At 68.8% G+C, this 55,190-nt stretch carries 57 protein-coding genes and 2 pseudogenes (2 of these 59 only partly in view); 38 read left to right on the top strand and 21 right to left on the bottom strand.

Annotated features, from left to right (window positions below; genetic code table 11):
• From ICW72_RS11320 to ICW72_RS11255, 14 genes are all read left to right on the top strand, one after another.
• Positions 1–196, top strand: partial view of a phage head-tail joining protein gene (locus ICW72_RS11320; RefSeq protein ID WP_191082805.1) — the 3' portion only. The gene continues 41 nt to the left of window position 1, outside the view; only the last 196 of its 237 coding nucleotides appear in the window; its start codon lies beyond the left edge, outside the window; the stop codon is at positions 194–196.
• A complete protein-coding gene (locus ICW72_RS11315; protein WP_191082804.1) occupies positions 196–1,698 on the top strand; it encodes a phage portal protein in 1,503 nt (500 codons plus the stop codon). The genes ICW72_RS11320 and ICW72_RS11315 overlap by 1 nt, the downstream gene beginning before the upstream one ends.
• Positions 1,695–3,176, top strand: a complete 1,482-nt coding sequence (locus ICW72_RS11310; RefSeq protein ID WP_191082803.1) for a hypothetical protein — start codon at positions 1,695–1,697, stop codon at positions 3,174–3,176. The genes ICW72_RS11315 and ICW72_RS11310 overlap by 4 nt, the downstream gene beginning before the upstream one ends.
• Before the next feature lie 129 nt (positions 3,177–3,305).
• Positions 3,306–5,294, top strand: coding sequence for a prohead protease/major capsid protein fusion protein (locus ICW72_RS11305; RefSeq protein WP_223881022.1), 1,989 nt, complete (start codon positions 3,306–3,308; stop codon positions 5,292–5,294).
• A gap of 83 nt (positions 5,295–5,377) precedes the next feature.
• On the top strand, positions 5,378–5,725 hold the full coding sequence (locus ICW72_RS11300; protein ID WP_191082801.1) for a DUF2190 family protein: 348 nt from the start codon (positions 5,378–5,380) through the stop codon (positions 5,723–5,725).
• On the top strand, positions 5,722–6,378 hold the full coding sequence (locus ICW72_RS11295; protein WP_191082800.1) for a structural protein: 657 nt from the start codon (positions 5,722–5,724) through the stop codon (positions 6,376–6,378). The genes ICW72_RS11300 and ICW72_RS11295 overlap by 4 nt, the downstream gene beginning before the upstream one ends.
• Positions 6,375–6,653, top strand: coding sequence for a hypothetical protein (locus ICW72_RS11290; RefSeq protein WP_191082799.1), 279 nt, complete (start codon positions 6,375–6,377; stop codon positions 6,651–6,653). The genes ICW72_RS11295 and ICW72_RS11290 overlap by 4 nt, the downstream gene beginning before the upstream one ends.
• Positions 6,650–6,958, top strand: a complete 309-nt coding sequence (locus ICW72_RS11285) for a head-tail joining protein (protein WP_191082798.1) — start codon at positions 6,650–6,652, stop codon at positions 6,956–6,958. Before ICW72_RS11290 ends, ICW72_RS11285 begins: the two co-directional genes overlap by 4 nt.
• 3 nt (positions 6,959–6,961) lie before the next feature.
• Positions 6,962–7,684, top strand: a complete 723-nt coding sequence (locus tag ICW72_RS11280) for a DUF6441 family protein (protein ID WP_191082797.1) — start codon at positions 6,962–6,964, stop codon at positions 7,682–7,684.
• A complete protein-coding gene (locus ICW72_RS11275) occupies positions 7,681–8,109 on the top strand; it encodes a hypothetical protein (RefSeq protein WP_191082796.1) in 429 nt (142 codons plus the stop codon). Before ICW72_RS11280 ends, ICW72_RS11275 begins: the two co-directional genes overlap by 4 nt.
• A 13-nt stretch (positions 8,110–8,122) precedes the next feature.
• The gene (locus tag ICW72_RS11270) at positions 8,123–9,079 is read left to right on the top strand and encodes a phage tail tube protein (protein WP_191082795.1); all 957 of its coding nucleotides are present in this window, start codon (positions 8,123–8,125) and stop codon (positions 9,077–9,079) included.
• A 61-nt stretch (positions 9,080–9,140) separates the two neighbouring features.
• A complete protein-coding gene (locus ICW72_RS11265; RefSeq protein WP_191082794.1) occupies positions 9,141–10,109 on the top strand; it encodes an arsenic resistance protein in 969 nt (322 codons plus the stop codon).
• Positions 10,110–10,250: 141 nt separating this feature from the next.
• Positions 10,251–10,628 (top strand): hypothetical protein, encoded by a 378-nt coding sequence (locus ICW72_RS11260; protein WP_191082793.1) that lies wholly within the window; start codon positions 10,251–10,253, stop codon positions 10,626–10,628.
• 164 nt (positions 10,629–10,792) lie between these two features.
• Entirely contained in the window at positions 10,793–10,978 is a 186-nt protein-coding gene (locus ICW72_RS11255; protein ID WP_191082792.1) for a hypothetical protein, read from the top strand.
• Here the strand turns inward: ICW72_RS11255 and ICW72_RS11250 are convergent.
• Complete coding sequence (locus ICW72_RS11250; protein WP_191082791.1) at positions 10,959–11,225, bottom strand: BrnA antitoxin family protein; 267 nt, start codon at positions 11,223–11,225, stop codon at positions 10,959–10,961. The genes ICW72_RS11255 and ICW72_RS11250 overlap by 20 nt on opposite strands.
• A complete protein-coding gene (locus tag ICW72_RS11245; protein WP_191082790.1) occupies positions 11,179–11,457 on the bottom strand; it encodes a BrnT family toxin in 279 nt (92 codons plus the stop codon). The genes ICW72_RS11250 and ICW72_RS11245 overlap by 47 nt, the downstream gene beginning before the upstream one ends.
• A gap of 77 nt (positions 11,458–11,534) precedes the next feature.
• Here ICW72_RS11245 and ICW72_RS11240 point away from each other — a divergent pair, with 77 nt between their 5' ends.
• Genes ICW72_RS11240 through ICW72_RS11215 form a run of 6 tightly spaced genes read left to right on the top strand, consistent with a single transcriptional unit; the run spans position 11,535 to position 19,143 of the window.
• Positions 11,535–13,673: a tape measure protein gene (locus tag ICW72_RS11240; protein WP_191082789.1), complete on the top strand. Its 2,139-nt coding sequence runs from the start codon at positions 11,535–11,537 to the stop codon at positions 13,671–13,673.
• Between the two features lie 5 nt (positions 13,674–13,678).
• Positions 13,679–14,365 (top strand): hypothetical protein, encoded by a 687-nt coding sequence (locus ICW72_RS11235; RefSeq protein WP_191082788.1) that lies wholly within the window; start codon positions 13,679–13,681, stop codon positions 14,363–14,365.
• The gene (locus ICW72_RS11230) at positions 14,365–14,931 is read left to right on the top strand and encodes a hypothetical protein (RefSeq protein WP_191082787.1); all 567 of its coding nucleotides are present in this window, start codon (positions 14,365–14,367) and stop codon (positions 14,929–14,931) included. The genes ICW72_RS11235 and ICW72_RS11230 overlap by 1 nt, the downstream gene beginning before the upstream one ends.
• Before the next feature lie 17 nt (positions 14,932–14,948).
• A complete protein-coding gene (locus tag ICW72_RS11225; protein ID WP_191082786.1) occupies positions 14,949–15,299 on the top strand; it encodes a DUF6950 family protein in 351 nt (116 codons plus the stop codon).
• The gene (locus ICW72_RS11220; protein WP_191082785.1) at positions 15,300–17,285 is read left to right on the top strand and encodes a phage tail protein; all 1,986 of its coding nucleotides are present in this window, start codon (positions 15,300–15,302) and stop codon (positions 17,283–17,285) included.
• A gap of 16 nt (positions 17,286–17,301) precedes the next feature.
• Complete coding sequence (locus ICW72_RS11215; protein WP_191082784.1) at positions 17,302–19,143, top strand: hypothetical protein; 1,842 nt, start codon at positions 17,302–17,304, stop codon at positions 19,141–19,143.
• Positions 19,144–19,225: 82 nt separating this feature from the next.
• Here ICW72_RS11215 and ICW72_RS11210 read toward each other — a convergent pair whose 3' ends face one another.
• From ICW72_RS11210 to ICW72_RS11185, 6 genes are all read right to left on the bottom strand, one after another.
• Entirely contained in the window at positions 19,226–19,603 is a 378-nt protein-coding gene (locus ICW72_RS11210) for an SLC5/6 family protein (RefSeq protein ID WP_191082783.1), read from the bottom strand.
• Between the two features lie 38 nt (positions 19,604–19,641).
• On the bottom strand, positions 19,642–20,805 hold the full coding sequence (locus ICW72_RS11205; protein ID WP_191086069.1) for an IS4 family transposase: 1,164 nt from the start codon (positions 20,803–20,805) through the stop codon (positions 19,642–19,644).
• A 33-nt stretch (positions 20,806–20,838) separates the two neighbouring features.
• Positions 20,839–21,846: a sodium-dependent transporter gene (locus tag ICW72_RS11200; RefSeq protein WP_191082782.1), complete on the bottom strand. Its 1,008-nt coding sequence runs from the start codon at positions 21,844–21,846 to the stop codon at positions 20,839–20,841.
• 299 nt (positions 21,847–22,145) lie between these two features.
• A complete protein-coding gene (gene ppsA, locus ICW72_RS11195) occupies positions 22,146–24,542 on the bottom strand; it encodes a phosphoenolpyruvate synthase (protein WP_191082781.1) in 2,397 nt (798 codons plus the stop codon).
• Between the two features lie 256 nt (positions 24,543–24,798).
• Positions 24,799–25,029, bottom strand: coding sequence for a DUF2934 domain-containing protein (locus ICW72_RS11190; RefSeq protein ID WP_191082780.1), 231 nt, complete (start codon positions 25,027–25,029; stop codon positions 24,799–24,801).
• A 474-nt stretch (positions 25,030–25,503) separates the two neighbouring features.
• Positions 25,504–26,367, bottom strand: a complete 864-nt coding sequence (locus tag ICW72_RS11185; protein WP_191082779.1) for a universal stress protein — start codon at positions 26,365–26,367, stop codon at positions 25,504–25,506.
• 99 nt (positions 26,368–26,466) lie between these two features.
• Between ICW72_RS11185 and ICW72_RS11180 the strand changes: the two genes are divergently transcribed.
• From ICW72_RS11180 to ICW72_RS11165, 4 genes are read left to right on the top strand one after another with little or no spacing between them, the layout of a single operon-like run.
• Complete coding sequence (locus ICW72_RS11180) at positions 26,467–27,204, top strand: DUF1538 domain-containing protein (RefSeq protein ID WP_191082778.1); 738 nt, start codon at positions 26,467–26,469, stop codon at positions 27,202–27,204.
• 5 nt (positions 27,205–27,209) lie between these two features.
• Positions 27,210–27,983, top strand: a complete 774-nt coding sequence (locus tag ICW72_RS11175) for a DUF1538 domain-containing protein (protein ID WP_191082777.1) — start codon at positions 27,210–27,212, stop codon at positions 27,981–27,983.
• Positions 27,973–28,323 (top strand): P-II family nitrogen regulator, encoded by a 351-nt coding sequence (locus ICW72_RS11170; RefSeq protein ID WP_191082776.1) that lies wholly within the window; start codon positions 27,973–27,975, stop codon positions 28,321–28,323. Before ICW72_RS11175 ends, ICW72_RS11170 begins: the two co-directional genes overlap by 11 nt.
• Positions 28,320–28,736, top strand: coding sequence for a CBS domain-containing protein (locus ICW72_RS11165; protein ID WP_191082775.1), 417 nt, complete (start codon positions 28,320–28,322; stop codon positions 28,734–28,736). The genes ICW72_RS11170 and ICW72_RS11165 overlap by 4 nt, the downstream gene beginning before the upstream one ends.
• Here the strand turns inward: ICW72_RS11165 and ICW72_RS21335 are convergent.
• From ICW72_RS21335 to ICW72_RS11145, 5 genes and pseudogenes are all read right to left on the bottom strand, one after another.
• Positions 28,706–28,900, bottom strand: a pseudogene (locus tag ICW72_RS21335) (hypothetical protein); the annotation flags it as partial. The gene ICW72_RS11165 and the pseudogene ICW72_RS21335 overlap by 31 nt on opposite strands.
• Before the next feature lie 143 nt (positions 28,901–29,043).
• Positions 29,044–29,283, bottom strand: coding sequence for a hypothetical protein (locus ICW72_RS11160; RefSeq protein ID WP_191082774.1), 240 nt, complete (start codon positions 29,281–29,283; stop codon positions 29,044–29,046).
• Positions 29,283–30,656 carry a chromate efflux transporter gene (gene chrA, locus ICW72_RS11155; RefSeq protein ID WP_191082773.1) on the bottom strand — a complete coding sequence of 458 codons (1,374 nt, stop codon included), beginning with the start codon at positions 30,654–30,656 and terminating at the stop codon, positions 29,283–29,285. The genes ICW72_RS11160 and chrA overlap by 1 nt, the downstream gene beginning before the upstream one ends.
• Positions 30,653–31,471, bottom strand: coding sequence for a chromate resistance protein ChrB domain-containing protein (locus ICW72_RS11150; protein WP_191082772.1), 819 nt, complete (start codon positions 31,469–31,471; stop codon positions 30,653–30,655). The genes chrA and ICW72_RS11150 overlap by 4 nt, the downstream gene beginning before the upstream one ends.
• A 561-nt stretch (positions 31,472–32,032) precedes the next feature.
• Complete coding sequence (locus tag ICW72_RS11145) at positions 32,033–33,082, bottom strand: hypothetical protein (protein ID WP_191082771.1); 1,050 nt, start codon at positions 33,080–33,082, stop codon at positions 32,033–32,035.
• Between the two features lie 238 nt (positions 33,083–33,320).
• Between ICW72_RS11145 and ICW72_RS11140 the strand changes: the two genes are divergently transcribed.
• Genes ICW72_RS11140 through ICW72_RS11130 form a run of 3 tightly spaced genes read left to right on the top strand, consistent with a single transcriptional unit; the run spans position 33,321 to position 37,049 of the window.
• Entirely contained in the window at positions 33,321–34,649 is a 1,329-nt protein-coding gene (locus ICW72_RS11140) for a hypothetical protein (RefSeq protein ID WP_191082770.1), read from the top strand.
• The gene (locus tag ICW72_RS11135; RefSeq protein ID WP_191082769.1) at positions 34,636–35,769 is read left to right on the top strand and encodes an AAA family ATPase; all 1,134 of its coding nucleotides are present in this window, start codon (positions 34,636–34,638) and stop codon (positions 35,767–35,769) included. Before ICW72_RS11140 ends, ICW72_RS11135 begins: the two co-directional genes overlap by 14 nt.
• Positions 35,766–37,049, top strand: a complete 1,284-nt coding sequence (locus ICW72_RS11130; protein ID WP_191082768.1) for a hypothetical protein — start codon at positions 35,766–35,768, stop codon at positions 37,047–37,049. The genes ICW72_RS11135 and ICW72_RS11130 overlap by 4 nt, the downstream gene beginning before the upstream one ends.
• On the opposite strand, the gene ICW72_RS11125 is transcribed toward ICW72_RS11130, so the two are convergent.
• The 7 genes from ICW72_RS11125 to ICW72_RS11095 all read right to left on the bottom strand — a co-directional run bounded on the left by ICW72_RS11125 (position 36,955) and on the right by ICW72_RS11095 (position 42,558).
• Positions 36,955–38,238 (bottom strand): DNA-methyltransferase, encoded by a 1,284-nt coding sequence (locus ICW72_RS11125; RefSeq protein WP_191082767.1) that lies wholly within the window; start codon positions 38,236–38,238, stop codon positions 36,955–36,957. The genes ICW72_RS11130 and ICW72_RS11125 overlap by 95 nt on opposite strands.
• A gap of 133 nt (positions 38,239–38,371) precedes the next feature.
• Positions 38,372–38,761 (bottom strand): hypothetical protein, encoded by a 390-nt coding sequence (locus tag ICW72_RS11120; RefSeq protein WP_191082766.1) that lies wholly within the window; start codon positions 38,759–38,761, stop codon positions 38,372–38,374.
• Entirely contained in the window at positions 38,758–40,110 is a 1,353-nt protein-coding gene (locus ICW72_RS11115) for a recombinase family protein (RefSeq protein ID WP_191082765.1), read from the bottom strand. The genes ICW72_RS11120 and ICW72_RS11115 overlap by 4 nt, the downstream gene beginning before the upstream one ends.
• A complete protein-coding gene (locus ICW72_RS11110; protein ID WP_223880540.1) occupies positions 40,107–40,604 on the bottom strand; it encodes a DUF2924 domain-containing protein in 498 nt (165 codons plus the stop codon). Before ICW72_RS11110 ends, ICW72_RS11115 begins: the two co-directional genes overlap by 4 nt.
• A gap of 249 nt (positions 40,605–40,853) precedes the next feature.
• A complete protein-coding gene (locus ICW72_RS11105) occupies positions 40,854–41,477 on the bottom strand; it encodes a hypothetical protein (RefSeq protein WP_191082764.1) in 624 nt (207 codons plus the stop codon).
• 68 nt (positions 41,478–41,545) lie between these two features.
• Positions 41,546–41,827 carry a helix-turn-helix domain-containing protein gene (locus ICW72_RS11100; RefSeq protein ID WP_111470928.1) on the bottom strand — a complete coding sequence of 94 codons (282 nt, stop codon included), beginning with the start codon at positions 41,825–41,827 and terminating at the stop codon, positions 41,546–41,548.
• Positions 41,824–42,558: an ImmA/IrrE family metallo-endopeptidase gene (locus tag ICW72_RS11095; protein WP_191082763.1), complete on the bottom strand. Its 735-nt coding sequence runs from the start codon at positions 42,556–42,558 to the stop codon at positions 41,824–41,826. Before ICW72_RS11095 ends, ICW72_RS11100 begins: the two co-directional genes overlap by 4 nt.
• A gap of 297 nt (positions 42,559–42,855) precedes the next feature.
• Between ICW72_RS11095 and ICW72_RS11090 the strand changes: the two genes are divergently transcribed.
• From ICW72_RS11090 to ICW72_RS11060, 7 genes are all read left to right on the top strand, one after another.
• The gene (locus ICW72_RS11090; protein WP_191082762.1) at positions 42,856–43,431 is read left to right on the top strand and encodes a sigma factor; all 576 of its coding nucleotides are present in this window, start codon (positions 42,856–42,858) and stop codon (positions 43,429–43,431) included.
• A 33-nt stretch (positions 43,432–43,464) separates the two neighbouring features.
• On the top strand, positions 43,465–43,806 hold the full coding sequence (locus tag ICW72_RS11085) for a hypothetical protein (RefSeq protein WP_191082761.1): 342 nt from the start codon (positions 43,465–43,467) through the stop codon (positions 43,804–43,806).
• Positions 43,806–44,348 (top strand): hypothetical protein, encoded by a 543-nt coding sequence (locus ICW72_RS11080; RefSeq protein ID WP_191082760.1) that lies wholly within the window; start codon positions 43,806–43,808, stop codon positions 44,346–44,348. The genes ICW72_RS11085 and ICW72_RS11080 overlap by 1 nt, the downstream gene beginning before the upstream one ends.
• On the top strand, positions 44,348–45,190 hold the full coding sequence (locus ICW72_RS11075) for an ATP-binding protein (protein ID WP_191082759.1): 843 nt from the start codon (positions 44,348–44,350) through the stop codon (positions 45,188–45,190). The genes ICW72_RS11080 and ICW72_RS11075 overlap by 1 nt, the downstream gene beginning before the upstream one ends.
• Before the next feature lie 35 nt (positions 45,191–45,225).
• Positions 45,226–45,942 carry a hypothetical protein gene (locus ICW72_RS11070; RefSeq protein WP_332308901.1) on the top strand — a complete coding sequence of 239 codons (717 nt, stop codon included), beginning with the start codon at positions 45,226–45,228 and terminating at the stop codon, positions 45,940–45,942.
• Positions 45,943–45,949: 7 nt separating this feature from the next.
• On the top strand, positions 45,950–46,405 hold the full coding sequence (locus ICW72_RS11065; protein WP_223880539.1) for a DUF6511 domain-containing protein: 456 nt from the start codon (positions 45,950–45,952) through the stop codon (positions 46,403–46,405).
• A gap of 377 nt (positions 46,406–46,782) precedes the next feature.
• Entirely contained in the window at positions 46,783–47,562 is a 780-nt protein-coding gene (locus ICW72_RS11060; protein WP_223880538.1) for a hypothetical protein, read from the top strand.
• Positions 47,563–47,670: 108 nt separating this feature from the next.
• On the opposite strand, the pseudogene ICW72_RS11055 reads toward ICW72_RS11060, so the two are convergent.
• Positions 47,671–48,511 (bottom strand): annotated as a pseudogene (locus ICW72_RS11055) (IS5 family transposase).
• Positions 48,512–48,583: 72 nt separating this feature from the next.
• On the opposite strand from ICW72_RS11055, the gene ICW72_RS11050 reads away from it, so the two are divergent.
• The 4 genes from ICW72_RS11050 to ICW72_RS11035 all read left to right on the top strand — a co-directional run.
• Entirely contained in the window at positions 48,584–49,282 is a 699-nt protein-coding gene (locus tag ICW72_RS11050; protein ID WP_191082757.1) for a hypothetical protein, read from the top strand.
• Complete coding sequence (locus tag ICW72_RS11045) at positions 49,279–50,571, top strand: ATP-dependent DNA helicase (RefSeq protein ID WP_191082756.1); 1,293 nt, start codon at positions 49,279–49,281, stop codon at positions 50,569–50,571. Before ICW72_RS11050 ends, ICW72_RS11045 begins: the two co-directional genes overlap by 4 nt.
• A 689-nt stretch (positions 50,572–51,260) precedes the next feature.
• Positions 51,261–52,469 (top strand): IS256 family transposase, encoded by a 1,209-nt coding sequence (locus ICW72_RS11040; protein ID WP_191082755.1) that lies wholly within the window; start codon positions 51,261–51,263, stop codon positions 52,467–52,469.
• Positions 52,470–52,835: 366 nt separating this feature from the next.
• Positions 52,836–55,190, top strand: the 5' portion of a protein-coding gene (locus ICW72_RS11035; protein WP_223880537.1) for a DUF7146 domain-containing protein. The gene runs 495 nt beyond the window's last position; 2,355 of the gene's 2,850 nt are visible here — the first part of the coding sequence; the start codon lies at positions 52,836–52,838; the stop codon falls past the right edge of the window.

The raw sequence follows: 55,190 nt of genomic DNA, 5'->3' as shown, positions 1-55,190 counted from the left end.
CGGCACCCGCGCTGCGGTGCTGGCCAATGCCTATACCGGCGGCACCACCCGCGTGACCTTCGATGGCCGCACCGTGGAATATCGCTCGCTGGATGAGCTCGGCCGCGCTCTGTCGGTGCTCCATGGCGCCGAGAACACCGCCGCGCGCCGCCCCAGCGTCACCTTCGCCAGCTTCTCCCGCGAGGGAATCAGGTGATGGGGCGCATCCGCGATGCCTGGCACGCTCTCCGTGGCTATGCCGCCGCGCAGGACAGCCGCGTCTCCTCCTGGGCGGCTTCCGGCAGCAGCGCCACGGCCGAGGTCGGCGCGGCTGCGCCCACCGTCGCTCGCCGCGCCCGTGATGCCGTGCGCAACGACCCCTACGCAGCGCGCATCGTCGACCTCTGGACGGGCAATGCCGTCGGCGCCGGCATCACCACCCGCTGGCCGGACAAGCCCCATGCCGAGGCCTGGCGCCGCTGGTCCGACAGCACCGCCTGCGACGCCGAGGGCCGGCTCGATCTCTATGGCCTGCAGGCGCTGGTCATGCGCGCCGTGGTCGAGAGCGGCGAATGCTTCGTCCGCCTGCTGCCGGCCGAGATCACGCCGGCCAATCCGATCGGGCTGCGGCTGCAGGTGCTGGAGAGCGACCACCTCGACACGGCGCGGCAGGGCGTCATCGAAGGCATCCCCACCCTCCAGGGGATCGGCCTCGGTGAGGCCGGTGAGCCGGTCGGCTATTGGCTGCATCGCGTGCATCCCGGTGCCTCCTGGGTTCTGCCGGGCGGCGCCACCTGGTTGAGCAGCCAGCGCGTTCCCGCCCGCGACGTGCTGCACATCTATCGCAAGCGGCGCCCCGGCCAGTTGCGCGACGTGTCGTGGCTGGCGCCGGTGCTGACACGCCTGCGCGACCTCGGCGACTACGAGGCCGCCCTCCTGATGAAGGCCAAGATCGAGGCCTGCCTCGCCGCCGTGGTCTCGGAGGATGGCGACGACGCCATGACCGGGCCCGCCTCCGGGCTGCTGCGCGACGCCCAGGGCCGGACGGTGGAAAGCTTCGAGCCGGGGATGATCCTCTATCGCCGCGGCATGGGCAGCGTGGAGGTGGTGAATCCCTCCGGTGGTGGATCGCACGCGGCCTTCGCACGGCGCGCGCTGGAAGCCTCCGCCGTCGGTGCCGGCCTGACCTATGACCAGGTGGCCGGCGATCTGAGTCAGGCGAACTACTCCAGCCTGCGCGCCGGCAAGATCGAGTTCCGGCGTCTCTGCGAGCAGGTGCAGTACGGCATGCTCATCCCGATGCTGGTCCGGCCCATAGCGGATCGCTTCCACGCCCAGGGCGCGCTGCTCGGGTTGTGGGGCACCGTGGTGCCGGACGGCCTGTCCCACGTCCCGCCGGCGCACGAGATGATCGATCCGCTCAAGGACACCACGGCGCTCATCGCGCAGGTGCGCGCCGGCTTTGTGCCGCAGCCCGAGGCGGTCGGCGCCTTCGGCTACGACTTCCGCCAGGTGGTCGAGATGATCCGCGAGGCCAACGCCCTGCTCGACGAGGCGGGCCTCTCGCTCGACACCGATCCGCGCCGCGTCGCGAAGTCGGGTGCAGCCCAGGACGCAGCCCAACTCGCCGCCATCGAAATCGCCGCCACCGGTGCCGCATCGCCCCGGGCAGATGCGGCTGCTGATGCGCCGGCCGACGCAACAGGAGCACAGCCATGATCGCGGGCGCCTACGACTGGACCGACGACATGCTCAAGGTAAAGAGCATGCAGAAGAAGTTCCGCGACAGCTTCAGCGGGCCCGAGATCAACCCCGCACGGTGGGAGGTCGCCGCCACAGGTGGCGGCATCGCCCTCACCGTCGCCGATGGCGCCGTCACCATCTCCACCGGCACCACGCTCGACGATGAGCTGACCCTCACCAGCCGCACCAGCTTCACTATCCCGCTCCGAGTCATGGTGGCGGTGAACATGAGCCAGCGCATCGTCGGCCAGTCGGTCTGGCTCGAGCTCGTCAGCATCGATCCCACCACCGCCCAGCCCGACGGCCGCAACGCCGCCGCCTGGCGCCTGGACGGGGCCAGCGCCACGCTGGCCAATTACGAGGTGCAGAACGAGGCCGCGCCGCGCCTCGCCACCACCTCGGCCAGCACCATCCCCACCACCGCCCCCACCGGCTGGTCGGTGCTGGAGATCGAGCCCACCAATGACGAGTGCTGGTTCCACGGCCGGCTGATGGACACCACCGCGGCGCGCTCCAACTCCTATGTCCGGCACCAGCAGATTCCCGATCCCAACGCGCTGTATCGCTTTCGGGTGCGGGTGCGGAACCGCCAGTACATCAACGGCATCTCCGCCGTCGCCGACAATGGCACCGGGCTGGTCCGGGTGACCCGCACGGCGCATGGCTATGTCACCGGCGACGTGGTCACGCTGGAGAATGTGTCGGGCGTGCTGGGCGCCAACGGGACCTTCACCGCCACGGTCATCAACGCGAACAGCTTTGACCTGGTGGGGTCGAGCTTCTCGGGGGCCTACATCAACACGGGCTGGGCCTCGGTGAGCCGGGACCTGGCGCCGGCCTCCAGCAGCGACATCAAGGTGCAGTTCGTCACCATCGCCGACTATGCCGAGCTGACGACGGAAATCACGGCCGGCCGCGGCCAGTCGGTCGCCGGCCAGGGGCTGGGCGTGAATGTGCTGAACGCGATCACGCCCGTGGGTGGCCAGGCGCGCAACACCTCGGGTGCGCTGCCGGTGCTGGCGGCGACGGGCTACTCGGCCAATCCGGCCGCGGTGACCACGGCGCGCGGCGTGGACCTGCTGGCGACGCTGATTGGCGCCTTGGTCACCAAGCCCTACGCCATCCCCGAGGCAGACTGGCAGACCGCCGCCGCCGCGGGCGGGATCATCAACACCACCGACGTGGTGCTGAGGGCGGCCGCCGCGGCCGGCATCCGGAACTACGTGACCTCGATCGATGTGCGGAACGCCCACGCGACGGTCGCGACGGAGGTGGTGATCAAGGACGGCGCTACCGTGATTTGGCGGCAGCTGCTGCCGGCGGCGATGGCAGCACCGGTGGAGATCACCTTTCCCACGCCGCTGCGCGGCACCGCCGCCACGGCGATGAACGTCGCCTGCATCACCACCGGCGCGCAGGTCTACGTCAACGCGCAGGGCTTTGCCGCGCCGTAACGGCGCTGCCCAGGAGAACCCCTTATGACAGAGCCGATCGAGCCAGGCGGGGAATCGCCCGCACTGGACGGAGACGCTGCGCCCGATCGACTTCCCACCGGTGGGCAGTCAATCACCGCCTGCCGCGCCTTGGCGGCGCCCGTCACGGTCAATCGCGCGGCCCGCACCGTCGAGGTGGTGTGGTCCACCGGCGCGCGGGCCCGCAACTTCGTGCCGCCCTATGGGCCGATCCTCGAAGAGCTCGACATGCGGCCCGAGGCGGTGCGCATGGACGCGCTCCGCTCCGGTCGGGCGCCCGTGCTGGACACCCACCGCCGCGCCGGCACGCGCGACGTGCTGGGCCGGGTCACTGCGGCGCGCCTAGAGGCCGGCCGCGGCTACGCCACCCTGCAATTCAGCGGCGCCGACGACGTCGAGCCGGTCTGGCAGCGCGTCGCCGACGGCACGCTGCAGTCGGTGAGCGTCGGCTACCGCGTGCATCGCTACGACCCACGGCCCGATGCCGCCACCGGCCAGACGATCCACCGCGCCGTGGATTGGGAGCCCTACGAGATCTCGATCGTGCCCGTCCCGGTGGATGGCTTGGCCGTGATCCGTGGCGAGGAGACGCAGGGCACTCCCGCCACCGCCATCGAACCTGCCCTGACCGAGGAACACCCCATGACCGAGACGACGCCGGAGACCCCGGCTGCCCCTTCGGCGCCGCCCGCTGCGTCGCCGCCCACCATCCCGCCCCAGGAGACCACCGTGACCGCAGCCTCCCCGCCCGAGCCGACCCGTGCCGCGCCGACCGCCCCCGACCTCGAGGCCATCCGCGCCGAGGCCGAACGCGCCGCGGTCGAGCGCATCGCCGGCTATGAGCCGGTGCTGGCCGCCGCCCGCGGACTGGTGACCGCCGACATGCTCGACACGATGCGGGAGGCCGCCATCCGCGACCGCGTATCGCCCGAGGTGCTGCGCGGCCGCCTGTGGGACGCCTTCACCAGCGGCGCCGCGCGCCCGTCCCTGCCGGCGCGCCCCGACACCGGCCCGTCCAACGAGGACCCGACCCAGATCCTCGACGCCATGGCCGAGGCGCTGGCCGCCCGCACCATGCCCGGCTACCAGGCGCCGGCGACCGGCCGCCACACCGAGTTCCTGGGCTGGCGCCCCTCCGACATGATCGGCGAGCTGCTCCGTGCCCGCGGCGAGCGCAACGTGCCGCGCAACCCGACCATCCTGGCCGAGCGCGCCTTCCAAACCACCAGCGACTTCCCCGCGCTGCTCTCGGCCGCGGCCAACAAGATGCTGCTGGCGGCCTATGCCCCGGCGGCACCCACCTACCGGACGCTGTTCCTCCGCCGCGATTTTCGGGACTTCAAGCCGCACCGCCACCTCCGCGTCGGCGACTTCCCGACCCTGCTGCCGCTGTCGGAGAATGGCGAGGTTCAGGCCGGCACCATGTCCGAAAGCCAGGAGCTGGTGTTCCTGCAGACCTTCGCCCGGCGCATCCGTGTCACGCGGCAGATGCTGGTCAACGATGATCTCGGTGCCTTCACCGACTTCGCCAGCATGATCGGCCGACGGGTCGCCGATTTCGAGAACGCCACCGCCTACCAGCTGCTGAACGCGGCCAATGGCGACGGGCCCACGCTCATCACCGGTGCCGCGGCGGTGTTCGGGACGGCGGCGGCGCGGGCCAACAAGGCAGGGGCCGGCACCGCGCTCGACCTGCCGAACCTGGCGCTGGGCCGTGCCGCGGTGATGCGCCAGAAGACCCTCGACGGCCTGCCGATCGCCGTCGGCGCGCAGATGCGGCTGCTGGTCGGGCCGAACCAGGAGCTCGCGGCGCGGCAGCTCACCGTCTCCGTCCAGGCGACCCAGACCAGCAACGCCAACGTCTATGCCGGCTTCGTCCAGCCGCTGGTCGAGCCGCTGATCCCGGCGAACCGCTGGTACCTGTTCTCCGACCCGATGGCGGCGCCGGTCTACGTCTACGGCTACCTCAACGGGGCGGAGGGACCGCAGGTCACGACCGGCAACGTCCAGGGCGTGGACGGCGTCGAGGTCAGCGTGATCTTCGACTTCGGCGTGGGCGCCATCGACTGGCGCGGCGCCTGGTTCAATTCGGGCACCTGATCCCGGCTCATCCCGTTCCATCGTGAACCCATGCAGAGGGCGTCCTTCGGGACGCCTTCTGCGTTTCTGGAGCTCCCATCCCCATGCGCAACTACGTCCAGCCGGGCAACAGCCTGGCCATCGCCGTCCCCTATGCGGGCGGCATCCTCTCCGGCCAGGGCGTCCTGGTCGGGGCGCTCTTTGGCGTGGCTGCCGTCGATGGCGTGCAAAACGCCGTCATCGAATGCCAGACCAAGGGCGTGTTCGACATCACCAAGCAGCCGGCGCTGGCCATCACTGCCGGTGCGCGCCTCTTTTGGGACGACACCAACCGCCGCCTCACCACCACCGCCACCGGCAATTTCCAGGTGGGCATCGCCGCCGTGGCAGCGCTCGCCGCGGACGCCACCGTCCGCGCCGTGCTGCTCCGCGTTCCGGCGTCCGGCGCATGAACGGGGATCCCAAGGCCGCGCGGGGCTATCGCAACCGCAACCCCGGCAACATCGAGCACGTCCCGGCCAACAAATGGCTCGGCCTGGCCGATCCACCCTCGGATGGGCGCTTCTGCCGGTTCCACTCGCACCAGCACGGCATCCGCGCGCTCGCCCTGCTGCTGCAGAGCTACCAGGACCGGCACGGCCTGCGCACCGTGCGCGGCATCGTGGCGCGCTGGGCGCCCAGCGCGGAGAACAACACCCGCGCCTACCAGGACGCGGTGGCCAAGCGCCTGGCGGTGGGGCTCGATGACCCCGTCGACCTGCACGACGCCGCCACGCTGCGGGGGCTGGTCGAGGCCATCATCCGCCACGAACTGGGCGGCCAGCCCTATGCGCCGGAGGTGATCGCCGAGGGGCTGCGCCTGGCCGGGCTGGTGGAGCCCGGCATCGCCCGCACCGGCACCGTCCGTGCTGCCGCCGGTGCCGCGGCCGCGGGCCTGACCGCCGCCACCGTCCTGGAGGCGGTGGAACTCATCGCCCCGCACGCTGATCGCCTCGCCTCTGTGGCGCGTGCCCTCGGCCCCTGGGGCGTGGCGCTGGCCGTCGCGGGTGCCGCGGCCTGGGCCATCCTCCAGCGCCTGCAGCGTCAGCGGGAGATCGTGCCATGACCCACCACGACCGCGAGCTCGGCGCGATCATCGCCCGCCTCACGGAGATCGAGCGGCGGCTCGGCGAGGGCGACGCCGATATGCGCGAGCTCACGCGCACGGTGACCGAACTGGTCAAGGCCATGGCGGCGCTCACCGCCCGGCTATCGCTCTCCGCCGTCGGAGGCAGCGGTGGCATGCCCATGGCGGTGCCGGCCACCGGGGCGGCGGCGGCGGGCGGCATCATCGGTGCGGCCATGGGCGCCAAGCTGGCCTCCTGGTTCGGGCTGGGATGACCGCTTTCAATGCGGCGCTGGCCGTGCTGGCGGCGGATCCTAACCTCGGCGTCGGGGCGACCTACCGGGCCGCGGGCACCGGCGCGGGGATCCCGCTGCGAGTGCTGCGCTCCAGCCCCGACCGCGTGGCAGACGGCTTTGGCACCAGCATCCTCCAGGCCACCGACATCCTCACCGTGCCCCTGGCCGCGCTGCCTGCCATCGAGTCGGGCGACAGCTTCACCCTCGGCGCGGATCTGCTGACGGTGGACAGCGCCGAGCGCGATGCCGCGGGTGTCGCCTGGCGCGTGCTCTGCCGGCGATAGCCCATGCGTCTCACCGCCATCGTGGGCGACCTCCGCAAGGCGCTGGCCGAGGAGGTCCGCGCCGGCGAGCGCGCCGCCTCCCGCGCCGTGCGCGAGGAAACCGACGCGCTCAAGCGCGAACTGCGCCAGCAGGTCACCGGCTCCCTCGGCGGCAAGGCGCGCGGCATCGCCAATGCCTGGCGCTCGCAGGTGTTTCCCCGCAGCGGCGTCTCACTGCGCGCGGCCGGGCTGGTCTGGAGCAAGACCCCGCTGGTGATCGACGCCTTCGACCGCGGCGCGCTGATCCGCCCCAAGGGTGGCGGGAAGTTCCTGGCCATCGCGACGGGCTTTAATGCCGCCCGCGGCTGGCGCGGGCGCGGCGACAAGGGGCTGCGGGTCACCCCGGCGCAGATGGTCGCCTCCGGCCAGGCCTTCCTCCGCCCGTTCAAATCGGGCCGGGGCTTCGTGTGGTGCCTGCCGCTGCGGCAGGGACAAGGCACCGGGCGGCGGCGGCGCACGCGGCTCATGGCCGGTGGCGTGGTCGAGGTCGGCACGGCCAACCGCAAGGGGCGTGAGGCCTGGGCCCGCGGCCTGCTGGAGCAGGGGATGGTGCCGATGTTTCTTCTCCTGCCCCAGGTGCTGCTGCGCAAGCGGCTCGACGTGCGTGGTGCGTCGCTGCGCGCCCTGCGCCGCCTGCCGCGGCGCTTTGTGGCGGCCTGGGGCGCCGAGACGGGGCGTGGACAGTGAGTGTCCGCGAGTTGGCCCTGACCGCCCTGTCCGCCCGCCTGAGCGCCGCCCTGGCCCTGCGAAACCCCGCGGCCAAACTGCTCCGCAATGAGACCGCGCCGCAGCGCCTGCCGCCTGGCGGGCTGGTGGTGCTGCGCGATGGCGAGACGGTGGAGGAGACGCCGATCCTCTCCCCGCTCGCGTGGCAGATCGAACATCGCGCCGTGGTGGAGGTGGTGGCGACCAGCACGGCGGTGCTCGACGCACTGCTCGTGGAGATCGGCGCCGCCATCACCGCGGACCGCACCCTCGGCGGCGCGGTGGAATGGGCGCAGCCCGGCGCGCCTGGGTTCGATGACGTCGAGACGGAGGGCGCCGCCGCGGTGCGCGCCGCCGCCATTCCCGTGACGCTGGTCTTTACCGTCGCCGGCTCGCCGCTGGCCTGACAGGAGTTTTCCCATGCCCCGTGCCATTGGCGCCAACTCGCGCCTGCTCATGATCCCGGAGGTCACCTACGGCACCGCCCCGGGTGGGAACTGGCGCCGCGTGCCCTTCCTCTCCAGCAGCCTCGGCGCCGAGCAGCCGCTGCTGGACGCGGATGTCATCGGCCTCGGTGGCAATCGCGATCCCGCCGCGCCCTTCCTCGACACCGTCACCGTCGCCGGCGACGTCGTGGTGCCGATCGACCTGATTAACACCGGCCACTGGCTGCGCCTGCTGCTCGGCGCGCCGACCACCACCGGCACCAGCCCGAACTTCATCCACACCTTCGGCTCGGGCGCGGCGGCGCTGCCGTCCCAGGCGATCGAGACCGGCTATCCGGACGTGCCGTCCTTCGACGTCTGCACCGGCGTACGCGCTGACACGCTGGAGATCGACTTCTCGCCGACCGGGCCGGCGACGGCCACCATCAAGCTGGTGGCGCAGGGCTCGGTGCGGTCGGGCGCGACCTCGGGCGGCTCGCCCCTCACCGCCGCCTATACGGCCTTCAACAAGGCTCAAGGATCCGTCACGCGGAGCGGCGCGGCGCTGGCGCAGGTGACTGGGGCGCGGCTGGCCTACTCCAACAGCATCGAGACTGTGCGGACCATCCGCGCCGATCGCCGGATCGAGGGTGCCGATCCCGGTGTGTCGCGCGCCACGGGGCAAATCACCGCGCGCTTCGAGAACACCACGCTGCTGACGCAGGCGCAGAACGGCACGGCGGCGGAGTTCGCCTTTGCCTACACAATCGACGCGAACCGCAGCCTCACCGTCACGCTGCATGAGGTGTACCTGGCGCTGGCCAAGACGCCGATCGAAGGGCCGGCGGGGGTGGAGGCCAGCTTTGATTTCCGCGCCGCCTTCAACGCCACGGCGACGCGGATGATGACGGTGGTGCTGCGGAACCAGCAGCCAGCCAGCGATTATACGTGACGCTCCCTACCGGATTGCGCCGCGCTCGCCCGACCACCGCGCGACCGCTTATGCTATGCTCATGACCCGACAACAGCTCGAAAAGCATCAGATCTGGTTGTATCTGGCAGCCGTCCTCCTTGGCCTCGCGCTCGGCTGGACGAGGCCAGACCTGGCTGGCGCGCTGGAGGCGGTGATCTGGCCCGCCCTGGGCCTGCTGCTCTATGCCACCTTCACGCAGGTACCGCTGACCCACATCTCGGATGCCTTCAAGGATCGCCGCTTCATGGGGGCGGCGCTTGTCGGGAACTTCGTCCTCATTCCCATTGTGGTCGGGGGGCTGCTGCTCCTTCTGCCGCCCGATCCAGGCATCCGTTTGGGCGTGTTGCTGGTGCTGCTCGTGCCCTGCACGGACTGGTTCATCACGTTCACCCATCTTGGACAGGGGGACACGCCGCGGGCCATCGCTGTGACGCCCGTGATGCTGGTCCTCCAGTTCCTGCTGCTGCCGATCTACCTCTGGGTCTTCATGGGCGATGCGCTCCTTGAGATCCTGGTGGTCGAGCGGATCGCAATCGTCTTTCTCACCCTGATCGTCCTCCCGCTTGTCGCGGCCTGGCTCACGGAGCGCTGGGTGGAGCGTGCCCGCGGGCGCGAAATCCTCATTGAGCGCCTGGCCTGGCTGCCGGTCCCGCTGCTTGGCGTTGTTGTCTTCCTGATCGCAGCGTCGCAGTTGGAGGCCGTGATGAGCTCGCTCCCGATCATGGGCCAGGTGCTGGGGGTCTTCGTTGCCTTTCTGATCGTAGCCCTCCTGATCGGCCTGGCGCTTGGGCGGGTCTTCCGGCTACCGGTACCGGCGACGCGGACGCTGATCTTCAGCCTCGGCACCCGGAACTCCTTTGTCGTCCTGCCTCTGGCGCTCGCCCTGCCGCCGGTCTGGGTGGGCGTGGCCGTCGTCGTGGTCTTGCAATCGCTCATCGAATTGCTCGGGGTGCTGGTCTACCTGCGTATCGTGCCACGCATGACGGCTGCGGTTGGACTGCCGCGCTGAGCACGACGCCTTCCGCGGCGGATGCTCCCGGACTGATGCAGCCGTCGCCGCCCTGAAAGGGGCCAATCAGCACGCAGGCGGCGGTCACGAATGTTCCCGCAAGCACCCGGTCCAACTCAGCCCTTAGCAAAGGAGAATTCTGTGCTCACCCTCGACCTCCCGGCCGAGCCGTACTGGCTCGACCTGCCGCGCGGCGTCCGCGTGGAGATCCGCCCCGTGACCACCGCGGTGATGGCCGCTGCCCAGGCCGCCGCCGCGCGCCGTTTGACGGCCATCCGCATTGCTGATCCCGACCTCGACCCCGACATGGCCCGCGGCCTCTCCTTCGCCTTCCTGGTCAAGGCGCTCGGCCGGCATGCGGTGCTGGCCTGGGAGGGCGTCGGCGACGCAGCCGGCAAGCCGCTTCCCCTCTCCCCCGAGGCCGTCGAGCGCCTGATGGACATGGACGAGATCGCCGCCGCCTTCTGGGACCGAGCCACGGCCCCCGTCGCTGCCGTAGCCCTGGAGGGAAACGCCTAAGGGCCCGCGCCGCCTGGCACTTCGGCCGCGGGCCCGAATACTGCCGCGGCTGCACGGCCTTGGGGCGCGACTGCGGCGCCGAGTGCCCCTACGCGGCGCATGCGCCGACCAGCATCGAGGGCCACGCCTGCTGGTCCGCCGGCACGGCTTGTGCCGAGGCCTCGATGACCGGCCTCACCCTCGACACCGCCGGCGCACTCGCCGCGTCCCGCGAAATGGGCGCCACCGGCTGGGCCGCTGCCGAGCTGCTGCTCGCGCTGCGCATCGGCATGGCCGAGGGATACGCGGCACAGCACGAGGCTGTGCCAACAGGCAACGAGCGCTACCCAATCACGCCGAATGCTTCTTGAGCCACTCCCGCACCGCTTCGTTCAGGCGGGTTTGCCACCCAGGTCCCGTGGCCCGCAGTCGGTCCAGCAGCTCCGGATCCAGCCGGATCGTCACCTGGCGCTTGGCGTCGGGCAGCCGTGGCCGGCCGCGACGGACAAGCTTCGTACCCTCGCGAACCTCCGCCCGCGCGAAAAACTCCTCCGTCAGGGGCGGCGCATCATCAGGGTCCACCCAGGTGCTGGCGCCAGCGGGCTTCTTCGTCGGCATGAGCGTGCCTCATCGAAATGACGCGCCGGGCACTGCCCCGCGGCGTCCACACCAGGACCACCAGCCGACCTTCGAGAAAGCCGGCTGAGATAAATCGCAGCTCGCCATAGTCGCGTCGGCCATCGGGCAGCGTCGCGTGCAGCCCGGCGAACACATGCGCGGCATCGGCGAAGTCCAGCCCTCGCTCGGTCAGCGTCCTGGCGCGCTTGGCCGGGTCGAAGGTGATCCGCACCGAATTACTGTAGTGCCGCAAATGTCGCGGGGCAATATCCGTAGCGACAAATATTCTGCCGCAGGGAGGCGTAATCCATGGCCGACGCCACCCGCCGCGTCTCGGTGCGCCTCTCGCTCGACGACGCCGCCCGGGTCAAGGCCGGGCTGCGCGAGGTCGGCGAGACCGGCCAACGCTCGCTGGACCAGATCAAGGGCGGCGCTGAGCGCGCCTCCCGCTCCCTCGACCTGCTCGACGTCGCCGTGCGCGGTCTGCAGATCGCGGGCCTCGCCGCCGCCGCCCGCGCGTTCGTCCAGGCCGGGGACAGCCTCACCCAGGGCCTGTCCCGCCTGCAAAACGCCACCGGCTCCATCGAACGCGCCAGCGAGGTCTACGAGGCGCTGTATCGCAACGCCCTCTCCACCGGCGTGGCTGTGGGCGAGAGCATCTCCGCCTTCCAGCGCTTTTCCATCGCCGCACGCGAGATCGGCGCCACCTCCGACCAGGTGGTGCGCCTCGTCGGCGGGCTGCAGCGTGTGGCCATCGTCTCCGGCGCGTCCACGCAGGAGATCTCCTCGGCCACGCTCCAGCTGGCGCAGGCGCTGGCCTCGGGCGTGCTGCAGGGCGATGAGCTGCGCGCCATCCTCGAGGCCATGCCGCTGCTGGCCGAGGGGCTGTCGCGCGAGCTCGGCGTGTCCATCGGTGAGCTGCGCAAGCTGGGCTCCGAGGGCCAGCTCACCGCCGAGCGGGTGTTTCCCGCCCTGCTGCGCGCCACCGAACGCCTCGGCGCGGAGTTCGAGCGCGCGCCTCTGTCGCTCAGCCGCGCCTTTGGCCAGCTGACGGCGGCCACCGACCCCTTTCTCGGCCAGCTCGACCAGGCCATCGGCCTGTCCAACGGGCTGGCGCGTGCGCTGGCCGGGGCCGCGCGCGTGCTGGACGGCATTCGCCGCGGCGCCGGGCTCGGCCTGCCCGGCGAGGTGGATGCCGACCGCCGCCGCCAGGCGGAGGAACTGCGCGCGGCCATCGCCCGCATGGAGGCGGAGAATGACGGCCGCGACAGCCTGCGCGCCCAGCCGCGCCGCGGCAGTATTCGCGGTGGGCTGGTCGGCACGGCCCAGCAGCAGGCCGGCGTGGACCGCGCCGCCCGGCTGGAGGAGCTGCGCCGGCAGTATGCCGAGCTGTCGGAGGAGATCACCCGCGGCGAGCAGGCCGCCGGCGAGCGGCAGCGCACAGAGCAGGAGGGCGCCGCTGCCCAGGCCGCGGATGCCCGCCGCCGCCGTGCTACCGCCGAGGCCGAGGAGTTCCGCAAGCAGCTGGACGACCGGTTCCGGATCAACAGCGCCTATGAGGAGCGGGTCCGCCGCCTGCGCGAGGCCGAGGCCGCCGGCGGGCTGACCGCCGCCGATCGCACCCGCCTCGAAACCCTGGCCCTGCGCGAGCGTGACCAGGCGCTGCAACGCATCGAGGGCACCACCCGGCGCGTGGCCACGATCCCGCGGCCCGACCGCGAGGCGGAGCGCGAGATCAACGACCTGATCCGTGAGCGCGAGCGGCTCATCCAGAACAACGAGACCGCGTATGAGAAGTACCAGCGCCGCCTGGAGACGCTGGGCCGGCTGGTGGAGCGGGCGGAGCGGGCCGGCCGCGCGGTGCCGGACGAGACCATCTCGCGCGAGGCCAATGCCGCGCTGGAGGAGCTGGAGCGCGGCCAGCAGCGCGTGCAGGCCGCGACCGAGCGCACCAGCAGCACCGCGCGCGATCTCGGCCTGACCTTCAGCAGCGCCTTCGAGGACGCGATCATCAAGGGCGAGAAGCTGTCCAAGGTGATGCAGGGGCTGCTGCAGGACATTGCCCGCGTCATCGCCCGGCGCACCATCACCGAGCCGCTGGGCAATGCGGTCACCACCGCGCTGTCGGGCTTTTCCTTCGGGAATCTCTTCTCAGGCCTGTTCCGGGCGGAGGGTGGGCCGGTCTCGGCGGGGCAGCCCTACATCGTGGGCGAGCGCGGGCCGGAATGGTTCGTGCCGAGCCGCAGCGGCACGGTGCTGCCCAATGGCACGGCTCCCGGCAGCGGTCCCGTGATCCACCAGACCATCAGCATCGACGCGCGCGGGGCGGACGCCGGCGTCGAGGCGCGGCTGCGTCTGCTGGCCGGCCAGATCGCGCGGCAGGCCTCGGTGATGACGCTGGACGCGGTGCGCCGCGGCGGCGCGGCCTATGAGACGGTGCGGGGGTAGCAGCGATGGTGGAATATGCCTGGCCGGAGCTGCTGCGCCCCTCACGCTTGGTCTTCTACCTGCAGCACAACACGCTGCGCTTTGTCTCGCCGGTGACCCGCGCCACCCAGGTGATGCGGCGCGAGGGGGCGCGCTGGGTGGCCGAGGCGAGCTTCGAGCCGCTGAACCCGGCCAAGGCCGGGCTGCTGGAGGGACTGTTGGCGGCACTGGCCGGCTCGGTGAACACCGTCCGGGTGTGGGATTGGCGGCGGGAGTTTCCTACCGGGGATCCGCGCAGCCAGGGGGATGTGCCGAGCGGGCCCTACAGCTTCTCGGACGCGACGATCTTCACGGATGGGACGGGGCTGGTGGTGGGCTCGGGCAATCCTGCGCTGGCCGCGGGCGCGCCCCGGGGTGCGCTCAGCATCACCACCGCAGGCTGGTGGCCCGGCACGGTGGCGGTGGGGGCCGGGGACCACATCGGCCTCGGCGGGCGGCTCTACATGGCGACCGAGACGGTGGTGGCCTCGGGTGCGGGCACGGCCACCATTCCGATCGCGCCGCCGCTGCGCGAGGCGATGCTGGTCAGCACGCCGCTGGTGCTGACCAAACCCAGCGTGCCGATGCGGCTGATCTCCGATGACGAGGCAGCCAATCCGACACGGTCGGGGCGGTTCACGGCGATCACCGTGCGGATGGAGGAAGCACTCTGATGTCCGGCACGCCCCGCCTTTCGGCCCATGCCGCCGCCTCCGCCACGGCGCCCGTCGCCGCGCCGGTGGTGATGGTGGAGCTCGACTTCGCCTCCGGCGCCTTTCGCGCCTGGACGGGGCTCGGCCTGCTGCACTGGGCCGGCAAGGTCTTTGAGGGCGTGGGCGCGATCGGCGCCGTGGGCGAGATCGAGGAGACGGTGGAACTGCGCGCCGTCCGCCTGTCCCTCGCGCTCTCTCCGGTGCCGCAGGAGGTGGTGGACATCGCGCTCGCCGAACGCAGCTTTCGCCTGCGGCCGGCGCGGCTGTGGGGCGCGCTGCTCGATGCCGAGGGCGCCTTTATCGCCGACCCCTTTCCGCTGTGGGCCGGGCTGATGGACACCATGCAGGTGACGGACGGCACCGAGCCGCGCGTGACCCTCACCTGCGAAAGCCGGTTGGTCGACCTCGAGCGGGCGGAGGTGCGGCGCTACACCGATGCCGACCAACAGGCCGAATACCCCGGCGACCGGTTCTTCGAATACGTGCCGGCGCTGCAGGAGGCCGAGATCCGGCTGCCGGCGCGGTAAGCTCGAGGCGGGCACCCATGCGCCATCCCGACTGGGCGACGCGGCTGGCAGCCCTGCTGTCGGCCGCGGAGACGCGCGCCTTCCATCCGCGCCATTGGAATTGTGCCCTGTTCGCGCTGGCGGCGGTGGAGGCGGTGAGCGGCACTCGGCCCCGCGTCCGCGTGCTGCCGGATCTCCCTGCCTCGGCCGACAGCGCGGGCTTTCCCCGCATCCCGCCCGCCTTTACCCGCATGGGCGACGTCGTACTCGCCCCTGATCCCGATCGGCTCGGCATCGTCGTCGACGGGGGCCGCGCCGCCTTCATCGGGCCGCGCGGCCTCACCCGCCTCCCAATCACCGACTGCACCACCGCCTGGAGGATTGGCTGAATGCCCGCTGCCATCCCCCTCATCGCCGTCGTGGCCGGCGGCGTGGCCTCCGCGGCCCTCGGTGGCGGCCTGCTCGGCGCGCTGGTTGGCGCCGGGGCAGCCTTCGTCGTCTCCTCCATCGGCGCCTCGGTCTTTCCCACCAAGCGCCCCACCGCCCCGACACGGCCTGGCGACGATCCGACCGCGCCGGGAGCCGGCCGCACGCAGTCCTTTCGCCAGCCCATCACCGAGCACCAGATCGTCTTTGGCCGCTGCAAGGTGGGCGGGCCCATTGTCTTCATCCACTCGGCACCCGACGACGAGGGGCGCGCCGATGGCTGGTTCTATTCGGTGGTGGTGCTGGCCGCGCACCGCGTCCGTGGCATCGGCGATGTCTGGCTGGGCGACACCCTCGCCACGGATCCGAAGTTTGCCGGGCTGGTCAGGATCGATCGCCATCTCGGCGCGACGGACCAGGCGGCCGATGCCAACCTCATCGCCGAGACCGGCGGCAAGTGGACGGCCGAGCACCGCGGCCGCGGCCGGGCCTATGTCGCGCTGCGCCTGAAAATCACCGCCGAGGCCTTTCCCGCCGGCCCGCCCAACATCGCCGCCCTGGTCGAGGGCGCCGACACCATCCTCGACCCGCGCACCGGTGCCGTGGGCTGGTCCGACAATCCCGCACTCTGCCTCGCCTGGTACCTCACCGCGCCCTTTGGCTGGAAAGCCGCCTGGGATGACATCGACATCCCGGCGCTGATGGCCGCGGCCAACATCTGCGACGAGCTGATCGGCACCCGCGCCGGCCTGCATGAGCGGCGCTACACCGTGAACGGGCGCGTCTCGCTCGGCGAGGGCAAGATTGCCATCACCCGCAAGCTGGTCGCCGCCATGGCCGGCGCCATGGTCGTCTCGGGCGGGCGGTTCTTTATCCATGCGGGTGGGCCGGCGCTGCCCTCGGCGACGCTCACCTCGGACGACCTGCGCGGCGACGTGACCATCCAGGGCAGCCGGCCGCGGCGGGACCTCTTCAACGGGGTGCGGGCGGTCTACGTCGACCCCGCGAAAAACTGGCAGCCCACCGACGCCCCGCCGCTGCTGGCCGCCAACTACGTGGCCGAGGATGGCGGGGAGCAAATCTACCGGGACATGGAGTTCCCGCTCACCACCTCGGTGGCCACCGTCCAGCGGCTGATGAAAGCCGAGCTGGAGCGGGTCCGGCGCCAGCGCGAGGTGGCGTTTCCGGCGAACCTGTTGGCGCTGCGGCTGCGGCCCTGGGATGGGGTGACGGTGGCGCTCGACCGGGTCGGGGCCTTCCCGGCGCGGGTGACCGGCTGGCGACTGTCGCCGGCTGGCGGGGTGGACCTGGCGCTGTCCGAGGAGGACCCCGCCGTCTGGAATTGGAGCCCGGCGGTGGACGAGCGCGCCGCCGGCGACAGCCCCTCCGTGGTGCTGCCCAACCCGGGCGTGATCGCCGCCCCGGCCGCCATCGCCGTGGCGACGCCCGTCACCGCCGCCTCCGGGGCGCTGGGGGTGTCCTGGTCCGCCGTGGGCTCGGCCTATCTCGCCGGCTACGAGCTCGAGTTCATGCCGGCCTCGGTGGCCGTCTGGCAGGGCTATGGCGGGGCGCTGGGCGCCACGGCGGCCTCGGTCCCCACCACGGAGCCCACCGCCGTTCGGGCGCGCGCCGTGGCGCGCAGTGGCGCCGTGTCGGGCTGGCGCGAGGCGGCGGTCCCAGGCGCCGTGACAGCGCCGGCCGCACTCGGCATCACCGGTGGCGTGCGTCTCTCGGGCGGCGTCCCCATCGGCGCGGTGCGGCTGCAGGTGTTCGAGGCGGACAGCGCCAGCCTCGCCGCCGCGACCAAGCTGGCCAGCGAGCCCATAGCGTTGCCCTGGGACCGCACCGGCCTCACCGCGGGCCAGACCCGCTGGTACTGGCTGCGCAGCGTCTCGGCCGAGGGCAACGTCTCCGCCTTCGCCGGTCCGGTCACCGCCACAGCCCTCTGATCGGAGATCCGGGAAAATGCCGGCACGCATCGACGACCTGCTGGTCCTCAACGCCAATCTCAACAAGAGCGACTTCGCGAAGTACCTGCGCGACCGCGAGGCGGTGCTGCCGAACGACTTCGGCGGGCTGGGCGATGGCGTGGCCGATGATCGCACCGCCATCCAGGCCGCCTTCGATCGCGCCGGGGCGGACCAGAAGTTCGCGATGATCCCGCCCGGCACCTGGAACGTCTCCGGCACCGTGACGCTGCCGGGCGGGGCGCGCGGGCTAATCATGCAGGGCACCATCCGCTACACCGGCACCGCGCCCACCTCCGTGCTAGTGCTGGGCGATGGCGGGACCATCCGCAATGCCGAAAAACTCTACAGCGGGCTGAACGTCATCCGGCAGACGCAGTCCGACTGGTCCTCCGAGGCCGATATCGGCATCACCGTGCGCAACGTCGATGCCTCACAGATCGAGCTGCGCCGGGTGGAAGGCTTCACGATTGGCATGCGCACGCTGGGCGATGGGCGCGGCGTGGAGGACAGCACCTTCACGCTGGGGCGCATCGTCAACAACCGCATCGGCCTCGACATCTGGTGCGCCACCGCCACGGCCTGGAACACCTCCGTGCGCTACTATGGCGGCCACTTTGCGCACGCGACGGGGGTGAACGCGGCACAGGACCGCTTCGGGATCCGGCTCGGCAATGAGGCGGGCGCCTACACCAACCACAACCGCCACGTCTTTGACGCGCCGAACTTCGAGCTGCGCCAGGCCGGCAGCAATATCGCCATCCCCTTCCTCAATCAGACCTCGGGCTCTGCCATCATCGCGCGGAACATGCGCATGGAAGCTTGCTCGCCCCTGGCCGCACGGCACACCGCCGGTGCGCAGGACTGCGAATACGACATCGCCTGGACCAACACCTACCTGGTCAGTATCGATTACACGGCGACAGCGAACCGCTGCGGCAATGCGGTGATCAACCGCCACCGCGCCCCGGCGTCGCGGTTCCAGCGCTTTCTCGCGGGGGTGCCGAACACGCGCGCCGCGGCGTTCCGCCAGTCGGCGACCGAGGTGGGCGTCGAGGGGCTGATCACTATCGCCACCTCCACCACCACCGCGACCTTCATGGCGGATTTCTGCTTCAACGGGCTGGCGGACGTCACGCCGACCGATCGCGCAGTAACGCTGGCGGCGAACCGCGGGCTGGGGTGGCTGCTCGACACCTCCCAGGCGAAGGAGTTCGCGCTGGCACATTGGCTGACGAGCGGCGCTTCGGGCGGGCGGTTGTTCGTGCGCGTGTTCGATGGGGCGGGGAATGTTCGCGAGGACATCGCCGGTGACGTGCTGGCCTCGATCACCACCATGCAGTGGAACGGGCCGGCCAAAGGGTGGAACGCCGGCGCGCCGATGGATGATGCGAACTTCAATCGGCGGCAGACGATCCGCGTTGGCGCAGCCGTCGCCTATGCGCAGGTGGGGGTGATCGGCTTCGACGGTCCGATCGACCTGCAATCGCTCCGGCTCTACGGACTGCCGGAGGCCGCGCCCGCTGTGCTCAACGGCACGCCGCTATTGACGGGGGCGCTGTTCGGCTCCGGGCGGCGGGAGTTCGCGGCGGAGGTGTCCTGGGATTTGCCCAGCCTGGCGCCGGGGGCAACGGCGCTGCTCGATGTCACGGTGAACGGGGCACGGGCCGGCGATCTGGCATCGGCGTCGCTGGTGTCGTCGACACGCTTCATCGAGCTCGATGCGGCGGTCTGGTCGAACAATACGGTGCGTGTGATGGCGCGGAACATCTCGGGCGCGACGTTCGATCTGGCCGCGGCGGCGCTGTCGGTGGGGGTGACGAAGCGGCGGGTGCCGTGATCCGCACGAAAGCTCGCGATAGGGCGGATTTATCGATCGCGCCGCTTGTGCCAATGAGCCGTGTCAGCGTGCCGCGGCTCGATCAAAGCAAGCCGAGGCCGCGCACCATCGTCAGCGCGATGGCAATTGGGAGCGCAACGCGCAGGCTCCAGAGCCAAAGCGCCGCGGTGCGTGACGAGGCGATGCTGGTGGCGCGGAGCGCCTCGGCGCGGTTCCAGCGCCACCCAGCAACGATCGCGATTGCGATGCCGCTCAGGGGCAGCAGGATGTCCGAGGCGAGCAGATCGAGGCGGTCCAGAACAGGCCGATCGCCCGCAAGCCAGCCTGGCGGCATCCAGGCGTCGAGAGCAGCGGGCAGGCCGAACAGGAAGGCTGCAACCGCAACGAATGCCGCCGCGCGCCAGCGAGCCCATCCCAGCCGTGCCAGGAGAATTGAAACCGGCACCTCCAACAGCGCCATTACCGAGGTTAGTGCTGCGATCAGCCTCAGCGATCCCCTCATTTCTGCTGAGCGAACATGCCGTTGAATTCGGCTGCGTTTGAGAGGGCTTTGGCAAAGGCCTGGATCAGCGGCGCGAGCCTGTGCTCGGGCATGTTCGGGATCAGTTCGTAGAGCATGCAGCCCTGGCGGAACAGCGAATGGCTTCGGGTCTTCGATGTGTTTGACTTGAGTTGGCGGTCCATCCCCAGGCTCTCTCCGACGGTGCCGAGCAGCGTCAGCAGCGCCATGGCGAAGGCGCTGACCAGCAGCAACCGGTCCCGTCGCATGGGCTCACCGACACGCGTCGCCGACAGCCCCATGCCGAAGCGCAGGTCCTTGGTGTCGCGGAACTGCGGCTCGATGGTCCAGCGCCGGGCATAGTGGTTGACCAGCATGGCCGCCGTCGCCTCGGGGTCGCTGGCCGCCAGGCACCAAGGCTCCTTCATGCCCCTGGCATGCACGCACACCACCGCACCCACCGGCTGGCCCTGCGCGGTCACCCGCGCATCGCGCAGCTTGCGGGCGCGGCCGCCCTTGCCCACCCACTCGGCCGCGGGCCGGGTCTCGCCGGCGGCATCGGTGACGTGGATGTTGCCGCGGAAGCGGATGACGTAGCCGAAGCCCAACTCGGCCAGGAACGCGAACAGCTTTTGGTCGCCGAAGCCGCGGTCGGCCAGGATCGTCGCCCGGCAGTCCGGCGGCAGCGTCTCGGCCAGGCGACGCAGGCAGGCGTCCTCATAGTCGTTGCGCCGGTCGGCCAGTTCCTCCTTCCAGACGGAAAGCCAGATCAGCGGGGCCGCCCGGCCATGGCCGGTGACCAAGCTCAGCACCAGGGTCGACTGGCCGTCATGGGCAAACTCGGTCCAGTCCATTGCCACCAGGATGTCGGGACGGGGGCCCACCTGCTGCGGCACCCAACGGGCGAAGCTGTCCCACACGTCGATGCCGGCGTTGCTCATCAGCCGGTCGACCTGCTTGACCGCGTGCTTGGTCGAAAGGCCTCGGGCCTGCGCCAGCGCCTGGCCGATCAGCGACACCGCGAGCGATGCGCCGGCCATCACGCCCAGCGTCGCGCCGGCCAGGGCATCAACCCGCTTGGCGTGCAGATCAGGCCCGTAGACGCCGCCAATGAAGGCACGGACATCCTCAAGCCGCCCACCTGTCCGACCCCGCTCCACCATGTCCATGCTCCAAACCGACCAAGCTTGGAACAGCTACAGAACCCCGCCGAATCGGCGCCAGAACCGCGTCACCGGAAATGAGGGGATTCTTGAGGCGATCAGCAGCAGCAGAAAAAACAGGACGGCGACCGCGTGACCAAGCGGCATCGCCGCGAAGACCTCGGGCAGCACGGCGAAAACCAATGTCGTGCCCTGCGCCGGGTCGAAGCCGTAGGTGAAGACCGCCGGGAAGATCATGAGCCCCGCGACCAGCGACACCGCGGTATCACCTGCCGCCACCGCGAGCGTCATAGGCACAAGACGCTGGCTGGCTGGAAGGTAGCCGCCGTAGGCGACGAGGATTCCCATGGCGAGACCCATGGAGAAGAAAGCCTGCCCGATCGCCGCCAGCCAGGTTCTGGTTTCGAGCAGCGCTGACCATTCGGGGCGGAACAGGAAACGCAGCGCCTGCCCCGCGCCATCGAGCGTCAGGCCGTGCAGCGCCAACAGCAGCAGCAGCATGGCGAAGACCGGCATCAGGATCCTGCTCGCACGCTCAATTCCCTGCGCGACGCCAAGCGCGACCACGGCCGCCCCGGTTACCAGCACGAAGGCCTGCCATCCCATCGCCTGGACGGGATCCGACAGCATGTCGCGGAACTGGGCTGCGTGGTCCATCGTGCCGGGCGCGTCGACGCCCTGGACGATGAAGCGCCAGAGGTAGTTGGCCACCCATCCGGCAATTGTCGGGTAGTAGGCCAGAATCGTGATGCAGGCGGCCACCCCGGGCCAACCCGCCCAGCGCCAGGGCATGTCAGGCGTGACACGCGCGAAGGCAGCTACTGCGTCGGCACGGGCAGATCGCCCGATCGCAAGTTCTGCGATCAGCAGCGGGATGCCGAGAGCCAGGACCGCGACAAGGTAGGCGAACACGAACGCGCCGCCACCGTTCTCCCCGGCGACATAGGAGAAGCGCCAGACATTCCCGAGGCCGACGGCTGAACCAAGCGCCGCCAGCACGAAGCCGCTAGCGCTGCGCCACTGTCCATCGCGCTCGCTCACCGCCACCCTCCCCATACCCGGCGCATTACGCTTCAGGCCGCGTCACTCTTTTGCTGCACCAGGACGCGCAGGTTGCGCACGCCTTCATCCTCCGTATCCCGGGGAGCCCAGACTGGATGTGAAACATCTCCGCGGCCCCGCTCGACCTGGCGGCGGCGACGCTGTCGGTCGAATTGGCGGAGCGGCAGGTAGCGTGATGCGGGAGCGGGCACCACGCGCCAGCATCGCCCCACAATCCGTGATCAGCACCGACCCCACCGCTGCATCGTCCATCACAAGCCCTGATCCGGGGACGCGGATCATGAGATGCATTTCGCCTCCGCCGCCGCGACCCGCGGAACGGTGGCGGCAAAGCTGTCCGGGTTGAGCGAGATGGAATCGATGCCGTGCTCCACCAGGAAGGCTGCGAATTCGGGATGGTTGCTGGGTGCCTCCCCACAGATGCCCACCGTCACGCCGCAGGCATGGGCGCGCGCGATGACATCGGCGATCATCCGCGTCACCGCGGCATCGCGCTCGTCGAACAGCCCGCGCAGTTCCGCGGAATCCCGATCCACGCCGAGCACCAACTGCGTGAGGTCGTTGGAGCCGATGGAGAAGCCGTCGAAGCGCGCCGCGAATTCCTCCGCCAGGATCACGTTGGAAGGGATTTCGCACATCACATACACCCGCAGCCCGTCGCGGCCGCGTTCCAGCCCGTGCCGCGCCATCTCCGCCAGCACCTGGTCTGCCTCGGCCGGGGTGCGGCAGAACGGCACCATGACCACCACATTGTCCAGGCCGATCTCCTCGCGCACACGCATCAGGGCGCGGCATTCCAGGGCGAAGGCTTCGCGGTAGCGCTCACTGTAGTAGCGCGAAGCCCCCCGCAGCCCGAGCATCGGGTTTTCCTCGACCGGCTCGAAGGCGGCGCCGCCGATCAGATGGGCATACTCGTTGCTCTTGAAGTCGCTGAGCCGGACGATGACGGGGTTGGGGTGGAAGGGCGCCGCCAGCTTGGCGATGCCGCGCGCCAGGCGGTCCACGAAGAACTCCGTCTTGTCGGCGAACCCCCGCGTGAGGGTCTCGATCTCCTGCCGCGCGGCGGGGTCCTGCACGCGGTCGAAATGGACCAGCGCCATCGGGTGTATGCGGATATGGGCGTTGATGATGAATTCCATCCGCGCCAGCCCCACGCCCGCCGAGGGCAGCCGCCACCAGCGCAGCGCCGCGGCGGGGTTGGCCAGGTTCAGCATCATCTTCGTGCGGGTCTGGGGCAGGCCAGCGAGGTCAATGTCCGCCACGGAAAAGTCGAGGGTGCCTTGATAGACATGACCCTGATCGCCCTCGGCGCAGGAGAGCGTCACGGCATCGCCATCGCGGAGCGTGGCTGTTGCGGTCCGGGTTCCAACCACCGCAGGCAGGCCCAGTTCGCGGCTGACGATCGCGGCGTGGCTGGTCGGGCCGCCCTGGTCGGTGACGATGCCCGCGGCGCGCTTCATGATGGGCACCCAGTCGGGGTCGGTCGCTTCGGTGACGAGGATGGCGCCGTCGCGGAACTGCGCGATGTCGCGTGGGCCGCGGATCAGGCAGACTTCGCCCGTCGCGATCGCATCGCCCACGGCCGCGCCGCTCAGCAACGGCAGCGCCCGCCGGTCCTTCAGCCGCCAGGTGCGAAGGCCGCTCGCCGCCGCGCGCTGCGCCTGCACCGTCTCCGGCCGCGCCTGCACGATGTGCAGCGCCTGGGTTTCGCCGTCCTTGGCCCATTCCATGTCCATCGGCCGGCCGTAGTGGCGCTCGATGGCCACGGCCCACCGCGCCAATTGCAGGATCTCGGCGTCGTCCAGGACCAGCGCCTCACGCTCGCGCCGCGTGGTCTCCACCATAGCGGTGCGGGCGCTGCCGCCGGTGGCGTAGATCATCTTCTGGTCCTTCGCGCCGCGCGTCTTCTCCAGGATCGGCGTGAAGCGGGGTTCATCGAGCAGCGCCTTGAAGACGAGATATTTGTCGGTCTCCACCGTGCCCTGCACCACCGTCTCGCCCAGACCCCAGGCGGCGCTGATCACCACCGCGCCGGGGAAGCCGGTCTCGGTGTCGATGGAGAACATCACGCCCGAGCCCGCCAGGTCCGAGCGCACCATGGCCTGCACGCCGATCGACAGCGCCACATCGAGGTGATCGAATCCCTGCGCCTGGCGGTAGCTGATGGCGCGATCGGTGAAGAGCGAGGCGTAGCAGCGGCGGCAGGTGTCGAGCAGCTCCTGCTCGCCGCGCACGTTCAGGAAGCTTTCCTGCTGCCCGGCGAAGCTGGCCTGCGGCAGGTCCTCGGCCGTGGCGCTGCTGCGGACGGCGACGGCGGGTGCTGCCGCACCGCCGCGGCGGCGGCCAAGCTCGCGGTAGGCGGCGCGGATGGCCTCAGAGGTGGCCTTCGGGAACTGGCCCGCCAGGAACATGGCGCGGATCGCCTCGCCGGCCTGCTGCAGCGTCTCGTCCCCGGCGGCCAGCGCGGCGAGACGCGCACGCAGCGGCGCCTCGATCGCGTTGGCGGCGACGTAGTCCCGGTAGGCGGCGGCTGTCGTCGCGAAGCCGTCCGGGACGCTGACGCCCTCCTTGCCCAGGCTGCGCGCCATCTCGCCGAGGGAGGCATTCTTGCCCCCAACCCTCGGCACATCCTGGAGCCCGAGTTCCCCAAACCAGGCGATGACGGCGTCTGACATGATGGCCTTCCTTCAAGATCAGGGCTGGAGCGGTGGCGGGGGTATGGTCCTGGCCGCAGCGGTCTGCGCCACCGCTCCGACACGAGTTTCGGGGGTGCACCCATCTCCGAGCCGCTGGATGAGCCCCAGGCGAAGGCGCCGTTGCAGCCTGGCGACGGGCGCCTCGCATGGCGGCGCCCGCCACTTTGGCTCGCTGCGCAGGTGAGCCTGATGGTGGATCGGCATGCCGCGCCACTGAACCTGGCGGGAAGCCGTCTCAAAGCCTCGCTTGGATGTCCGCTGCGACCGGCGTGCCCGCCAGGGCATCAGGCACGGGGGCGGGCGTCGTTGGCTGTGGCTCGCCGGCCGCAGGCATCGATACGTTGAGCATGCCGCAGGCTAGCGTCCAATGATCATCGGCGCGCCCCTCCGGGCAGCCTTCGTTCAGCCATAGGAAATAGGCGATCTCGCGGATTTGGGTTTCGTCCTGGCCGTCGATCTCGGGCATCTTGTCCTCCATCTGCTTGGGCGAGCCGGAACTCTCGCCGGCCATCGCGGCAGATGCATTGATGCGCATCAAACAATATGGCGGAGCGGCTGCTGGACAGACGTCTACGGCAGTGATGCGGACGGACTTCCAAACGCCAGTACCAGCAGCCGCGCAAACCCCACAGCCGCGAGGTACCAGATGACCGCCTCGAAGGCTGCTGCGCCCCACCGCCCAGCCGAGAAGGCGCCGTCGCAGCGGCACCAAACCAAAGCTACGAGATACGCGACTGCATTCATTCTCAGGTTGCGTGATGGATCATCTGTCAGTGCAAGGAACATCCCGGCCCCGAGCAGCCCGGTCCGCCACGCCAGCCTCCTTGTCAGCTCCAAGGGGGTAGGTCTTTCGGGTTCAGGCCCCTCCGGTCGGTCGGGACTGCCCCAGTTCCACGGTTTGGTCATGATCTGGCTCATTCATGCGATGCGCCCACCATCGTCATTCTGCGTCGGGCGGCACCGCCAGAACGTCGCAATCGAGCGTCCGCAGCGCCTCCTCGGCGGTGCTGCCGAGCAGCAATCGTCCAATGGCACCGTGAGCGCGGGTACCCATCACCACAAGATCGGGCGAAAGGCGCGCTACCGTCTCCTTGAGCGCCTCCGCCGGCGTACCCTCATGCACCACGATCGGCGGCAATTGTGGTCCCAGATCGACATCGAGCCCTCGGAGGTACTGGCTCACATCCGTCCGGGCCTGCACGGCAGTCGCGGTCACATGGCCTGCGATGGCTTCCGAAGTGAGGCCCGCGAGCACCATGCTGCCTCGCCCGGGCTGCAGGAAGGCGTGAAAGACCGTGAGGTCTCCACGCTTTGCGAAGCCAAGCCGGGTCGCCGCGCGGAGCGCCGAGGCGGATGGCTCGGAGATGTCCACGGCAGCCAGCACCTGGCGGTAAGGACGCTCTGACGGGCGGTTCACCATCAGCACCGGTCGGCCGCCCAGGCGCATCACGCGCTCGATCGTCGTGCCGATGAACATGTCCCGCAGCAGGCGCCGACGATGCTCGCCCATCACGACGAGGTCCGCCTTCTCCTCATCGGCTGCGCGGATGATCGCATCGAACGGGTCACCCACCTCCACCCGCAAGCGCGGGTTGAGGCCCTGCATCTCCGGCATGCCGCGTGCCTGGTCCGCGAGTTGATGGGTCACGTCGCGCCGCTCGCTCGCGAGGAGGAGTTCAGGCCGGTCATCATCCACCACCGAAAGCAGCACCAGCTCCGCCCCGGTCTCCTTCGCGAGGATGGCTGCGCGGCGCACAGCGCGGTCCGAGCGGGAGGAAAGGTCGGTTGCGCAGAGCAGGCGCATTTTTCGTCTCCTCAACCAAGGTGTCGTCACCTATGTAGGTGGTGATCGAAGTTTGGGGCAAGGCCAGCGAGCCTCCCACGACAGGGGAGGTGCAACAGTATGGAGCGACTTCCGGGGTTGGTCCGGGTGCTGCTGGAAAACCTGAGGGACCTCGTGCCTCTGTTGCTGGTGGTTGGCTTCTTTTACGCCGTTGTGTTGCGCGCACCGCCGCCCGATATCGAAACGAAACTTGTCGGCGCTCTGCTGGTCGTGCTGGGCCTCACCTTTTTTGTGCGCGGCTTGGCCATGAGCCTGTTCCCGCTCGGCGAGGCGCTGGCCGACGTGTTTGCACGGCGTGGAAACATCTTCCTGTTGCTCGCCTTCGCCTTTGCCATTGGCTTCGGCAGCACGGTGGCAGAACCGGCGCTGTATGCCGTCACGGCGAAGGCCGGCGCGGCAGCGGCGCAGGCCGGCCTGATCGAGGGCGGCGCGGAGGGGGCGGCCCGGACCGCGGCGGTGCTGCGCTATGCCGCCTCCGCCGCCGTCGGCGCTGCGGTGGTGCTGGGCTGCCTGCGCATCATCCTGGGCTGGCCCGCCTGGTGGTTCCTGCTCGGCGGCTACGGCCTCGTCGCCATGGTCGGACTGGTGCATGATACGCCGCTGCTCGGCGTGGCCTTCGATGCGGGGGCGGCGGCGACCTCGGCCATCAACATTCCGCTGATCGCGGCGCTGGGCATCGGCTTGGCCACCGTCATCGGCGGAAGGCGACCTCTCGCGGACGGCTTCGGCGTGGTGGCGCTGGCGAGCCTGATGCCCATGCTGGTTGTCATCCTGGGTGCGCTGGTGCTCGGCGGATGAATTCCATGGCGGCTGACCTGCTTGCAGCGCTTGTGGCGACGCTGTTGGATGCGGCGCCGGTCGTGCTGGTGGTAGGTGGGTTCCAGGCCTTCATCCTGCGCCGACGGCCGCCGCACCTTCCGCGAGTGCTGATTGGTGCCGCCTACGTGCTCCTGGGCCTCGCGTTGTTCCGGCTGGGGCTGGAATGGTCGCTGCTGCCCATCGGTGCAGATCTGTCGGAACGGTTGACCGCCCCAGGCCTCGCCGCCGCGCCCGATGGCGAGGTGCCATGGACGCGCTTCCTCTGGCTATACCTGTTCGCCGCGACGCTGGGCTTCGCCACCACCATGGTCGAGCCCGCGCTGACGGCCATTGCCGAGCGGGTGGGGGCGATGACGGGTGGCACGCTGCGTCCGATGGCGCTGCGGCTTGTGGTGGCGGCCGGCGTCTCGCTAGGGCTGCTTCTGGGTACGCTTCGGATCGTCACCGGCTTGCCGCTGCCGTGGGCGGTGGCAGGGCTGGTCAGCCTGATCGCGGTCCTCGTCGCGCTTGCGCCGCGGCAACTCGTGCCGCTCGCTTTTGACTGCGGCGGCTTTGCGACATCGGTGGTCACCGTGCCCATGGTGGCGGCCTTCGCGGTGGGCGTGGCCACCGCCATCCCTGGACGCGATCCCCTGACGGATGGTTTTGGCGTAATCTTGTTTGCCCTGCTGTCGCCCGTGGCCAGTGTGCTCGCCTTCTCGGCGGTGCAGGCGCGGCTTCAGCGAGGTCAGAACCGGGGAGGAATCGATGCGGTTTAAGCTTCTACTTGTCCTTGTCGAGGATGACCGCCTCGATGAGGTTCTGAAAGCCGCCCGCGAGGCCGGCGCCACGGGGGCCACCACCATCCCCAGCGCGCGCGGCGAGGGGCTGAAGGCGAAGAAGACCTTCTTCGGCCTGGACCTCGCCAGCCAGCGCGACATCGTGCTTCTGGTGGTGGAGGAACACCTGGCGCGCGGCATCCTGGAAGCGATCGCCAAGGCGGGGGGGTTCGACGCCGAGCCAGGCGCCGGCATTGCCTTCCAGATTGCGATCGAGGACGCGGTTGGGCTGGAAGCGCAGATCCGCTTCCTGGCGAAGCAAGTGGAGGACAAGCTGTGAAGGGCGAGCAGTATCACCTGCCGGTGCGCGAGGCGATGACGCCCGATGCCGTGGTCGTGGACGGCCTCACCACAGTGAGCGATGCGCTGGCCATGATGCGCGAGCGCAATATCAGTTCTCTGGTGGTGGAACGGCGCAATGAGCGTGACGAGTACGGCCTTGTGCTGGTGGGGGACATCGCGCGGGAAGTGGTCAACGGCAACCGCGTGCCGTCACGCACCCACCTCTACGAGGTGATGTGCAAGCCCGCCCTGAGCGTGGATGCAGAGATGGGGGTGAGATATGCAATCCGCCTCATGCAACGCCTCGGCCAGACGCACACGCTGGTGGTCGATGGCAGGCAGTTGGTCGGCATCGTCACGCTGCGTGACCTGGTGGTCCGCTACATCGACGGGCCCACAGCGGGAGGGTGACGGATGCCCCGACCGTCCGGGCAATTTCCCCCGGAAACGGTTGCGAGGAAGAGCTTCTCGATCTCCAGTAGCACGAAGCTCACCACGCCGACGGCAAGGATCAGCGCTCCGTCGGCCAACGTCAGCGGGGTTGATCCAAAGATGGCGTTCATCACTGGCAGGTAGGTGAAGGCAGCTGTCCGACGATTACGACGGCCAGCGCGATCAGCACCAGCGTCGTGCCCTCACCCCGGCGTAGGCGAAGGATGAGGATGTCATATGCAGGTAGCGCACGCCGCCACGGCGAAATCGAGCCTGCTGACGGTCGTCAGCCAGCACTGAGCAGGCGGCGCGGATCGAGCCGAGCGACGGCAACAACGGCCCTCAGCGTCATCAAAGCCGAGCCAAGCGGCGCCAGCGTTGTCACCGCCCCCGCCTCGGCCGCACCGAAGCCGAGTGCCAGCAGGTAGGCCGGCAGCAGGATCGCCACCAGGCCATCGCCGAAGTCGCGCAGCCCGCGCGCGACGAGAATCCGCCGGATCGGGCTGCCACCTGCTACGCCACGCATCACCCCAGCACGAGCTTCGCGGCGAGTCCCGCCGCCGCCGTCACGCCGAGCGTCCGGATGAGGCCGAGCTTCAGCCGGAACACGCACAGCGCGGCCAGCGCGGCCAGGGCGAGCGCAAGCACATCCAGGCTGCCGGGCATGGGCACGTCCAGCGAGAGAGGGCCGAAGCGCACCTCCCGCACCTCGGCGAACAGCACCCGCAGCCCGAACCACAGCGCCAGGTTCAGGATGACGCCCACCACCGCTGCCGTCACGGCGGCGAGCGCGCCAGTCAGCTTGCGATTGCCGTGCAGCCGCTCGACAAAGGGCGCGCCCAGGAGGATCCAGGCGAAGCACGGCGCGAAGGTCACCCACAGCACCAGCACTGAGGCGAGCACGCCGTAGAGAATGCCCGCAGCACCATGCCCCGCCAGGAAGCCCACGAACTGCAGCACCAGGATCAGCGGGCCCGGCGTGGTCTCCGCTAGCCCCAATCCGACGAGCATCTGATCGGCGCTCAGCCAGCCATATCCCTGCACCGCTTCCTGCGCGACATAGGCGAGCACGGCATAGGCGCCGCCCACCGTCACCACCGCCATCACCGAGAAGAACCAAGCGATATCGGCAAAGACGCCGCCCACGGCCAGCATCAGCACCGCCGTGGGCAGCAGCCAGAGCACCACCGCCACCCAGCCCGCGCGCCAGGCCTGCGCGGCCAGCCGTGCGGGGCGGCCTGGGTCGGCGGCCAGCACGGCGTCCAGCAGGGCGGGCGGGCCGTCCTTGGCCTTGCCGTGGTCGCTGGCGCGGAAGGCCCCGGGCGCCAGATAGCCAATGAGGGCCGCGCCCAGCACGACGAGGGGGAATGGGACGCTGAAGGCGAACAGCGCGAGGAAGGCCGCCCCGGCCATGGCCCAGGCCGCGCTGGTCTTGAGCGCGCGGCGCGCCACCCGCAGCAGCGCCTCCACCACCAGCACCAACACGGCCGCCTTCAGCCCAAAGAACAGCGCGGCTACGACCGGCACCTGGCCGAAGGTGACGTAGATGACGGACAGTGCCAGCATCACCACGGCGCCGGGCAGGATGAACAGCATCCCGGCGGCCAACCCGCCACGCACCCCATGCAGCAGCCAGCCGAGATAGGTGGCGAGCTGCTGCGCCTCAGGCCCCGGCAGCAGGTTGCAGAAGCTCAGCGCGTGGAGGAAGCGCGCATCGGAAACCCAGCGCCGCTGGTCCACCACCTCGCGGTGCAGCAGCGCGATCTGCCAGGCCGGGCCGCCGAAGGACAGCAGTCCGATGCGCCACCAGACGCGCAGTGCCTCGGCGAAGGAAGGCAGTTGCGCCTCCGCCAGCGTGCGGGGAGTCGCTCCGGCCTTGTTGGCGGTGTCGGGGTTCATGCCTTGCTTCCTGATGTGGGCCAGTTGTGGGTCTCGGCCGTGGCGTCGCGCGCCCAGCGATAGAAGGCGTCGTAGAGGCCCATCGCGGCGTCGAGCTGCGCCAGATCCTCCCGATACATGCGCGAGAGGCCGAGCGAGGCGGCCAATAGCCCCGCCGCCTCGGGCGCCAGGTCGTGCCGTGCGGTGTCGGCGCCGCGCACTATGGCCGCCAGCCGCAGCAGCGGGTCGGAGGCCAAGCCGAACTCCTCGATCATGACGTCGAAGGTGCAGAGTTCGTCACGGTGGCTCCAGAACACGCCATCGATGTCGAAGGGCGTGGCGCCGAAGCGCTCGGCGACAGCCGGCACCTCGGACGGAGCGACGAAGAGGAACACCGCGGCCGGATCCATGAAGCGACGGATCAGCCAGGGGCAGGCGATGCGGTCGATTTTGGGGCGGGCGCGCGTGACCCAGACCGTGCGGCCCTGGGCGTCGCGCGGCGGCACGTGGTCCAGTCGGACGAGCAGGCCACCGCCGGCCGCCCAGGCCTTGAAGCCACCCTCCAGCGCCTCGGCGGTGCTGCCCGCATGGCGGAGCCAAGCGGCCACGCCCTGGCTCAGCTTGAGGCCGCGTTGGCAGATGACGGCCAGGGGGCGCCCAGCGAAATCGCCCGCCCAGGAGGCAACGGAGCGGAAGTCGCGGCGAAGCGCCCCCGGCAGGGTGCGGGGGTCTCGGGCGAAATCCTCGTCGGTGCGGACGTCCAGGATGATCGGCGCGTCTGGCGTTCCGAGAAGCCGGGCAAGCTGGCTCGGTGTGATGATGTCAGGGCTCGGCACGTGCGTCCTCCTTCGGCGCGGGGCGCCGGAGCATGGACGCGATGCTTGGGCCGAAGCCTCACGGGGCGATCGCGGAGGGCCCCTTACCGACAGGATGCGCAGCGCGAAAGTCAGGGTCAAGACCGGGTTGAGTCACGGTACGCGAACACTGTCGGCCGGCGAGACGTGTCTCACGAACACCAGCGAAGGTTGGATTCCAGTTCCCACCGCTGCTCCAGTCGGTTTTCCAACCTGACATTTCCCATGCGCCAACAGCGCCGTGAACCGCAGGTTTCCTGGGGTTTTGCCGCGATGGCTTGAGGGTCGGAGAACGCAACGAACCGGGAAATCGCTCTCCGCAGCCGGGAAAGTCTCCGAAGCTTGGGGGTAGGACGATTTAGCCCTCAAGCCCTAACCAACTGATTTTGCGTCTTTGATGCTCCTTGAAGCTTGGTGGCATTCAGCAAGTCGACTGCCCGGCAAAGGCAACCGGAACCAGAAAACCTTTCGTGACGCCAAGCTGATCGTCGCCCAGGTAACTCGCAACACCCTCAGCGATGGTCCCAAAGACCGGGCCGAACCTCAGAAAAGCATTTTGAACCAGTTAGTTATGCTGCTGAGAGCGCTGCCAATCTGCTGGTGGAGAGCTGCGCCTCCACCGACGACGGCAGTGGCGACGATCTCCGCCGCTTTATCATGAGCCTTGTCTTTCACGCGCTTTCCGAAGTCCGCGACGCCGCCGCCTGCTGCGCGAAGCTTGCGGGCCATACCGGCAAGAATCGTCGTCCGCCGCGCAACTTCGGCGACGTCGGGTTTGGCCTTGGCAACCTCCACCGCGATCGTGCGCGAGGCATCCCTGGCCTCTAGGATCGGAGACACCTGATCGGCTTCAATAGGCTCAGGCGGTTGATTGTGGCCGATCTTCGCGGGAGCCAGTGCGGAGAGCCGTTCCTCGATCGCCGCAAGACGCTCAATGATCGTCTGCCTCTGCGCGATCTCATTCAGGTCCCCAAACCTAGGCTTGCGACCCGCCTCAAGTTCGACGAGCGCTCGCTGTGCTTCCTCCGAGACCAGCACGTCGGCCTCAGGAGCGGGGTCGAGGGCGCGCCTAAGCTCCTCGATCTGGCGGGCGGCGCTCGCCTTGTTGTGCAAAAGCTCGAGACGTTCAACGTAGTCCCCGAGCAGGTCCGGCCGCACGGCAATGGCGACTTCGTCGCGGCGACGCATATGCATCGCAGCGCCAACCTCCCCGGCCCGAAGGAGCGCCGCCTGCCCAATCTGCATTGAAGGCGAGGAACCGAGGCGGCCGGCGTGCCGTGTCACGTCGAAGGCGGCATAGACGCCGAACTTACTGCTCCAACCGAGCACAAGAGTCTTCTCGCCGTCTTCCAGCCTAAACTGTGCCACGTCGCTCGTGATCTGGATTCGGTGCTCGTGACTGGGCCTGGCCCGCCCCCCGCCGTGCGAGACGGCCCAGATGTAGACGCAAGTGATAATGTCGGTGGTGCCCCGACGCATACGGAGCCGCATCGGGTGCTGGCCTGCCTTGGACAGGACGGCGACCTCCCAGCCGGCGGAGCGAATTGCCTCCACGGCGTCCTGGAGCAGGGTCTTCTTGCTAATTCGAGGCATCGATTTGGGGTCTGCCGAAGTGAAGAGAGCACACGGGCGGTCTTGCCACCCCCCAAGCTTATGACAAAGGGTGTAGTAGAGACGGAACGAATTTTCACAGAGGGTCAGCCGGATGGCAAGTTGGAGGGGGAACCCAGAGGTAGGCGCCGTCCTCAATGCCTCGGCAGCATGGCGAAGCCGCTGCTTTGAGGACGACGGCTCGATTCTCGGGGACGAGCGGCTCTGGACCGCCGATAACTTGACAGCGCTGAGGGATTTGTTCCGCGCGAATCCGATCATTGGGGCGGATCGGTCGTTCTTCGACAAGCTGCGTGAGCAACTCGTCGGCGCGCCACCGCATTTGAGCCACCTCGCCGCCGAGGTTGTCTGGCTGCTGCTCCTGTTCCCCCACAACTCAAAATATGGAGCCGAGCGAAAGGCCGAGCGGGTCATGGAGGTCTGGGCGTTCCCGGGCTCCGGCGTCACACCCCATCTCGACGAAGCCGCGCTCATGGGCGTCGGCAAGCCGGGCCCCGCCTACCTTGCGCGGTTTCCGGACGAGTTCGGTTTCCTGCTCGACGCGATGGCCGCCTGGAAGACGCGGCCAGAGGCTGACCGGGTCGCACTCCTCAGCGACGCGGAGGCGCCTTGGCGATTCGCGGAGTGGTTGGCGACGGTTCCCGGGTCAGACAGGCGCCCAGTTCGTCATGCGCTTCTCTTCTTGCTGTTCCCTGACCACTTCGAGCCCATCGTCAGCGGCGAGCACAAGCGCCAGATCGTTGCAGCGTTCCGGACCGAGATCCCGGCCGCCGCGCGGCCACGTGGTACTCGGCCTGGGCTCCTGGACTGCGACAAGGCGCTCTATGCGTTGCGGCAGGTTCTGGAAGCCGCCAGCCCAGGCGCGCAGGTCAACTTCCACCGTCCGCCCTTCTCGCAGCGTTGGCAGTCCGGGGTACGCGACGAGGCGCGCTCACTCATCGCCAGCGAATTGACGCGTGTACTCGGGGAGCACGGCCTGGAGCTCCACCTCTGCGGATCCAAGAAGCGCACGCTGGCCGACTGCGGTGAGGTGAATGAGGGCACGGGGTTCTGGGCTAAGCCTACGGACGCGACGAATAAGCCGCTGCGCTGGATCGTCCACATAGCGGTACACGACGGCGGGGTTGTTGCGAGCCTCGCTGGCCAGCACGGGGATCAACGGATTGCATTCGCCAACACGAAGGGTGGCGTGAGCGGCATGGTTCTGACGCGGGTCGTGCCGGCGATCCGGCTCGACGATGGTACCTTCGCCTTCCAAGAGACCTGGGAGTGGATGCTCCTACTTGGCTTCCTGCCCGCCCTGCCCCCCGGATCCTCAGGGCAGATGCTCGGCGACTTCGACCCGGTGAGTGGCCGGCTCGATTACATCGGCAAGCCGAGACCTTACGTTGCCGCGGCGCTCGTGTCGCTGAGTGAGGGCGACGACGTCTTCGAGCATCCGAAGCTTGCACGGCCCATCACCTATGCCGAGGCGACGGCGGCGGTGTCGGCTCTTGTGCAGGTGGATCCCGTCTTCGGCTGGCCGGAGCGCGCTGATGCCGCCGCGTAGCATTCCGGTCTACGAAGGTCTCGAGGAGGAGGAGCGTGCGCGCCTCGTTCGCGACGTCGCCGCCGCCTTCGCCCAAGCTGCCGCGGCTGCCCCTCGACCGGCGGATGCGGTAGACGGCGAGGAGGACGATCCGGCCGAAGACGAGCCAGTACCACTGCGCGAAGTGCCAGAGTTGGCGAAGCTTCTCGGGATCGACCCCGCCGTCTACCGGCAGATCAACGCGGCCCTTCGCGCGGGCAAGCGCCACCTCATGCTCTACGGCCCGCCCGGGACGGGGAAGACCGAGCTCGCGCAGCATATCGCCGGAGTACTCTCCGGCAGCGGCTGGCGGATGGTGACCGGCTCGGCCGACTGGAGTTCGCAGGACATCATCGGCGGTTACCAGCCGCTTGGCGAGGGGAAGGTGGGATTCGTGCCGGGCATCCTCCTGCAGAACTTCCACAGGCCGCTGGTAATCGACGAACTCAACCGGTGCGACGTGGACAAGGTGCTAGGGCCACTCTTTACCGTGCTCAGTGGCCAGCCGACGACGCTTCCCTACCGCACCGACGCCGCCGACCCAGCGAGCCCGACGCACGTCATACTTCCGCGCCCCAAGCCGGGGGCGGCGACACACGAACACGCACCAGGTGATGGTTGGCGCCTGATTGCCACTATCAATACCTTGGACAAGGCCTCACTCTACCAAATGAGCTTCGCGCTGGCGCGACGCTTCGGTTGGATCTTCGTGGACGCGCCGCGCGATACACGCGCCTTCCTCTCGGAGTTCCTCGTGCGCGAGGGTCTCGCAGCGACAGAGCCGGCCGCAGGCGCGCCCCTCCCGCTTGCGGCAGTCTGGGACGCTGTCAACGCAGTGCGCGCCGTGGGCGCAGCGCCAATAATCGATGCGATCCGAACGGTCCGCGGGATCGCAGAGGACCTGGACTTCGCCGCGGCACCGACCGCATCAGAGCACCAGCAGGCCTATCTCGACGCCTTCTCGCTCTACCTGCTGCCGATGATGGACGGTATCTCCCGGCAGGAAGCCGCCGGTATCGCCAGTGCTGTGGCAGACGCACTTGCGTTGCCAGCGGGGGAACGCGTTGAATTGGAGCGGCGGCTATTCGCTGTGGCGATGTGACCGGAGCCGAGGCGACGATCGACAACTACATTCTCGGCGTTCTTCTGCGTTACTACCGCAGCGGCGTCGCCGTGGTGCCCGGCCCAGACGCCGACGTGCGCCGACTCGACGACCTGGACCATATCCGCATGCGTTGGGCCGTCTCAGCTCCAGTGCGCGCGTTGATACATCGGCTGGTGAGCCACCCTCATGAGTTGCGGTCAGTGCTCGCCACGTCGCCGCGGACTGAGGATGGTCAGGTTCGCGGCCGCTTGGACGCGAGGGCCACCCTGGTTCGCCGCCTCGTCACCGGTCACCCGACGTTGATGGTGGGACATGAGCCAGTTCGGAACTTCGCCTCGGGCCCAAATCGCGTTCTCCTCTGGGTCTTAGGAGCGGCGCGTCGGGGCGCAGCGCGCTTCGTTGCAATGGCGCCGGAGGGATCACCGCAGCGCCCGCGAGCGATGGAGGTGTCGGGCGAGATTGAGGCCGTCGCACGGTCGGCGCACGTCCGCGCTGCCGGCACGGCCTTTGTCGATGGCCGCCGTCCGGGGGGCGCCGCGGTGGTGGAGGCGGCGCGGTCGCGTCTGCCACTCTACGTGGCGGCCGCTGAGGCCTACAGGGTCCTGATCAAGGCGGAGTCGGGCGACCCTGACGCGCTGAGGGCCGTTCTGGCCGACACGTTGATTGGCCCGACCGAGGCATGGCGCCGCTTCGAGCTTGCGGTTGCGCTCGCAGCAGCCGAAGCGCTGGGCGTGGCGTCCAGGACTAGGCCGGCGCTGGACCTCCTCGCCGGAGGGGACCGGCGGATAGCGCGTATAGGTCGGTTCTCAGTGCACTGGCAGTCGCTCACGGAGGCACACCAGACACCGCTCCCTGAGCCTTCAGAGGCCGCCATCGCTGGGATCTTAGGCGCCTACGGATTTCGTGCATCTTCCGACCGGCCCGACGTCGTTGTGCTCGATGACGACAGCGGCGAGGCCGTGGCTGTGCTGGAGGCGAAGTTCTTCGTTTTAGGCGACAGCGCCGATGCCTTTCGTGACGCTGTTTCGCAGGTCGTCCGCTACGCGCGCGGCTATCGTGAGCCGAGCGCGTTGGATGATCTCCTCGGAACCTCGGTGGTGGCACTCTTAGACCGGAGCGGGCTCGCTCCGCTGCCAGCGCCGCACCCGGATGGCATGCCCTGGCTGGTCGACCTGGCAGGCCTCACTCGGCAGGGATTAGAAGGGTGGGCTGCTCGCTGCGTCGGCGCTTCGGCGTCAGCCGCGGCGGCGGATCGGACATCGGCGGCAGCGGCGTAGGCCGCGATCTGCCTCCGTCGGCGTGGAGGGGCACCTTCGCCTCGTCCACTGGCAGGCGGCAGGGCGGCGCCAGGGAGTAGGTGACCTCCTTCGCCGACTGCCGCGGGCTGTCACCAAAGCGTGCCGCAGCCCCCTTCAGATAGTCTTCCTCCAACTCGCAGCAGACCCATTTGCGGCCTAGCCGCTCTGCGACGGCGCCGGTGACGCAGGATCCCCCAAAGGGATCGACCACGAGGTCGCCTGGCTCGGTGAGGAAGCGGATAAAATACTCGGGCAGGGCGTCCGGAAAGCGCGCTGGATGAATCGGCAGGTTATTGCGGCGACAGAAGTCCTGATACTGGCCGTTGGACTCTGTGTTCGCGATGGCGAGCAGGTTCGGCGGCACGGCACCGCCGTTGTCGCGGCCAAACTTCTCCGAAATGTCCCAGCCTGAGGGCCGGAGCTTCGGGGTGTAGCCGTCCCGTAGCAGGGTCCGCATCGAGGGGCTGTAGGGCGCGAGGACGCGACGGTTGTTGGCCTTGGGCCAAGGCGTCGGCGATAGCCACCAAACCGTGTTGACGGCATCTTTTACTCGAACGCGACGAATGTTGACCCATTCCGCGGGGCTCGGCAGCTTGGACGGATTCCACCAATAGTGCTCTTGGCACAGGTGGAAGCCGTACTCTTCGCAAAGCATCACGAGCAATTGGAAATGGTAGAGCGAACGCGTTGGTGTGCCTGGCTTCCAAGCGCCGCCAATGTCGATCACAAGACTTCCAGTGTCCTTTAGGACGCGCCGGAAACCTTCTGCGAATGGGCGAAACCAGTCGCAGTATCGGTGCGCATCCTCGTTCCCGTAATCCTTCTTCTTGACTAACCCGAAGGGTGGGGAAGTTACAATCAGGTCCACGGATTTGGGTTTGGCGCCGCCAAACAAATAGCAGCGCGCGTCGCCGTGCATTGCCTGTCCAAAATCGGTATCGAGGTGGCGACGCATATTGCTAAACGGAAAATCACGCGGATTAACTGCCGCTTTACCTTCCTTGCTGCCATTGGCCTTCAGCGCTTCGTCATGAAGGTGGCGAACGTATTCACTTAGGCTCGCAAAACCCCTGGCCGCGCTGGCGGCCTCCATCTCTGTCCATTCACTCGGGGTCAGCCGCACGCTGGCGACCTTGGCGCGTGGTTCTTTAGCCTTGGGTCGCGGCATGCCTCCTGGTCTCCCTGTACCGTGTGACACTACCCTACTAGCTCCCTTCGAAATGTATGACAACAATGGAGAGGCCTGCCGACAAGAAAATCTGACCCTCTCTCGAGGTCCGTCCCGTGCCGGGCCTAGATCGTCAGCAACGCGAATGGAGCGCTTGGCGTTGAATTTCCCACGAAAATAGGGAATTTCTGATTATCGAAGAGAGTTGCAGATCCTTCGGGTGCCTACCGTTCAGGACCGCTTCAACGAGGTCGGGCGCCAGGAGCGTCAGGCGCAGCAGGCTGCCAAGGTAGCCACGCTCGATTCGCTCCGCCTCTGCCATCTCGCTGATTGACGCGTAGCGCCCCTGATCGAGCATCCGCTGGTACCGAAACGCCCTGGCCACAGCCTTCACCAGCGCCGGGTCGGCGCGCGTCGTGATAGGCGCCACGCCATCGGTCATCGGCGTCACGACGGTCTTCCTGCCGGGCCGGTGTCGAATGGCCAGCGGCACCCGGACCGTGATGCTGGTCGCGGTCGTCATGCTGCCGCCATCAGGGCGCTCGGTGAGATGGCCGTGAGATCGCGGACGAGGCCGCCGAGCCCGTCCAGCCGCAGCCGAATGTCTGCGCCGGCCGGGCCGACCACCACCCGCTCCACCAGCGACCGCACGATGCGCGCCTGCTCCGCCGGGAACAGGTGCTCCCACAGCGGATCAAGTCGATGCAGCGCATCCTGGACCTCGCCCTCGGTCAGGTCCGGTGCCTCCCTGCGCGCCGCCCGCCAGGTGCCGACCACGATCTCCGGCTGGCGCAGCACCGCCCGCACCTGGTCCACCACCGCCACCTCGATCTCCGCCGCAGACACCCGGCGCACGATGCTGTCGTCGCCGGCGGCATCGCCCTTCAGCACGCGCTGCGCCACGTAGTAGCGATAGAGCCGGCCGTTCTTCCTGGCGTGCGTCGGCGACAGCGACCGTCCATCCACCCCAAAGATCAGCCCCTTCAGCAGCGCCGGCGTCTGTGACCGGTTCTGGTTCGCGCGCACCCGCGGGCTGATCTGCAGCACGGCGTGCGCGCGATCCCACAGTTCCCGCGGCACGATCCCCTGGTGCTCGCCGGGATAGATGTTTCCCTTGTGCGCCGCCTCGCCGACATAGGTCCGGTTGTTGAGCAGCTTGTAGACGTCGCCCTTGTCCAGCGGCCGGCCCACCTTGCTGGTGAGCCCCTCCTCACGAAGGCGCTTCACCGTCTCCATGCCCGATCCCGTCTCGGCGAAAATCTCGAACACGCGGCGCACGCGCGGGGCTTCGTCCTCATTCACGATTAGCTTGCGCGCAACCACGTCGTAGCCGAGCGGCACCTTCCCTCCCATCCACATGCCGCGGGCGCGGGAGGCTGCGAATTTGTCCCGGATTCGCTCCCCAATGACCTCGCGCTCGAACTGCGCGAAGCTGAGCAGGATGTTCAGCGTCAGCCGGCCCATGCTGGTGGTCGTGTTGAAGGACTGCGTGACGGACACGAAGGTCACGCCATGCGCGTCCATCACCTCCACCAGCTTGGCGAAATCCATCAGCGAGCGGCTGAGGCGATCAATTTTGTAGACTACGATCACGTCGACCAGGTCGGCCTGAATGTCGCGCAGCAGGCGTTGCAGCGCCGGTCGTTCCAGCGTGCCGCCGGAGAAGCCGCCATCGTCGTAGCGGTCGCGCACCAGCACCCACCCCTCGGCACGCTGGCTGGTGATGTACGCCTCGCAGGCGTCACGCTGCGCGTCGAGGGTGTTGAATTCCTTCTCCAGGCCCTCGTCTGTAGACTTCCGGGTGTAGACGGCGCAGCGCAGCTTCTTCGTGGTGGCCGGCATGGCCGGCTCGATGCGAGCGCGGCGGGTCATGCGTCGCCCCGCGCGCGCAGCCCAAAGAATGTCCAGCCGTTCCACCGCGTGCCGGTGATGTGGCGAGCGATGGCGGACAGGGACTGGTAGGGCCGCCCCTCGAATTCGAAGTCGTTGACGCGCACGGTGACCACGTGCTGGACGCCCTGCCATTCCCGAATGAGGCGCGTGCCGGCCAGCGGCCGGCTGTCGGCACGAATGCGGCGCAGGACGACGTTGCCGCCATCCAATTGCTCGCCCAGCGCCACCAGTCGGTCGACGGTCTCGGGCTTCAGCCCGCCATAGGCGAGTTCCTGGATGCGATAGGCCAGCCGGCTCTGGATGTAGGTCCGGTTCCAGGGCGGCGGCTCCTTGCCGAACAGTTCCCGCCATTGGTCCTTCAGCGTGGCGGTGGGCGCCGCCTGTAGCGCGGCGAGCCGACTCAGCACCTGCGTCGGCGGGATCTTCGGGATGGTGGGCGCCGGCGCGGCCGCGGCGGTGGATCGTCTGGTCATGCGAGTCCCTTCCTGTTGGGGTTCGCATGCAGGCGCTGCTTGGCGGTGGAGTGTAGGGGAACGTCTCCCACCCCCCGAGCTATCTCGGCATCGCGCGCTTCATCCTCGGCAGCGCGGCTGCGCAGCCGCAGCAGGCCACGTGCCAGGATGCCGCAGACCTCACGAAGGTGCGGCGGGAGGTGAGCGTTCAGTCCCACAGGCGATGGCTTCATACTTAGCCCTACCCGCCGCGACGGCGATCCGTCCCAATCAGGCGCGGCGGCGTTCCAACTGGGGCGCAATACGCCGCCAGGGTTGGCTCAGTTTCTTCTTGATCGTGCTGGAGTCCGGATGCTCGCCACGATCAGCGAACCACCCCTCCATGCGGCGCACGTATTCCGCCAGCGTGGCCGGCGGCCCGTCCTGGAACATGCTGACCAGTGCCTCGGCCCAGAAGGCGTCCCAGTCATACCGCGGTGCTGCGCCACGCGCGGCTGGTGGCGGCGCCACGGCAGCGGCTCCGCTGCTGGCCGTCGCCACACCCACCTCCTGCTCCGCCTCGAAGCGCAAACGTTCGGCATGCCGGACGACCAACCGTTCGCGCGAAACCACGATCATGCCCGCGTCATCGCCGCGCGCTTCAATACTGATGTAGCGACCTGGCTCTGCCTTGAAGCTGCTGATCGTCTCGGACCCGTTCATGAGGGTGGCCCAGGCCTGCGACTGGTGGAGATCTGCGGCGCCCGAGAGGTAGCTGCGCTCGTCCGGGATGTGGCACCAGTCCCGATCATTCACGTCCTCGATGCTGCCCTTCTCGACAGCGAGGCCCGCGACGACGACGGAGAGTGTGAGCTCATTGGCCGCGACGAAATTCGCCACGTCCAATTCCGTCACGCCCCAACGCTCACAGATCTCGGCCAGCCCATAGCAGGGCTTCCTTACAATTCGGCCGCCCACGACATTCATCCCTTCCCGACAAAGCGCAACCGCCGATACGCTTGCACAACCTTGGCCATATCCTTCCGCATGTCGGGCGGCAGTCGCTGCGCTTCGACGAACAGATCATCCATCCGCACGCCGAGAATGGCGGCGGCGCGCTCTATCAGCTCGTCGCGGGGCGGATTCTCCTGGTCGCGCTCAATGCGCGACCAATAGGCCGCCGAGATTTCCAATCGCTCCGCGAAATCGTTCAACCCGATGCCGAGCGCAGTCCGTCGCTCGCGGATGACCGATCCAAAGCTCACCGTTGCTCTCCTTGAACCAGGCCGTAGCGGCTCAGCCGTACGGCGATAAAGCGCTCCGATACGCCGAAGTCGCCCGCCAGAGCGGCAACCACGCCCTCGATCACCTCGGGCGGGTTGTCGGCCGCCAGGACGCGACAACCCTGCCGTCCCCGATGCGGCGCATGCACCGTGCGGAGCCGCTCGGACCGCGCGTGCGCCAGCATGCGCAGATGGAGCTGCACCGGCGGTGCCAGCAGCGCCCCCATGAACTCATTCGCCCTGCGCTCGGAGGCCGCGGTGGTCCGATCGAGCAGCGCGCTCGGGCCGGCCGTCACCGCGCGGTAGCGCCGTGTCGGTTCGCCGAGCGCCACTGGCACGTCGAACAGCACGTGGCCCAGCTCATGCGCCGCGGTGCTGATCGCGAGGTCCGGCCGGCCGGCCACCATGCGCGCATTCACCGAGACCAGCGCCGTGCCCGGCATGTCAGGATCCGTCTCGCACACGCCGAGCACCGCCTCTCCGGAGCCATCATGCACTGGATGGTCGAGCTCCCAGGCGACCAGGATGGCGCGCCCATTCGCCGACACCGTCCGCGTGGCGGCGACCAGTGCGGCGAGCGGCAGCGCGAATCCACCAGGCTCCGTCATGGCCTGGCGGCGCACCTGCGCGGCGACCGCCCAGAGGGTCTGGGCCGACAATGGCCGAGGCGCGCCCGAGGCGGCGTGATGCGGGTACTCGACGGTGATGGACATGCCGGGATCATGACGAATTGCTGTGCGATTGGTCAACAGCATTGTTCCCCTCTTGTTCGTCTATCCCCGATATCCACAGGCGACCGGCTGAGGGAGCGGTTCCCGCATGGGTGGGGCGGAAATCGCTGGGCTATCTATCTGATTTCGGACGAAATCGGCCATAAGTCTCTGAATTAGCAATGGGGAATAAATCCCAGGCTACTTCAATTCCCCATTGCGCCCCATTCCGCCTCTCCGCCCTGGCAGGTCGTGTGGTTGCTTCTGGACGTCATAGCCGTCTCGCAGGAGCCACGCCCGATGCCCGCCCAGCTTTCCCTCGCCGATCTCGACGTCGTTCACCCGCTCGCCGAGCGCTACGCGCGGCGCCTCTGCCGCACCCTCGGGCGGCCCAGCCATGAGCGGGAGGACATGGAGCAGGACATGCTGCTCGACCTCCTGGCGCGGTTGCCCGGCTTCGATCCGGCGCGTGGGACGTTGGCGGCCTTCGCCACGGTCTGCTTCCAGCACCGCGCATCCCGTCTCGCCACACGCCTTCGCCGCGAGAAGCGCGAACGGCACGAGGCGTCGCTGGATGACGCGGTGTCTGGCCAGGAGGAGGACCTGACGCTCGCCGACATCATCCCCGAATCGGAGGGGTATGCGGCGTGGTGCGGCCAGCAGACCGACGCGGTGGTCGCGCTGGAGCGCCGCCTCGACCTGGATCGCGCCGGCGCCGTGCTGGACCAGCGCGACCACAGCATCTGCGCAGCCCTGACGCAGTGCACGCCGCACGAACTCGGCCAGCAGGGCCCGATGCCGCGCTCGGTTCTGTACCGCCGCATCCGCGAAATGCGCCTGCGGTTGCTCGCCGGCGGCATCGCCGCGGCGGCCTGAGACGCATCGGCGAGGGGCTGGGTAGGGCTAAGTATGGACACCAACATCACCGACATCCGCGCAGTGTCGAAGCCTCTCACCGAGGCGTCGCTCTGCACCTGGCTGGGCGCCGCGGCCCCCGGCGACAGCATCACCTATCACCGCGGCGCGCTCGCCCGGCAGGTCTGCCCGCAGTTGCGGTGCCTGCCCGAGCAGGAGCGCACCGCGCTGCAGCGCCTGGCAGCCCGCGCCTGGAAGCTCGCCGAGCTCGGCCTGGCCGATATCGTGCAGCGCCGCCACGGCTACGAGGACTACGCCTACATCCTCGTCGCCCGCCGCCGGCCGCGTCGCTATGCGTCGTCCATCCTGCCGCTGCTGCTCGCGGAGGCCGCGTGATGGACGCGCCCCGCACCAACCGCCCCACGCTCGATGCGCTGCGCCACATGCCGGTGAGCGACGTCATCGCGCTTCCCGCCGAGCATCTCGCGCTGCTGCAGACCGATGCGCGCGAGGCGCTGGATGCCGCCAAGCGCATGCAGGACTGGATCGAGGCCGCGATCGCGCTCCGCTACGAACAGCGCGCCGTCGGCGCCCGTGCTGCGGCCGGCAAGGATACCGGCACGGTCCGGTTCCAGGACGGCGCCGTGGAGATCGCGGTCGACCTGCCGAAGCGGGTGGAATGGGATCAGGCGCGGCTCGCCGCGCTGTCAGAGCAGATCCGCGCCGGCGGCGAGGATCCCGGCCAGTATGTCGAGGTCAGCTTCAAGGTCTCGGAGCGCGCCTATACCGCCTGGCCGGAGCGCATTCGCGCCGCCTTCGAGCCGGCCCGCACCGTGCGCACAGGTCGCGCCACCTATCGCCTCGCCATCATGTCGGAGACCGCGCGGCGGGACAGCCCACATGCCGCCGGCACCATCCCGATGCAGGGAGGTCGCTGATGGCGCTCCGCATCGTCACGGCCGACGACCGGCTTTCCGCCGCCGCGAACAAGACCACCATGGTCATCGTCGGCGAGAGCGGGTCGGGCAAGACCACGCTCGTCAAGGTACTGCCCGCCGTCGAGACGGCCTTCCTCGACCTCGAGGCCGGCATGAAGTCGGTCCAGGACTGGCGCGGCGACAGCATCCCCGTGCGCTGCTTCGAGGACATGGTGGTTCTCACCTCCCTGATCGGCGGCCCGAACCCCGCTGCCCCGCCCACCGCCTTCTTCTCGAACGAGCACTACGCCCATTATGCCGCACAGCATCCCGACCTCGTCGCGATGCTCGCCCGCAAGTCGATCATCTTCGTCGACAGCATCACCGATCTGACGCGCCAGGCCATGGTCTGGGCGAAGAAGCAGCCCGAGGCCTTCTCCGACAAGACCGGTAAGCCGGACACCCGCGGCGCCTATGGCCTGCTCGGGCGCGAGGTCATTGGCTTGCTGAAGCACCTCCAGCACGCACCGGGCAAGACCGTGATCCTGGTCGGCATCCTGGAGAAGCACACCGACGACTTCGGCCGCGTCACCTGGCAGCCGCAGATGGAGGGCGGCAAGGCCGGCCGCGAACTCCCCGGCATCGTCGATCAGGTCATCACCCTCTCGCTGTTCTCTCGCGATGGCGACGGCGCGCTGGTCCACGACCCTCAGCGCGGCACGGAACGCCGGCTGGTCTGCCAGGCGAGCAACCGCTTCGGGCTGCCGGCCAAGGACCGCTCCGGCCGCCTCGATGAGACCGAGCCGCCGGATCTGCTCGCGCTGCTCCGCAAGATCAACGCGCCCGCCCCATCCCCCGCCTGACCCGAACCCGAGAGGCACACCGATCGATGTACGACATGAACGACGCCGAACTGCCGCGTGGCTCCGACCTCATCCCGGACGGCACCTTTGCCAAGGTGACCATGGTGATCCGCCCTGGCGGGGTGGACGGTCAAGGCGAGGCGGACCGCGGCCTCCTGAAGGCATCCCGTGGCGGCGGCGACACCGCCATGGTCGACGGCGAATTCACCGTCGCTGCCGGCCCGCACATCCGCCGCAAGTTCTGGCAGACCTTCACGGTGGTCGGCGGCAAGGTCGACGAGCACGGCGTGTCCATCGCCTGGAAGATCTCGAAGGGGACCTTCCGCGCCATGATCGACAGCGCGCTCGGCCTCGACCCGCAGGATATGAGTGAGGCCGCAAAGGCGAAGCGGGTCCTGCGGGGGTTGTCCGACCTGTCGGGCATCACCTTCGCCGCCAAGATCCGCGTCGAGCCGGCGAACGACCCTCGCTACAGCGACAGCAACCGCCTCGACCGCGTGGTGCTGCCGGGCGAGCCCGAATACGCACGCATCATGGCGGGCGAGTCGGTGCCGGCTTCGCCCAGCGGCCAGCGCGCGGCGAAACCTGCCGCTGCTCCCGGGCCCGCCGCCCCCGCCTGGGCCAGCGCGGCAGCGTCGCAGGCCGCCGCCCCAGCGTCGCCTTCCTGGGCCGCACCGGCGGCTACGCCAGCCGCCCCGCCCCCACGTTCGGCACCCCCCGCCGCCGGTGGCCCGGCCTGGCTGAACGGATGATGCGCCGATGGTCCGTCGCCGCTGGACGCGGCCGGCGCAGCCGCGTGCTGCGGCCAAGTCCCTGCCACCGCCGCGCGGCTGCTCGCCCGATGATCAGGTGCGTCGCCTCACATGCGCGCTCTGCAGCCGGGAGGCGAAGGGCTTCGGCTACATCCACGAGATGCGGCTGGGCGAGTTTCCCCATCACCGCTTCTGCTCAATGCGGTGCTGCGAGGCAGGCGGCGCGATGGCCCGCAGGGCCCATGGCGTGATCGACAAAACGCAGATGGAGGAGCGCGCGGTGAAGGACGCGCGCCGGCCTCTCGCCGAGGTGCTGGTGGAGCTGAACCTCATGGCGCCGTTCCACGACCGCAGTGCGATGGAGATCGACCGCATCATCGAGGCCTGCGTCGACGGCTTCCAGGCATCCATGCAGCGCCAGGCCGCCGAGCGGGATCCGCTCGACGACCCGATTCCATTTTGACCCCTCAAGCAGAAGGCAACCATCGATGACGTGTGTACCCGATAATCCCGACGCATTGCTTCGGCGCGAGCTTACGGCCGCGGCACTCACTGAACTTGGCTATCCGGTTTCGCCACGCACTCTCGCCACCAAAGCCACGCGCGGCGGCGGCCCGCCCTACTCGATGTTTGCCGCTCGCGCGCTCTACCGCTGGGGCGATGCTCTGGAATGGGCTCGCAGTAAAACGACCCAGCCCTTGCGCTCGGCGCGCGGCACCGCGGCTGGCGAGAGAAGCGAGTGATGGGCACCGCCGTGATCACCCCGTCGCATATTCACGGCGCATCGATCGTCATCGCGACAAGCTGCCGCACGTCCCCGCCGGCCGGGCGTGCGGGTCAATGATCGATCTGAACCACGGCTCCGGCCTCGTCTACGGAGGGCAAAGCATGGCCCTCTGCGACGCCCCAGCGGTCACCGCCCGCATCAACGCGCATGTCGATGCGGCGCTGGTCGCGCGCAATCAGCAACAGCGCCCCCGCGACTATCTTGGCGGCAGCCGCATCGGCGAGGCCTGCGGGCGAAAGCTGGTCTACGAGGTAGCCCACGCGCCGAAGGATGCCGGCCGGGACTTCGACGGTGGCATCCTGCGCATCTTCGATGCGGGGCACCAGTTCGAAACGCTGTCCATCCGCTGGCTCCGCCAGGCGGGCTTTGATCTGCGCGATCGTGGCGCCGATGGCGAGCAATTCGGCTTTGCCGCCGCGGGCGGAAAGCTGCGTGGCCATGCCGATGGCGTCATCGTGGCCGGCCCCGATGTCGGCATCCGCTGGCCTTCCCTGTGGGAGCACAAGGCACTCGGTCAGAAATCATGGACCGACCTGGTCAAGCACGGCCTGCGTCAGTCCAAGCCGATCTACTTCGCCCAGGTGCAGCTCTACATGGCCTACCTCGAGCTCGAGGTCGCGCTGCTCACCGCGCTGAACCGCGACACGCTGGCGCTGCACCACGAGGCGGTGCCCTTCGATGCAGCCGAGGCGCAGCGCCTGTCCGACCGCGCCGTCGACATTCTGCGCGCGGCTGAGTCCGGCGAATTGCCGCCGCGGATCGCAGCGCATTCCGATTTCTACCTCTGCCGCTTTTGTCCCTACGCGGCTCGCTGCTGGGAGAATGCCCGATGACGCCTGCCACCTCCTCGCGCATGATGCCCCTTGCCTTCAGCTTGAAGCGTCATGTCCTTCGTCATGCACATCGCTTTTGGTGTGACAGCCCATCCGGGAAGTTTGCTTTCACGCTGAGCGTCTTGGGGCCAGACGCCGAAGCATGATGCGGATCATGGCCATGCGCACGAAGGCGGCAGCGATACGGCAGTGGCGCTCGAAATCGCGGGCCAGCCGTCGGTTGCGGCTGATCCAGCCGATGGTGCGCTCCACGATCCAGCGCTTCGGCAGCACGACGAATTTGTGCCTGTCGCAGCGGCGGACGATCTCCATCTTCCACAATCCGGTGCGGGCAACGACAGCAGCCATCTTCGGCCCCCATAGCCCGCATCGCCGATGATGCGCTCGACAAAGGGGAACAGCCTGCGCGCCTGGCGCAGCAGCGGCTCGGCGCCGTCGCGGTCTTGCACGCTGGCTGGGTGAACAACCACACCGAGCAGCAAGCCCAGCGTATCGGTCAGCAGGTGACGCTTGCGGCCGACGATCTTCTTGCCCGCGTCATAGCCGGACGGATCAAGCGTAGAGCCCCCTTTTGCGCCGCCTTTGCCGTCTGGCTGTCGATGATCGCCGTCGTAGGGCTGGCCTCACGGCCTGCCTGCTCGCGCACCGCGACAAAGAGCACGTGGTGCAGGCGCTCGATGGTCCCTTCCCACTCCCAGCGCGAGAAGTAGTCCCACACCGTGCTCTTCGGCGGCAGGTCCTTCGGCAGCGCGCTCCACTGGCAGCCGGTCGAGAGCACATAGAACACCGCGTTCAGCACCTCGCGCACATCCACCCTGCGCGGCCTGCCTCCGTGCTTCGCGGGTCGGATCAGCGGCGCCACCAGCGCCCATTCCGCATCCGTCAGGTCAGAGGGGTAACGCAGCCCGCGCCGATCCGCCGCACGTCGATGCTCCGCCGTCCACGCCATCCGTCTGCTCCCGCGAACCGTCCGTAGGACCAGAGAATCACATCCGATTCAGACGATTCAATTCCTTTCCGGATGGGCTCTGAGATCGATGCCAAGGCGGTCGCTACCGCCCCGATCTACATCTTTCCAGATAGTCGCCGCTTCAACTCGGACGATGTTGAGCGGCTCGCCACCAGCAACCTGGGCGGCACGCTCAAGCTGCCGCACCCGCACTGCATCTTTGAACTTCAGGATCCTGATGAGCCGGAGGCATGTCTCGCCTCCTATGCACGTGCCACCGAGGCAGGCGTCGATAGCTGCCTGTTCCGCTTTCTCCCAGAGCGGAATTGCTGGAGCGACCTGATGGCCGCAGTGGAATTCCTGCCCAACGGTCTGGCCGAAGTCATGGGCCACCCGAAGGAGCAGGACCCGAACCACTACGCGCCGACCTTTGAAGCCGCGACCTCCATGGTCTGGCGCGCGCTCGGACTACTCTCCATCCCCACCCCGCTGGCCGAACATCAACTCTCGCCACTGCGTCGGCGATCCTTTGCGAAGGATGGCGTGCGCGGATGGAACTATCGTGTCGCCGACATCCAGCCACACATCATCGCATCCGCGCTGGCTGAGCGCAGCGGCTCACATGCCTCACCCCGCTGGCACATTCGCCGCGGGCACTGGCGTACGCTGGCTGATGGTCGCCGCGTCTTCGTCCGCGAATGCGAGGTCGGCGATATCGCGCGTGGTGGCGTGATCAAGGATTACCAGGTGAATGGCGGGGAGCTCGTATGAGCTTCACCCCATCTCCCCAACAAGCAGACGCCATCCGCGCCATCGTGGATTGGTTCCAGAACCGCACGCAGCAGCAGCAGGTGTTCCGGCTGTTCGGCTATGCCGGCAGCGGCAAGAGCACCGTCATCACCTACGCCATTCAGGCGATCGGCATCGACGTGGCAGCCGGCGATGACGAGGAGGATGCGGCGCGCCGTCGCATCCTCTTCGCGGCTTTCACCGGCAAGGCGGCGCTGGTGATGACCCGCAAGGGCACGCCTGCCTCCACCATCCACTCCCTCATCTATCGCGTCTCTGAGGCGACGCCCGAGGAAATCGACCGCGTCGAGCGGGACCTCCTCGACCTGCAGCGTGGCCTCGGCCGCATGGCACCTGCCGAACGCGCCTTCGCGGAGATGCAGATCAGCAAGCTGCAGCTTCGCCTGGCGGATATCCACAAGCCGACTTTTCTGCTGAACGAGCAATCGCTCGTGCGTGATGCCGACCTCATCGTGCTGGACGAGGTGTCGATGGTCGGGCCGGAGATGGCCGCCGATCTGCTGGCCTTCGGCAAACCCATCCTGGTGCTGGGCGATCCCGGGCAGCTGCCCCCCATCAAGGGCACCGGCGCCTTCACCGAGGCAAAGCCGGATATCATGCTCACCGAGATTCATCGCCAGGCCGGCGAGAGCGCCATCATCCGCCTCGCCACCATGGCGCGGCAGGGCATCGACATCCCGCCCGGCGAGCATGATGCGCATGTCTGGAAGCTGCCGCGCAATGCGGTGCGGCCCGAGCAAATGCTGCGCGGTGGCCAGGTCATCTGCGGCCGCAACGACACGCGGCGCTGGCTCAACAGCCAGATCAAGCAGGCCGCTGGCTTTCCGGCACCCTATCCCGCGGGTCAGGACGAGAAGCTCATCTGCCTCAAGAACCGCCACGACCTGAGCCTGGTCAACGGCATGTTCCTGTCGCTGGCGGAGATCCGACACGAGAGCGACCTCGCCTTTTCGGCCACGATCACCACGGAGGATGGCGTCGCCATTTCCGGCCGGCATCGCTTCTACAAGGGCCATTATGACGATCACGTCCGCTACGACCGGGAGCGTCTGACCCGCGACTATCGTGAAATGCGCGGGTTGATCGAAAGCAGCTGGGGCTATGCCATCACGTGTCACAAGGCCCAAGGAAGCCAGTTTCCCACCGTCGTAGTGTTTGACGATGGCCTCAGTCGCACCGCTGAGGATCGCAACCGCTGGCTCTACACCGCCATCACGCGGGCAGAGTGGGGGCTGGTGATCGTCGAATGAGGATCCTGGGCTCCAACATAAAGGAGTTGCACCCAGGCGATCGCGTTGGTCGCTGGACGCTACTCACCCCGCTTCCGTGCGAGGCGCGCCTGTCGACACGCTCGCGCCCGCGCTGGCTTTGCAAATGCGCATGCGGCGCTGAGAAGCAGGTACTCTCGCAGAGCCTGCGACTGGCCTTGACCGCCCCAGTCGGCGGAAGCCGGAGCTGTGGCTGCTTCGCCCACGACTGCTCGACGAGGCACGGGAGCGCCTCCGGAAAGATGCCAACCGCCGAGTATTTGGCTTGGAGCGCGGCGAAGAAGCGATGCGGCAATCCAGGGAATGCCTCCTTCCGCCACTATGGCGGCCGCGGCATTCGCGTATGCCCCGATTGGGCATCCAGCTTCGAGGCATTCCTCCGAGACATGGGGCCACGGCCCAGCCCACGTCATAGCCTCGACCGCATTGACCCGGGCGGCGACTACGAGCCCGGTAACTGCCGGTGGGCACCACCAAACGTACAGGCACGAAATCGGCGCTGCGTGCGATGGTACGCATTCGAAGGGGACCGACTGCTCCTGGCCGAACGGTAGCGTCCGTGGAGGTGGTGGAAATTCCGGTTTCGGCCGGGGTGTAGGGCTGGGGTGGCCATCGGCTCTGGCGGCTAGGGTGGAGTTGCGAGCTCCCACCTCTGACCGACCGAGGACCCGATGACCGACGACAGACTGCCACTGGCCGATCTCCTGGCGAAAGCCGGAGACGGTGATTTCCTTCGCAGCGTCGCCGAGGCGGTGCTGCAGATGCTGATGGAGGCCGATGTGGAGGGCCTGATCGGCGCCGGGCGGCACGAGCGCACCGGCGAGCGGCTGAACTATCGCAACGGCTTCCGCGACCGCACGCTGGACACGCGGCTGGGGTCGCTGCAGCTACGGATCCCGAAGCTCCGGCAGGGCAGCTACTTCCCGCCCTTCCTGGAGCCGCGGAAGACCTCGGAGAAGGCCCTGGTGGCGGTGATCCAGGAAGCCTGGATCGGCGGGGTTTCCACCCGGCGCGTCGACGACCTGGTGCAGGCGATGGGCCTGTCCGGCATCTCGAAATCCACCGTCTCGAAGCTGTGCAAGGACATCGATGAGCGGGTCGGCGCCTTCCTCGACCGGCCGCTATCCGGCGAGTGGCCGTATCTGTGGCTGGACGCCACCTACCTGCGCCAGCGCGAGGGCGGCCGCATCGTCTCCGTCGCCGCCATAGTCGCCGTGGCCTGTGATGCCGAGGGGCGGCGCGAGATCATCGGCCTGCACATCGGCCCCTCCGAGGCCGAGACCTTCTGGGCCGCCTTCCTCAAGAGCCTGGTCAAGCGCGGCCTGAAGGGCGTGAAGCTGGTCGTCTCCGACGCTCATGAAGGGCTGAAGGCCGCGATCGCCCGCGTCCTCGGCGCCACCTGGCAGCGCTGCCGCGTGCACTGGATGCGCAACGCGCTCGCCCATGTCGGCAAGGCCCAGCAGTCCATGGCCTCCGCTGCCTTGCGCCAGGCCTTCCTCCAGCCCGACCAGGCCAGCGCCCGGCAGACTTGGCGTCATGTCGCCGACCAGCTCCGCCCCCGCTGGCCGAAGCTCGGCAAGCTGATGGACGACAGCGACGACGACGTGCTCGCCTACATGGCGTTCCCGGCCCAGCACAGGACCAAGCTGCATTCCACGAACCCGCTGGAGCGACTGAACAAGGAGGTGAAGCGCCGCGCCGACGTGGTCGGCATCTTTCCCTCCGAAGCCTCAATCATCCGCCTGATCGGCGCCGTCCTGCTCGAGGCCAATGACGAATGGCAGATGCAGCACCGCTACATGGGTGTGGAGGCCATGGGCGAGATGCTCAACCCGCCACCCACCAACGAAACCCTGCAACTTCCACCCAAGGCCGCCTGAGCCGTGGCCACCTCAAGCACATCACCATTTTCCACCACGTTGACGGACGTGACCGGCCGAACTGGCGGCGCGGCTCGGCATTGCGCGGGACCAAGCGCGCTCTCTGGAGCGTCATGGCCGTCTGCCAGCATGGCGAATCCGGGGCGCAACATGGATTGCTGCGGACGCATTAGCGGGACCGCGGATTGATTTTAATGACGCGCCTGCACGGTCAGTGGCGGCGGAGGACAGCGCATGCGCCGCATTGACGCATTGCGGAGCTGTCGCAACATGATTGACCTGAACGACGCCACGCCGCCGGCACCGTCCTTCCGCTACGACCTGGACGCCATTGGTGCCCGCCTGCGCGACAGCGCCCATGCCTGGGTGCCGGGGCTCTTTCCCAATGGGCGGCGCCAGGGCGATGAATGGCGGCTGGCCAACATCCAGGGCGCGCCGCCGCGCCAATCCGGGTCCTGCGTGATCATGCTGGCCGGCGACCATGCCGGCGATTGGCACGACTTCGACGGCGCCCAGGGCGGCGGGCCATTCAGCACGCTGGAGCACGGCACCGGCCTTTCGGGGCGGCTGCTGTTTGCCGAGGCTGCGGCGCGTGTCGGTTGGACGGGCGAGGCGCCGACGCGGCAGGACCCGCCGCCAGCGCGCAAGCCAGAGCGCGACATGACGCACGAAATCGGCTTCGTGCGGGAGCACGCGGTGCCGATCGCCGGCACGCCCGCCGATCACTACCTCCAGGGCCGTGGCCTGACTGTGCCGCCCGATACCGACCTGCTGTTCCACTCCGATCTGACGAACTTCGAGACCAAGGCCGGCTACCTGGCGATGATCGGCTTGGTCCGCGACGTCGCCGGCGAGGTGATCGCGCTCCATCGCACCTATCTGCAGCAGGATGGCGACACTGTCCGCAAGGCCGATGTCCCCAAGCCGCGCATGATGATGGGCAAGGTCGGTGGTGGCGCGGTGCGCCTGGCGCCGATCGGCGCGCTTGGCGTGCTTGGGCTCTGCGAGGGCATCGAGACTGGCCTCGCCGTCATGGCAGCCTGCCCAGGGCTACCGGTCTGGGCCACCCTTTCCACCTCCGGCCTCGAGCAGGTGCAGCTGCCGCCCGGGGCCCAGCGCATCATCATCCTCGCCGACCATGACGCCTCCGGCGCCGGCATTCGCGCCGCGGACGCGGTGGCGGGCCGCCTTCGCCGCAACGGCATCATCGCCGCGATCGCCAGGCCGCCGCAGCAGGGCGACGACTTCAACGACATGCTGGGCCGCGATGGCCCCGAGGCCATTGCCGCCCTGGTAGACGCCGCCCTGCGCGCAGCAGCCACGCCGCCGCCGCCAGCGGAGGACGAGACCGGCCGCCACCTGCCGCTGGGCTTCCAGGAGCCGGCCGCGCCATTGCCGGTGCTGCGCGCCGATGAAGGCAATCTTCGCCGCGCCACCGACCGCGCCTGGAGCGCGATCCTCGCTTCCAACCGCATGCCCTGGCTGTTCCGGCTCGGCGGGCTGCCCAGCTGGGTCACGCCCGACGATGAGGGGCGGCCCGTCGCCGCCACGGTCTCGGAGGAGCGGCTCCGCCACATGCTGGCCAAGCTGGCGGAGTGGCGGAAGGTCAATGCCAAGGGCGACGCCATCCCCGCGCCGCCGCCCACCGGCGTGGTGAAGTCGCTGCTGGCCACCCCGGATCCCGGACTGCCCATCCTCGCCGGCATCGTCACCACGCCGGTCTTTGGGCGCGGCGGCGTGCTGCTCACCGAACCGGGCTACCACCCCGACGCCCGCCTGCTCTATCGCCCGACCACGGGCTTTCGCCTGCCAGCCATTCCCGACCGTCCATCGGCGCAGGATATCGCCGCCGCGCGCTCCCTGCTGCTGGATGATCTGCTGGGCGACTTCCCCTTCACCAGCACTGCCGAGCGCGCCCACGCCCTGTCCCTGCTGTTGCTCAGCTTCCTCCGCGCCATGATCGACGGCCCGACGCCGCTGCATCTGATCGAGAAGCCCACACCCGGCACCGGCGCCACGCTGATGGTGGACGTGATCGCCACCGTGCTCACCGGTGTCGGCGCCTCCGTCATGACTGAGGGGCGCGACGACGAGGAATGGCGCAAGCGCATCACCGCCAAGCTGCGGCAGATCCCCTCGCTGATCTTGATCGATAATCTGCGCGAGCAGCTGGACAGCTCAGCTCTCGCCGCAGCCCTGACCGCCCCCTTCTGGGAGGACCGCATTCTCGGGCAATCCGAGATGACACGGCTCCCCATCCGTTGCGCCTGGGTCGCCACCGGCAACAACCCCACCTTCTCGAACGAGATGGCGCGGCGCCTCGTCCGCATCCGGCTCGACGCGCACACCGACCAGCCCTGGCGCCGCGACACCTTCCGCCACCCCGATCTCATGGTGTGGGTGCGCGCCAACCGTGGCCGGCTGGTCGCGGCCTGCCTCACCCTATGCCAGGCATGGATCGTGGCAGGCCGGCCCCGCGGTGGCCGCAGCATCGGCAGCTACGAGATCTGGGCGCAGACGCTGGGCGGCGTGCTGGAGGTGGGCAGCATCGAGGGCTTCCTGGGCAACCTCGACGAGATGATGGCGGCGTCTGACAGCGAGGGCGGCGCGTGGAGGGCCTTCGTGCAGACCTGGTGGGACCGCTTCGGGACCGCGGAGGTCAGCGCCAGCGATCTCTTCGGGCACGCCAAGATGGCCGATCCGCCTCTGCCGATCAGCGCG

This window comes from Roseococcus microcysteis (assembly GCF_014764365.1).
GTDB classification, from domain to species: Bacteria; Pseudomonadota; Alphaproteobacteria; order Acetobacterales; family Acetobacteraceae; genus Roseococcus; species Roseococcus microcysteis.
This window is presented reverse-complemented; position numbering and strand designations above follow the sequence as displayed.

Bases quoted from the DNA above. Each gene is read 5' to 3' on its own strand.
- chrA (WP_191082773.1), bottom strand. From the start codon at position 30,656: ATGAACCCCGACACCGCCAACAAGGCCGGAGCGACTCCCCGCACGCTG.
- ICW72_RS11210 (WP_191082783.1), bottom strand. From the start codon at position 19,603: ATGGCGCTGTTGGAGGTGCCGGTTTCAATTCTCCTGGCACGGCTGGGA.
- ICW72_RS11175 (WP_191082777.1), top strand. From the start codon at position 27,210: ATGGCGGCTGACCTGCTTGCAGCGCTTGTGGCGACGCTGTTGGATGCG.
- ICW72_RS11205 (WP_191086069.1), bottom strand. From the start codon at position 20,805: ATGGTGGAGCGGGGTCGGACAGGTGGGCGGCTTGAGGATGTCCGTGCC.
- ICW72_RS11045 (WP_191082756.1), top strand. From the start codon at position 49,279: ATGAGCTTCACCCCATCTCCCCAACAAGCAGACGCCATCCGCGCCATC.
- ppsA (WP_191082781.1), bottom strand. From the start codon at position 24,542: ATGTCAGACGCCGTCATCGCCTGGTTTGGGGAACTCGGGCTCCAGGAT.
- ICW72_RS11215 (WP_191082784.1), top strand. From the start codon at position 17,302: ATGCCGGCACGCATCGACGACCTGCTGGTCCTCAACGCCAATCTCAAC.
- ICW72_RS11270 (WP_191082795.1), top strand. From the start codon at position 8,123: ATGCCCCGTGCCATTGGCGCCAACTCGCGCCTGCTCATGATCCCGGAG.
- ICW72_RS11040 (WP_191082755.1), top strand. From the start codon at position 51,261: ATGACCGACGACAGACTGCCACTGGCCGATCTCCTGGCGAAAGCCGGA.
- ICW72_RS11190 (WP_191082780.1), bottom strand. From the start codon at position 25,029: ATGCCCGAGATCGACGGCCAGGACGAAACCCAAATCCGCGAGATCGCC.
- ICW72_RS11180 (WP_191082778.1), top strand. From the start codon at position 26,467: ATGGAGCGACTTCCGGGGTTGGTCCGGGTGCTGCTGGAAAACCTGAGG.
- ICW72_RS11145 (WP_191082771.1), bottom strand. From the start codon at position 33,082: ATGCCTCGAATTAGCAAGAAGACCCTGCTCCAGGACGCCGTGGAGGCA.
- ICW72_RS11080 (WP_191082760.1), top strand. From the start codon at position 43,806: ATGGACGCGCCCCGCACCAACCGCCCCACGCTCGATGCGCTGCGCCAC.
- ICW72_RS11290 (WP_191082799.1), top strand. From the start codon at position 6,375: ATGACCCACCACGACCGCGAGCTCGGCGCGATCATCGCCCGCCTCACG.
- ICW72_RS11075 (WP_191082759.1), top strand. From the start codon at position 44,348: ATGGCGCTCCGCATCGTCACGGCCGACGACCGGCTTTCCGCCGCCGCG.
- ICW72_RS11065 (WP_223880539.1), top strand. From the start codon at position 45,950: ATGGTCCGTCGCCGCTGGACGCGGCCGGCGCAGCCGCGTGCTGCGGCC.
- ICW72_RS11265 (WP_191082794.1), top strand. From the start codon at position 9,141: ATGACCCGACAACAGCTCGAAAAGCATCAGATCTGGTTGTATCTGGCA.
- ICW72_RS11135 (WP_191082769.1), top strand. From the start codon at position 34,636: ATGCCGCCGCGTAGCATTCCGGTCTACGAAGGTCTCGAGGAGGAGGAG.
- ICW72_RS11085 (WP_191082761.1), top strand. From the start codon at position 43,465: ATGGACACCAACATCACCGACATCCGCGCAGTGTCGAAGCCTCTCACC.
- ICW72_RS11255 (WP_191082792.1), top strand. From the start codon at position 10,793: ATGACCGGCCTCACCCTCGACACCGCCGGCGCACTCGCCGCGTCCCGC.
- ICW72_RS11235 (WP_191082788.1), top strand. From the start codon at position 13,679: ATGGTGGAATATGCCTGGCCGGAGCTGCTGCGCCCCTCACGCTTGGTC.
- ICW72_RS11295 (WP_191082800.1), top strand. From the start codon at position 5,722: ATGAACGGGGATCCCAAGGCCGCGCGGGGCTATCGCAACCGCAACCCC.
- ICW72_RS11300 (WP_191082801.1), top strand. From the start codon at position 5,378: ATGCGCAACTACGTCCAGCCGGGCAACAGCCTGGCCATCGCCGTCCCC.
- ICW72_RS11060 (WP_223880538.1), top strand. From the start codon at position 46,783: ATGATCGATCTGAACCACGGCTCCGGCCTCGTCTACGGAGGGCAAAGC.
- ICW72_RS11225 (WP_191082786.1), top strand. From the start codon at position 14,949: ATGCGCCATCCCGACTGGGCGACGCGGCTGGCAGCCCTGCTGTCGGCC.
- ICW72_RS11115 (WP_191082765.1), bottom strand. From the start codon at position 40,110: ATGACCCGCCGCGCTCGCATCGAGCCGGCCATGCCGGCCACCACGAAG.
- ICW72_RS11070 (WP_332308901.1), top strand. From the start codon at position 45,226: ATGAACGACGCCGAACTGCCGCGTGGCTCCGACCTCATCCCGGACGGC.
- ICW72_RS11280 (WP_191082797.1), top strand. From the start codon at position 6,962: ATGCGTCTCACCGCCATCGTGGGCGACCTCCGCAAGGCGCTGGCCGAG.
- ICW72_RS11230 (WP_191082787.1), top strand. From the start codon at position 14,365: ATGTCCGGCACGCCCCGCCTTTCGGCCCATGCCGCCGCCTCCGCCACG.
- ICW72_RS11095 (WP_191082763.1), bottom strand. From the start codon at position 42,558: ATGTCCATCACCGTCGAGTACCCGCATCACGCCGCCTCGGGCGCGCCT.
- ICW72_RS11240 (WP_191082789.1), top strand. From the start codon at position 11,535: ATGGCCGACGCCACCCGCCGCGTCTCGGTGCGCCTCTCGCTCGACGAC.
- ICW72_RS11160 (WP_191082774.1), bottom strand. From the start codon at position 29,283: ATGCGTGGCGTAGCAGGTGGCAGCCCGATCCGGCGGATTCTCGTCGCG.
- ICW72_RS11315 (WP_191082804.1), top strand. From the start codon at position 196: ATGGGGCGCATCCGCGATGCCTGGCACGCTCTCCGTGGCTATGCCGCC.
- ICW72_RS11120 (WP_191082766.1), bottom strand. From the start codon at position 38,761: ATGACGACCGCGACCAGCATCACGGTCCGGGTGCCGCTGGCCATTCGA.
- ICW72_RS11090 (WP_191082762.1), top strand. From the start codon at position 42,856: ATGCCCGCCCAGCTTTCCCTCGCCGATCTCGACGTCGTTCACCCGCTC.
- ICW72_RS11050 (WP_191082757.1), top strand. From the start codon at position 48,584: ATGGGCTCTGAGATCGATGCCAAGGCGGTCGCTACCGCCCCGATCTAC.
- ICW72_RS11110 (WP_223880540.1), bottom strand. From the start codon at position 40,604: ATGACCAGACGATCCACCGCCGCGGCCGCGCCGGCGCCCACCATCCCG.
- ICW72_RS11310 (WP_191082803.1), top strand. From the start codon at position 1,695: ATGATCGCGGGCGCCTACGACTGGACCGACGACATGCTCAAGGTAAAG.
- ICW72_RS11125 (WP_191082767.1), bottom strand. From the start codon at position 38,238: ATGCCGCGACCCAAGGCTAAAGAACCACGCGCCAAGGTCGCCAGCGTG.
- ICW72_RS11170 (WP_191082776.1), top strand. From the start codon at position 27,973: ATGCGGTTTAAGCTTCTACTTGTCCTTGTCGAGGATGACCGCCTCGAT.
- ICW72_RS11220 (WP_191082785.1), top strand. From the start codon at position 15,300: ATGCCCGCTGCCATCCCCCTCATCGCCGTCGTGGCCGGCGGCGTGGCC.
- ICW72_RS11285 (WP_191082798.1), top strand. From the start codon at position 6,650: ATGACCGCTTTCAATGCGGCGCTGGCCGTGCTGGCGGCGGATCCTAAC.
- ICW72_RS11185 (WP_191082779.1), bottom strand. From the start codon at position 26,367: ATGCGCCTGCTCTGCGCAACCGACCTTTCCTCCCGCTCGGACCGCGCT.
- ICW72_RS11250 (WP_191082791.1), bottom strand. From the start codon at position 11,225: ATGCCGACGAAGAAGCCCGCTGGCGCCAGCACCTGGGTGGACCCTGAT.